The sequence below is a fragment of the Variovorax sp. 01T432 genome (assembly GCF_056398605.1).
This window is the reverse complement of the sequence record NZ_JBFTPS010000056.1, coordinates 1-40,954: the sequence shown is the minus strand read 5'-3', so window position 1 is coordinate 40,954 and position 40,954 is coordinate 1. Positions and strand designations below refer to the sequence as shown.

Genomic DNA, 40,954 nt, shown 5'->3' with positions numbered 1-40,954 from the left:
TCCATCGGCTCGCAGCTTCGCTCCGCGCTTCCTCCCCACACTCGGTCGCCCTGATGCAGTTGCGCTTCGCTTCGTTCGCTGTGATCAACTTACGGGAGGACTTGCACCTCCGGGAGTGCGCCCATGCTGGGCGCACCATGAAAAAAGCCGGGGATGGCCCCCGGCTTGATCACGCCCTGCGGCGATCTCGAACTGCTTCAGTAGCGGGAGATCTGGCCGTTGTCGATGCGCACCCGGTCGCCGATGCGCAGATCGCCGGGCGACGGCACGTCGAAGGCACGATAGCCGCCGTTGTCGGTCTGCACCGAAACCCGGTAGGTTTCGTAGACGCGCGGTCCGTTGTTGTTGGCTTCGATGCTGTTGCCCAGCAGCGCGCCGCCGAGCACGCCCAGCGCCGTGGCCGCTGCGCGACCGGTGCCCCCGCCGAACTGGTTGCCGACCACGCCACCGACGACACCCCCTGCAATCGCGCCGCCGCCGGAGGTGGGCGCGCCGGCGGTCTGGCTGCGCATTACTTCGATGTTGGCCACAACCCCGTATTCAACGTAAGGCCCCTGCGCCGCCGGCTGGACGGGCTGATACGGATAGCGGGACGTTTGATAGACCGGCACCGGCGCCACGCACGCCGTCAGTGCGGAAAGCGCGAGCACCGAAGCGGTGACTGAAACAAGGCGGAACGAGATTTTCATGATGGAGTATTCCTCTAGGACACGGTGCGGCGCGAGGTTCAGGGTAAAGCGCCTGCATGTTCAACGCGCCAAGCGCCCATGGGATGACCTGTGACACATGCTGGAAGTTTCGATGCGAGGCCCGGGTCGGCAGTTCCGGACTTTACGCGTGGGCATGCATCGCGCGGCGCCGCAGGCGTCCGCCTGCATGGGCGCCGTTCACCGCAGTCACCGGACGCCCCCCATCAGCAGTCGTTGAATGCGTTCGCCCCATCTGGCCAGCGGGCTGCGCCTGCGTGTCGCCGCGTAAAGCTCGCGCTCGCGCTGGAGCGAGGCTGCGAGGGCCTGGAGGTTGCGCGTGTTCCGCTTCCACAAGGCGTCGATCACGAAGTGGCCTGCGTTCGCCGCTTCGTAGTGGGGAATGATCTTGATCTGCTCGGCGCCCATGCCATGCAGCAGGGAAGCCCGCGTGGCCGCCAGCTTCATGGCATCGCCCTGGCCGTGGATGACCCGGTTCAGCCAGATGCTGATCGCAAGAACGTCGGGGTACTGCTCGGCGACGAAGGCCACCACCTCGACCAGCATGAGCTTGCGCACGCGCCGATTCTCCTTGACGACGATATCGGTGGAGGTGAACTGCTCGAGATGGATCTCGCTGCCACCCCGCCTCACGACGACCTGCTCGACCGTGCCGATGTGTGTGTCGTCCTCATAGACATACATCGGTTCTCCAAGACGGTAGGGCGTCCACTGCGGACCGCCAACATGAAGAATCCTGGACGTCATGGTTGCTGCAGCGACGGCGCCGGCACCAGCCGTGTATGGCCGAATCGGAGATCGCCGTCGTCCGAAAAGAGAAATGGATTGATGGGGTCGATATATGATTCTTGCGCATGAACGTGACATTGCGCCAGCTTCGCGTCTTCCGGGCCGTTGCCGAGGGGCGCAACTTCAGCCGGGCGGGAGAACAGGTCGGCCTGAGTCAGCCAGCAGTCAGCCGCTCGATCCTCGAACTCGAGGCGCACCTGGGCCTGAAGCTGCTCGACCGGACCACGCGGGAGGTCGCGCTGACGGAGGCCGGCCAGTCGCTGGCCATCCGGCTCGACCGCTTGCTCGACGAGCTCGACCAGGCACTCGGCGAGGTTCACGACATGGCCGGCGCAAGGCGCGGCAAGGTGCGTGTCGCGAGCAGTCCCACACTGTCGGCCAACCTCATGCCGGCCTGCATCGCCTTGTGCGCGCAGCGTGAGCCCGCGATCGAGTTCATGCTGCTCGACCGCATCCAGCAGGACGTGCTCGACAGCGTCAGGGCGGGCGAAGTGGATTTCGGCGTCGTGGTGGAACCGCCTTCGGCGGAAGACCTGCTGTGCGAAACCATCCTGCACGATCCTTTTTGCGTGGTGATGCAGCCGACCCACCCGCTGGCCACGCGCAAGACGGTGCGCTGGGCGGCGCTCGACGGCGCGCCCCTCGTCCTTCTCGACCATGCCTCCGGCAGCAGGCGCCTGATCGACCAGGCGCTCGAAGTGCACGGCGCCCACTGCGAGGTGCTGCAGCAGGTCGGCCATCCGACGACGGCTTTCCGGATGGTCGAGGCCGGCATCGGCATCAGCGTAATGCCGGCGCTGGCCGTCCCTCCCGCGGGCGCCGAGCCGCTCGTGGTGCGCCCCCTCGTTCCCAGGGTGGAGCGCGCGATCATGCTGGTGCATCGCCGCAACCGCGCGCCCTCGCCGCTGGCGCAGCGGGTATGGCGGCTGATCCGCGAGACCGCGATCGAGCCGCAGGCGCCGGCCTGAGACGCCCGTGCATGCATCACCGGCAGTCTGGACATCGATAACCCTCCGGTCCCCGTCCGAGCGGCATTAGCCGACCAAGGCTCAGCCGGTGGAACCGAAGCCGCCCGCACCCCGATCGCTCGATCCAGAGAAAGCCTTGACGACCGTGAAGCCAGGCCGAAGGATCGGCACGAACATCATCTGCGCGATGCGCTCGCCGGGCTCGATGCGAAGGGGCTCGCTGCCGGCCGGATTGCGGTTCCAGACGCTCACCATCACCGGGCCCGTGTAATCCGCATCGATGATGCCCACGGAATTGCCGAGGACGAGCCCGCGCTTGTGACCCGAGCCCGAGCGCGGCGCGATGACGGCGGCGATGGAGGGGTCGGCAATGTGCATCGCGAAACCGGCAGGGATGAGGACCGCGGGACTGCCGGCTTCAATCAGCACAACGGTGTCGATGCACGCATGCAGGTCGACGGCGGCGGCCATCGGCGACTGGTACTGGGGCAGGCCCCACTCCTTGAGCCTCGGGTCGAGGACGACGAGTTCGATGGGGAGGGCAGCAGCGAGGGAGCTTTGGGTATCTGAAGTCATTGGATGTGTCGAATCGGTTCTTCTCAAGCGCTCATGGGCCGCGTTTCTGGCGTTGCTTCCTGGCCTCTTCGTCGACCCACTGGCGCCAGTTCGCCATGCCGGGCGGCAGCGCCCAGCGCCGCAGGCGGTAGCCCAGCCAGACACCGAACGCAAGAAGCGCGATCACCATGCCTGCAGGCGCGCCGAAGCTCAGCAGCAACACGAGCGCGGCCACCCACACGATGGCGAGCAGCTTGGCCAGGTTGTGTGCCACGCCGTTGCCGAGCGCGCCCGGCATGCCGGGGCGCGGCTCGCCATTGGACTGCATGCGCCGACGCGTCGCGGCCGCGGCGTCCGTGACCGCGTCATGCGGCTCCGAAGATGGCGTCATGCCGACGTCCAGGCCGTGCTCACCCTCCTGCTGACCGCGCCCGGGCAGCGCGGCCTGCGCCGAAAGGCGCTCCACGTAGCTGGCGAAGTCGCCGTCGGGTGGCGTGTTCCATTGCTGGTTCATCGTTTCCTCCTCGCGGGCAGGCGCACCGCGATTTCAGCCATCAGCTCGCGCGCCAGCGTGAGCTTGGGCGCGCGCGGCAATTCGCGCACGCCCTTCGCGTCGACCAGGAGCAGACTGTTTTCGTCCTGACCGAAGGTCAAGGGCCCGATGTTGCCGACCAGGAGAGGAATGCCCTTGCGCTCCCGCTTCGCCTTCGCATGCTCGACCAGGTTCTCGCTCTCGGCGGCAAAGCCCACGCAGAACAGCTGGCCGCCCTTGGCGCGATCGCCCTGGGCGACCGTCAGCAGGATGTCCTGGTTCTCGACGAAGTGCAGCACCGGCGGCTGGCCGCTGCCGTCTTTCTTGATCTTCTGTTCGCTGGGAGAGGCCGGTCGCCAATCGGCCACCGCGGCCGTGGCGATGAAGACCGTCGCAGCCTGCACCGATCGCACGGTGGCCTGAAGCATTTCCTCGGCCGAGCGCACGTCGACGCGGTTCACGCCGCGCGGCGTGGGCAGGTGCACCGGCCCGGCCACCAGCGTGACCTCCGCGCCCGCCTCGCGCGCCGCGCGCGCGATGGCGAAGCCCATCTTCCCGGACGAATGATTGGTGATGCCGCGAATCGGGTCCAGCGCTTCGAAGGTCGGGCCGGCCGTGATGACCACATGCTGGCCCACGAGCACCTTGGGCTGGAAGTGCGCCACGATCTCCTCGAGCAACTGCGCGGCCTCGAGCATGCGGCCGTCGCCGGTCTCGCCGCAGGCCTGCCAGCCGTTGCCCACGCCCAGCACGCGGGCGCCGTCGGCATCGACCTGGCGCAGGTTGCGCTGGGTGGCGGGGTGGCTCCACATCTCCCGGTTCATGGCCGGCGCGATCAGCAGGGGCACACGGTCCATCGGGCGGGCCAGGCACAGCAGGCTCAGCAGCTCGTCGGAGCGCCCCTGCACCAGCCGGGCGATGAAGTCGGCACTGGCGGGGGCGAGGACGATCGCATCGGCCTCGCGGCTGAGGTTGATGTGCGGCATGTTGTTGTGCTCGCGCGCATCCCATTGCGAGGTGTAGACGGGCCGGTCCGACAGCGCCTGCATCGTGGTGGGCGTGATGAATTGCGTGGCGGCCTCGGTCATCACCACTTGCACGGTGGCGCCCGCTTTCACCAGCAACCGGCAAAGCTCGGCCGATTTGTAGCAGGCGATGCCCCCTGTGAGGCCCAGAACGATGTGTTTAGCCGCGAGATCTTGCATGGCCGGCAGTGTAAAGGGGCAAGAGGCCACACCTATAATCCCTATTTCCCACTGCCCGGATCTGAGTCCGGAACATGGCATGACCAAATTCGTCTTCGTCACCGGCGGTGTGGTGTCTTCCCTCGGCAAGGGAATCGCCTCCGCCTCGCTCGCCGCGCTCCTCGAATCGCGCGGCATCAAAGTCACCCTCATCAAGCTGGACCCCTACATCAACGTCGACCCCGGCACGATGTCTCCCTTCCAGCACGGCGAAGTCTTCGTTACCGACGATGGCGCAGAGACCGACCTCGATCTCGGCCACTACGAGCGCTTCATCACGACGCGCATGCGCCGCGCCAACAACTTCACCACCGGCCAGATCTACAAGTCCGTGCTCGAGAAGGAGCGCCGCGGCGACTACCTCGGCAAGACGGTCCAGGTGATTCCTCATATCACCAACGAGATCCAGGAATACATCAAGCGTGGCGCCGGCATCGGCACGGCGCATGAGGTCGACGTCGCCATCGTCGAGATCGGCGGCACCGTCGGCGACATCGAATCTCTGCCCTTCCTCGAAGCCGTGCGCCAGATGAGCCTGCGCATGGGCCCCAACAACTCGGCCTTCGTGCACCTGAGCTATGTGCCCTGGATCGCCGCGGCCGGCGAGCTCAAGACCAAGCCGACACAGCACACCGCCAAGGAGCTGCGCGCCATCGGCATCCAGGCGGATGCCCTGCTCTGTCGCGCCGACCGGCCCATTCCGGACGACGAGCGCGCCAAGATCTCCCTCTTCTCGAACGTGCCCGAATGGGGCGTGATCTCGATGTGGGACGTCGACACCATCTACAAGGTCCCGCGCATGCTGCACGAGCAGGGTCTCGACGGCCTGATCTGCGACAAGCTGCGCATCAACACGCCGCCGGCCAAGCTCCAGCGCTGGGATGACCTGGTCTACGAGGTCGAGCACCCGCAGAAGGAAGTGACCATCGCGATGGTCGGCAAGTACGTGGACCTGTCCGACAGCTACAAGTCGCTGAACGAGGCCCTGCGCCACGCCGGCATGAAGAACCACGCGCGGGTGAAGATCGACTACGTCGACTCCGAGACCATCACGCCGGCGGATGTGGCCCGGCTCGCCAAGTACGATGCGATCCTGGTGCCCGGCGGCTTCGGCCAGCGCGGCGTCGAGGGCAAGATCGCGGCGGCGCGCTTCGCCCGCGAAACCAAGGTTCCCTATCTCGGCATCTGCCTGGGCATGCAGGTTGCGACCATCGAGTACGCCCGCAATGTCGCCGGCCTGAAGAACGCCAACAGCACGGAGTTCGATCCGGAAACACCCTGCCCCGTGATCGCGCTGATCACCGAGTGGAAGGACAACGACGGCACGGTGAAGACCCGCGACGAGAAGTCCGACCTCGGCGGCACCATGCGCCTGGGAGCGCAAAGCTCCGACGTGACGCCGGGCACCCTCGCCCACAGCATCTATGGCGACGTCGTGACCGAGCGCCACCGCCACCGCTATGAAGCCAACGTCCATTACCTCGACGAGTTGCGCCGCGCGGGCCTGGTGATATCGGCGCTGACCCAGCGCGAGCACCTCACGGAAATCGTCGAATTGCCGCAGAACGTGCATCCCTGGTTCATGGGCGTGCAGTTCCACCCCGAATTCAAGTCCACGCCCTGGGGTGGTCATCCGTTGTTCAATGCATTCATCAGGGCGGCACTCGAACATCAGGTCGCGGACAAGAAGGCATTGAAGGTGGTTGCGTGAAGCTTTGCGGATTCGACATCGGGGCGGACAAGCCCCTCTTCCTGATCGCGGGTCCCTGCGTCGTCGAATCCGAGCAGCTGCAGATGGATACGGCCGGCACACTGAAGGAAGTCACCGCCGCGCTCGGCATCCCCTTCATCTTCAAGAGCAGCTTCGACAAGGCCAACCGCACCTCCGGCACGAGCTTTCGCGGCCCGGGGCGCGACAAGGGCCTGGAGATCCTGGCCAAGATCAAGCGTGAACTGGGCCTGCCGGTGCTGACCGACGTGCATACCGAGGAAGACATCGGCGCCGCCGCGCGGGTCGTCGATGTGCTGCAGACGCCCGCCTTCCTGTGCCGTCAGACCGATTTCATCCGCGCCGCCGCGCAGTCGGGCAAGCCCGTCAACATCAAGAAGGGCCAGTTCCTCGCGCCGCAGGACATGAAGAACGTGATCGACAAGGCCCGGGCGGCGGCCATCGAAAAGGGCCTGCCCGAAGACAGCTTCATGGCCTGCGAGCGCGGCGCGAGCTTCGGCTACAACAACCTGGTGTCGGACATGCGTTCGCTGGCGATCATGCGCGAGACCGGCGCACCGGTCGTGTTCGACGCCACGCACTCGGTGCAGCTGCCGGGCGGCCAGGGCACGAGTTCCGGCGGCCAGCGCGAAATGGTGCCGGTGCTCTCGCGCGCGGCCGTCGCCGTGGGTGTGGCGGGCCTCTTCATGGAAACGCACCCCGACCCCGCCAAGGCATTGAGCGACGGCCCCAACGCCGTGCCGCTCAAGCACATGAAGGCGCTGCTCGAGACGCTGCTGGCGCTCGATGCCGCCACCAAGAAAACCGCTTATCTCGAGGAGTCCTTTCAAGCATGAGCAGCGCCTACATCATCGCCGACGTCACCGTCACGAACCCGACGCAGTACGAGGACTACAAGAAGTGGTCCACCGAAGCCATCGCGCTGCACGGCGCGCAGATCTGCGTGCGTGGCGGCAAGGTCGAGGTGCTCGAAGGCGAGTGGAACCCGCAGCGCATCGTGCTGCTCAAGTTCCCGAGCGTCGAGGCCGCGAAGAAATTCAGTGATTCACCCGAATACGGCAAGGCGCGCGCGTCTCGCCAGGGCGCGGCGATCATGCGCATGATCGTCGTCGAAGGTCTTTGATCCGTTTTTTTCAGAAAGAGAAAAGATGAGTGCAATCGTTGACATCGTCGGGCGTGAAATCCTCGACAGCCGCGGCAACCCCACTGTCGAATGCGACGTGCTCCTGGAGTCCGGCACCATGGGCCGCGCGGCCGTGCCCTCGGGTGCGTCGACCGGATCGCGCGAAGCGATCGAGCTGCGCGACGGCGACAAGAGCCGCTACCTGGGCAAAGGCGTACTCAAGGCGGTGGAGAACATCAACACCGAAATCTCCGAGTCCGTGCTGGGCCTGGACGCGAGCGAGCAGGCCTTCCTCGACCGCACGCTGAACGACCTCGACGGCACCGACAACAAGGCGCGCCTGGGCGCCAACGCCACGCTGGCCGTGTCGATGGCCGTGGCCCGCGCGGCGGCCGAAGAGTCCGGCCTGCCGCTGTACCGCTACTTCGGCGGCATGGGCGGCATGCAGCTGCCGGTGCCGATGATGAACGTCATCAACGGTGGCGCCCACGCCAACAACAGCCTGGACCTGCAGGAATTCATGATCATCCCCGTGGGCGCGAAGAGCTTCCGCGAGGCCGTGCGCTATGGCGCCGAAGTGTTCCATGCGCTCAAGAAGATCCTGGGCGACCGCGGCATCAGCACGGCGGTGGGCGACGAAGGCGGCTTCGCGCCGAGCGTCGAGAGCCACGAAGCGGCCATCCAGCTGATCCTGGAAGCGATCGACAAGGCCGGCTACACGGCGGGCGAGCAGATCGCGCTGGGCCTGGACTGCGCGGCCAGCGAGTTCTACAAGGACGGCAAGTACGTGCTCGCCGGCGAGAACCTCAGCCTCACGGCCGAGAGCTGGACCGACATGCTCGCGACCTGGGTCGACAAGTACCCCATCATCAGCATCGAAGACGGCATGCACGAAGGCGACTGGGACGGCTGGAAGCACCTGACCGAACGTCTGGGCAAGCGCGTGCAACTGGTGGGCGACGACCTCTTCGTGACCAACACGAAGATCCTGCAGGAAGGCATCGACAAGGGCATCGCCAACTCGATCCTGATCAAGATCAACCAGATCGGCACGCTGACCGAAACCTTCGCGGCCATCGAAATGGCCAAGCGCGCGGGCTACACCGCCGTCATCAGCCATCGCTCGGGCGAGACCGAGGACAGCACGATCGCCGACATCGCCGTGGGCACCAACGCGGGCCAGATCAAGACCGGCTCGCTCTCGCGCTCGGACCGCATCGCCAAGTACAACCAGCTGCTGCGCATCGAGGAAGACCTCGGCGACGTCGCCAGCTACCCGGGCCGCGCTGCCTTCTACAACCTCCGCTGATCCGCAAGGCGAGGCGCCGTGCGCTCACGCATCGTTCCGGTCATCCTGGTCCTCCTGCTGCTGCTCGTCCAGTGGCAGCTCTGGACCGGGCGGGGGAGCGTGCGCGACGTGGCGCAGCTCCAGGAAAAGCTGGCCGAGCAGAAGGAGGCCAATGCCAAGGCCGCCTTGAACAACGAGCGGCTGGCCTCCGAGGTCAACGACCTCAAGGAAGGCCTGGAAATGGTCGAGGAGCGTGCGCGGCAGGAGCTCGGCATGGTGAAGCCGAACGAAGTGTTCGTGCAGATCACGCACTGAATGGCTCTTCCCCTTCTGGCGACATGACGCCCGCGCTCCCGACCGGCTGCATCATCGCGCTGCTCGGCGCCGAAGGCACCGGCAAGACCGAACTGGCGCGCGCGCTCGCCGCGCGGCTCGTGCAACGCGGCATCGCCGCGACCCTGGTGTCCGATGACGACGGCGAGCAGACACGCCGCATTGCATCGGCGGCCGAAAGCGGCGTTGTCGTGGCCGACGGCACGGCGCTCATGGGTGCGGTCCGCCATGATCTGCTCTTCGGCGATGCATCACTCTATGACGATGCCCTGGCCGCGCAGCGCGGCTATGCGCTGACCCTGCTGTTGGCGCTCGACCTGCCCGGCGCCGCTGACCGAGGACAAGAGCCATCACCGGGGCGCGAGCGCACGGACGCCCTGCTGCGCGCGGCACTCGCGCGCGGACAGGTCCCCTACGCCGTGATCCACGGCCGCGGGCCGGAACGGCTCGCCAATGCCTGGTGCGCGATCAATTCGAGAGCCGAAGCGGCGGAAGCGGCCGACAGGCAGCGCACGCCCGGCGGGGCGCGCACATGGTCCTGGCCCTGCGACAAGTGCTCCGATCCGGCGTGCGAGCACCGCCTGTTCAGCGACCTCGTGGCGCGGCGCGGGTAGCGCAAGCCCTTACCGGAGAATTCATGCCTCACGCGTCCCCTTCTGGAATTCGTGCCGCCATCTGCATGGTCTGGCTGTGCATCGTGGGCCCGTTCGCCTCCGCCGCGCCCGCCACCGCGACGATCGAGAACCACACCCGCCCTACCGCCTGCGCGGAAGAGGACAACGTCTCCCTCACGCTCAGCGGCAAGGGCATCTCTCGCTTCCGCGTCGAGGCGCTGCCGCCCCCCTACCTCGCATCCATCAGGAGGGACGTGACGGCGCCGGATTTCTCCAACTGCAATTTCGATGGCGGCGCGCATCCCACGGACCCGAGCTATGCCTTCACGCCGCGCCGCGTGGTGCTTCATGACGGCAGGAAGTGGCTGATCGTCGGCATGACGCTGCCCACGTTCTGGCGGCCGAACAAGGTGCCCGTGCAGGTGGCGGGACGCTGGGGCAACGATTTCCACCTGATCCAGGTCTTCGCGAAGAGGGGCAGGAAGAAGCCGCTCGAAGCGCTGGTGCTGTATCCGGCCGATGGCTATTGGCGCATCAAGCCGCTGCCCTTGCCCCGCTTCGGCGACGGCGTGTACGGCTCGTCCTTCCTCATGGGCCCGGTGGAGACGGACGGTCGGCCGGTGGTCAACATCTCGTCGATCATGATCCAGCCAGAGCCGCTGTCGATCCAGCTGCGCTTCGCCGACGGCGGACGCGCGGCAGTGAAAGTGGCCGAAATCAGCGAGAAGCGCACCGCGCTCGACGTCACGATGACACGCGCCACGCAGGAGAGCCGGCCCTTCGCGGTGTTGCGCTCGATGTATGTCGCGGCCGACAACGCGGACATGAGCGAGGTGGCGTGGCACACCTCGCCTTCATCGCCCGCGCAGTCGAAGCCCCTGCCGGAGGTCGCGAAACTCGAGGCGGCCCAAGTGCGCTTCGGCCGTTCGGTCGTGTCCCGCCACAACACCAGCGCGCCGGACATCCGCTTCAGCGGTTTCGAGACTTCGCGGCGCGACTGAGCTCGCGGCCTACTGGACGACCACGGTGCCCGGCATCTGGTCGCCCGGCGAGGTAAAGATCTGCGCGGCGTCGACCGCGTCGAAGCGGTATTGCTTGCCGCAGAAGTCGCAGCCGACTTCGATGTCGCCGCGCTCGGCGAGGATGCCTTCGGCTTCCTCCAACCCGAGACCGCGAATCATGTTGGCGACGCGCCCGCGGCCGCAGGTGCAAGCGAAATGCGGTCCCAGCAAGCCCGCCTGCGGCTCGAAGCGCAGCAGCTTCTCTTCCCAGAACAGCCGGCGCAGGATGGTGTCGACATCGAGCGTGAGCAGCTCCTCGCGCGTCAGGCTCGAGGCCAGGATCGAGATGCGGTTGTAGTCCTCGTTGCGGCCGATCTCGTCTTCATTGGCTTGATTGAAATCGCTGCCGGACGTGCCTTCGAGATTGGCCTCGCCCTTCACGGGCAGGCGCTGGATCAGCAGGCCCGCGGCCACCTGGTCGTCCGCGGCCAGCACCAGGGTGGTGTCGAGCTGCTCGCTTTGCAGCATGTAGTGCTGCAGCACGTCGCTCAGCTTGTCGAGCTTCTCGCCCCGGTCGCCGAAGAGCGGCACCACGCCCTGGTAGGGCTGCTGGCCGGGCAGCTTGTCCTTCGGGTCCAGCGTGATGGCGCAGCGCCCCTTGTTCTTCACGTTGACCATGGCGGGCAGGCGCGCATCGGCGGGGAGTTCGCCCACCACCTTGGCGGTGGCGCGGAGGCTCAGGTCGGGCTTGACCTCCGCGACTGCGATCTTGACCGGGCCATCGCCGAAGATCTGGAGGATGAGCGCGCCATTGAACTTGATGTTGGCCTGCATCAGCGTGGCGGCCGCCGTCATCTCGCCGAGCAGCTCGGCCACCGGCGGCGGATAGGCCCCGGTGCCGGTGTTCGACGCCCGCCGCGCCAGGATCTCCTGCCAGGCATCCGTCAGGCGCACGATCATGCCGCGCACCGGCAGGCCATCGAACAGGAACTTGTGCAACTCGCTCACTTGAGACTCGCTCTCCCGCCCCTTCAGGCGATCTTCTTCAGGCCCTTCGCGAAGCGATGGGCGTTTTCCACATAGTGCTCGGCGCTCTGCCGCAGCTTGGCGGCGGCGGCATCGTCGAGCGTGCGAACCACCTTGGCGGGCGAGCCGATGATGAGCGAGTTGTCCGGAAACTCCTTGCCTTCGGTCACGACGCTGCCGGCGCCAACGATCGAATTGCGGCCGATGCGGGCGTTATTCAAGACCACCGCCTGGATGCCGATCAGCGAGTTGTCACCGACCGTGCATCCGTGCAGCATGACCTGGTGGCCGACCGTCACGTTGTCGCCGATGGTCAGCGGGCAGCCCCGGTCGGAGTGCAGCACGGAAAGGTCCTGGATATTGCTGTTGCGCCCGATGGTGAGCGGCTCGTTGTCGCCGCGCAGCACGGCACCGAACCAGATGCTCGCGTTCTCGCCCAGCACGACATGGCCCATCACATCGGCGCTGTCGGCCACCCAAGCACCTTCACCCAGTTGCGGCGCAACACCGTCGATTTCATAGAGGGCCATCGCGGGAGTCTCCAAAGGTCGAAAAACTAGAATTGTAGGGATGCATCCCCGTCTAGGCGCCCTGGCCGCCCTGCGCCTTACCGATCCCGACCGCAAGCTGTCGGCCACGCGTGACCTGGCCGCCCGGCTCGAAGGCATGGCGCTGGAGACCGCACCCGTGCGCAGGGCCGGCGACGAAGACGGCGTGCCCGGCCGGCCCGATCGCCCGTTGCGCGTGTCGGCGACGGCCGTCGAGAAGCGCTCGCCCTTCACACCGGAAGGCCGGGCCGCACTCATCCACTCGATCTGCCACATCGAATTCAACGCCATCAACCTGGCGCTCGATGCCGCCTGGCGCTTCGACGGCATGCCCGAGGCCTACTACCGCGACTGGCTTCGCGTGGCCGACGAGGAGGCGCAGCACTTCACGCTGCTGCACGCGCACCTGCGCGGCATGGGCTACGGTTATGGCGACTTCACCGGCCACGACGGCCTGTGGAGCATGTGCGAGAAGACGCGGGACGACGTGCTCGCGCGCATGGCGCTCGTGCCCCGCACGTTGGAGGCCCGGGGCCTCGATGCGACACCCCTGATCCAGGCCAAGCTGCGGCGCGTGAACACGCCCGATGCCCTGGCCGCCTGCGCGATCCTCGACATCATCCTGCGCGACGAGGTGGGCCATGTCGCCATCGGCAACCGCTGGTACCGCTGGCTGTGCGATCGGCAGGGGCTCGACCCCATCGCGCACTACCGCGTGCTATACCGGCGCCACGAGGCGCCGCGGCTGCGCGCACCCTTCAATCTCGAAGCGCGCGCGCGGGCCGGCTTCACGGACGAAGAGCTGGACGCGCTGGGGCAGGAAGCCCGCTAGGCGAGTTTCCTCCGCGCCACCACCAGCTTGGGCGAGAAGCGCTGCACGACGTCGCCATGCTGGTTCATCGTCTCGCAGCGCATCTGCACCGTGCCGCGCTCGGGCCGCGAGCGCGAGGGGATGACCTCCAGAACCTCGCTCTCGACGTGCAGCACGTCGCCCGGCCGGGTCGGCTTGGGCCACTGCAACTCGCCGCCCGAACCGATGATGCCCTCGGCCAGGGGGATGCCGCTGGTCACGAGCAGCCGCATCGTGATCGCCGCCGTGTGCCAGCCGCTCGCGGCGAGCCCCTGGAAGAAGGTGCTCTTCGCCGCGTCAGAATCCAGGTGGAAGGGCTGCGGGTCGAAGCGCTGCGCGAAGTCGATGATCTGCGCCTCGTCCAGCGCATGCTCGCCGCTGACGAAGCGGTCGCCGGGCGACATGTCTTCCAGGTAGAGCATGCGTTGGAATCCTTCATCGGGCTGGGATTCAGACATGGTTGGGTCCTCCATCGGTAGAGCGGAGATTGTCATGCGCGCGCGCCTCAAACGCGTTCGAGCACCGTGGCGATACCCTGCCCGCCGCCGATACATTGCGTGGCCAGCGCATAGCGCCCGTTCTCGCGCACCAGCAATGCCGCGGCCTTGCCGGTGATGCGCGCGCCCGTGGCGCCGAGCGGATGGCCGATGGCCAGGCCGCCGCCATCGAGATTGACAGTCTCGGGGTCCAGACCCAGGTCGCGGATGCAGGCCAGGGCCTGCGAAGAGAAGGCCTCGTTGATTTCCACCACGTCCAGGTCCTTCACGCCCAGCCCGGCCCGCGCCAGCGCCTTGCGCGTGGCGGGAATCGGACCGATGCCCATCACGGCCGGGTCGACACCCACGGTGGCGAACGAGCGGATGCGCGCGAGCATCTGCAGGCCGTGCTTCGCGGCGAAGGCATCGCTCGCCACCAGCACGGCGGCCGCCCCATCGGTGAGCGGCGACGAGGTGCCGGCCGTCACCACGCCATCGGGCCGGAACGCGGGCCTCAGGCCGGCCAGCGCGTCGAGCGAGGTCGACGGGCGGATACAGCCGTCGGCCGAGACGAGCTCGCCAGACGCCGAGCGCACCGGAACGATCTCGGCCGCGAGGCGGCCTTGCTCGCGCGCCTGCGCGGCCTTGCGGTGCGACTGCACGGCCAGGGCCTCCTGGTCGGCCCGGCTGACCTTCCAGCGCTCGGCGACGTTCTCCGCCGTCTCGCCCATCGAGATGTAGGCATCGGTGCTCGCCTTCAGCTCGGGGTTGGGAGAAAAGTTGAAGCCGCCCTGCGGCACCATGCTCATCGACTCCACGCCCACGCACAAGAACGCCTCGCCCATGCCGGCTTCGATCTGCGCGGCGGCGATGTGAACGGCCTGCATCGACGAGCCGCAGAAGCGGTTGACCGTCATGCCCCCTACCTCATGCGGGAGCCCTGCGAGCAACCCGACGATGCGCGCGATGTTGTTGCCCTGGGCGGCTTCCGGATAGGCGCAGCCGAGGATGATGTCCTCGATCAGCGCCGGATCGAGATCGGTGCGCTCGAGCAGGCCGTTGACGACCTGCGCCGCCAGCGTGTCGGGCCGCAACTCGGCCAGCGCGCCCTTGCGGGCGAAGTGGAAGGGGGAGCGGGCATAGCCGGCGATGACTGCTTTCATGAGGGACTCCTTCGGTCTCTTGTGTTCAAAATTCCTACCAACCAATCGGTAGTTTCAGGGGTCAAAAATATTGCACGCGGGCGCGTGCATGGCGGGGGCGCGTCCTCAGTTCGTGATCGATTGCTTCAGCACCTCGATGGCCTCGTCGAAGTCTTCCACGCGACCGGTCATGCGCGCCGACAGCAAGGCGCCCTGGCAGGCCGCGAAGATGTAGGCGGCCAGTGTGCCGAGCGCGGCGGATGGCAGGCGCGCGGGCGCCAGCGCGCCGAGCACGCCTGTCAGCCAGAGGATCTGCGTGCTGCGAAGCTCGCGCACGGCCTGCTTCAATTCGTCGTTGATGCAATCCCAGCCCGGGGCCAGCGCGCCCGCGGGGCAGACGCCCTCGCCCGCATGCAGGCCGTTGCGGTACATGCGGAAATAGGCGTCCAGCGACTCTTGCGGCGTTCGCGCCTTGCGGACCGACCAGTCCTTGAAGCCCTGGATGGATTGGCGCAGCACCTCGACGCCCAGCGCTTCCTTGGTCGGAAAGTGGTGGTACAGGCTGGCCTTGCGAACGCCGACCTTGTTCGCCACGTCCTGGAAGCTGAAGCCGAGATAGGAGCGCGTCTGGATCAACTCGCGCGCCACCCCCAGGATCTGCTCGCGCGTGCTGGCTGCGAGGGCCGTTTCGGGGGCCGAGGGAACTGCTGTCATCTACCTACTATAAGGTAGGCAATCCAGGGCGTCAATCCGGCTTGATGCCCGCTGACTTCACGATGCGGCCATTGCTCTCGTATTCCCTGGCGATCTCGTCGGCGAAGGCTTCCGCGCCGCCGCCGGTCGGCACGTTGTCCGTCGCCCGCAGCTTGGCGCGCAGATCCGGACTGGCCAGAGCCTTGTTGATCTCCACGTTGTACTTCTCGATCAGGATCGGCGGCGTCGCCGCCGGCGCGAACACGCCGAACAGGGAAGTCAGGTTGGCCGCCGGCAGGCCGAGCTCGGCGAGCGTGGGCACCTTCGGCATGGTGTCGAGCCGCGCGGGCGCGCCGACGGCGAGGGGCCGCAACCGGCCGGCCTGGATCTGCGCCGCGACGGTGGGCCCCGCATTGGTCGACAGGATCTCGAACTGCCCGCCCAGCGCGTCGTTCAACTGCTGGCCGCCGCCCTTGTAGGGGATGTGCGTGATGTCGACCTTCGCGCTTGCGCGCAGCTGTTCGAGCACGATGTGGCCCAGCGAGGCCTGGCCCGAGGTCGCCCAGCGCACGGCGCCGGGCCGCGCCCTCGCCTCGTCCAGCAAGCTTCGGAAATCGCGCGTCCCGGTCGCCGGCGTGGCCAGCAAAAGCACGGGCGAATACATGACGCTGGCCACCGGCGCGATGTCCTTCAGGGGATCGAAGGGCGACTTGGCCAGATGCGGATTGAGCACCAGCGGGCTGATGGCGGAAAAACCCAGTGTCGCGCCGTCGGGCGCCGCCTTGGCGACGGCGTCCATGCCGATCGTCCCGCTCGCGCCCGCCCGGTTCTCGACCACGATCGTGCTGCCGAGCTGCGCACCCAGCTTCTCGGCCAAGGCGCGCGCGATCACGTCGCTGACGCCACCGGCGGGGTAGGCAACGATGATCCGAATGGTCTTGGGCACAGCTTGCGCATGTGCCAGGGCGAAGGCCGCGCACGACACGGCGCAAAGCGCGAGCGTGCGCAGGCGGAAAAGAAAATTCAATGTCATCGACTCGTCCTCGGGATCGCGGCTGATGGTACCGGTGGGATTTTGACCTCGCCGGGCACCGGCCGTGAAGCGCATTCGCGCGCGCGCCTCAGCCGCGGGGATGATGCTGGGCATGGAGCTGCTTGAGCCGCTCGCGGGCGACGTGCGTGTAGATCGTCGTGGTCGAGATGTCGGCATGGCCGAGCAACAGCTGCACCGCGCGCAGGTCGGCGCCGTGGTTGAGCAGATGCGTGGCAAAGGCGTGGCGCAGCGTGTGCGGCGACAGCGGCACATGAATGCCCGCCGCGAGCGCGTGCTTCTTCACGATGATCCAGAACATCACGCGCGTCATGCCCGCGCCGCGCGCGGTCACGAACAGGTCGGGGGTCTGCTGGCCATCCAGGATCACCGGTCGCGCCTCGTGCAGGTAGCGCTCGATCCAGCGGCGCGCCTCGCCGCCGAAGGGCACCAGCCGCTCCTTGCTGCCCTTGCCGAGCACGCGCAGCACGCCGTCGTTGAGGCTCATCTCGAACACGCGCAGCGTCACCAGTTCGCTCACGCGCAGGCCGCTCGCGTACATGAGTTCGAGCATGGCGCGATCGCGCAATCCGAGCGGCGTGTCGACATCGGGCGCGGCCAGCAGATCCTCGACCTGCTTTTCCGACAGCGTCTTGATGGCGCGCGGCATCTGCCTGGCAGGCGCGAGGCGCAGGCTCGGGTCGTCCGCGATGCGATGCTCCCGCAGCGCCCAGCGGAAGTAGCGCTTGAAGACCGACAGGCGCCGATTCGCCGAAGTCGCCTTGCCCTTGTCGGACAGGCGCACGCCCATGTAGGCCTGCAGATCGTTCTCGCGCGCCGCGTCGAGCGCGCCGCCGCGCTCGGTCTTCATCCAGTGCGCGAACAGCGCCAGGTCGCGCCGATAGGCTGCCAGCGTGTTCTTCGACAGGCCATCCTCGAGCCAGAGGGCGTCGATGAAGTCGTCGATGCCGGGTGTTTCGCTCGGCGTGTCGGTCAGGGGCATGCGACGCAAGATATCAAAAAAAGAAAAGCCGCCCGCAAGGGGCGGCCTCCACGCGCAAGAAAGCCCGCCTTAGTCGAGTGTCAGCTTCTGCTTGACGACCACCTGCTTGTACACCGCGTACTCGGCCTTGATCTGCTCGGCGAACTGCTCGGGCGTGTTGGCCACGACCAGCGAGCCCGTGTCCTCGATGCGTTTGCGCACGACCGGATCCTCGACCGCCTTCTTCACGCCGGCGTTGATCTTATCGACCACCTCCTTCGGCAGGCCCTTGGGGCCCAGGATGCCGTAGTAGGCCATGCGGTTCACCGGCTCCAGGCCGACTTCCTTGAAGGTCGGCACATTGGGCAGCTCCTTCAGCCGCTGCGGCGCCGCCACCACGATCGGCACCAGCCGGCCGGCCTTGATGAAGGGCAGCGTCGAGGGAATGTTGTCGAACATGATCGGCACCTGGCCGGCCACCACGTCGTTCAGCGCCGGGCCGGCACCGCGGTAGGGAATGTGCGTGACGAAGGTATTGGTGAGGCTCTTGTAGAGCTCCATCAGCAGATGGCCGATGCCGCCCGTGCCCGAGGACGCATAGGAATACTTGCCCGGATTCTTCTTGAGCTCGGCCACGAACTCCGCATAGTTCTTGGCCGGGAAGCTCGGATTCACGGCAATGATGTTCGGCGTCGCGGCGATGTTGACGATCGGCGTGAAGTCGTTGACCGGGTCGTAGGGCGTCTTGGGATTGATGGCCGGATTGGCCGCCGTGCTCGACACCGTCGCCACGCCGAGCTTGTAGCCGTCAGGCGCCGCGCGCGCGGTTTCGGCCGCGCCCACGATACCTCCGCCCCCGGCCCTGTTGATCACGATGACGCTCTGGCCCAGCGCTTTGCCGAGCGGCTCGGAGATCACGCGCGCCACGATGTCGGTGGTGCCGCCGGGTGCGAAGGGCACCTGCAACTCGATGGGCTTGTTGGGATAGTTCTGCGCCCAGCTCGGGCCGGCGACCAGAACCAGCGCGGCCGCGCCTGCGAGCGCATTCCATTGACGACGTTGCATTAAGTGGCCTCCTGCAGCCAGAGAAACAAAGCCCCGGATGCTAACGGGTCGCCCGGCCCCTCGACTCGTGGATTACCCACGGGAAATGGGGCGTTTATGCTCGAACGGGTGAACTACGCGCAACTGCTCTTTCCCGACTTTTCCCTCATTGCATGCGGTTGGTTCCTGTGCCGCTACACCCCCCTCGACCGCCGCGTGTGGGACCAGGTGGAAGGCCTTGTCTATTACTTTCTTTTTCCTGTGTTGTTGTTCCATTCGATCGTGCGCAGTCCGCTGGACTTCGGCGCCACGTCGAATCTGCTCATCGGCGGCGTCGGCGTGGGTCTGTGCGCCATCGTGCTGACTTACGTGCTGCCCCACCTGCCGGTGCTCGGCCGTCACATCGACCGCCGCGACCACGCCGCGAGCGCGCAGATCGGCTTTCGCTTCAATTCGTTCATCTGCCTCGCGCTGGCCGAACGCCTGGCCGGGCGCGAGGGCCTGCTGATGATCGCGGTGCTGATCGGCGTCTGCGTGCCGATGTTCAACATCGCCGCGGTGTGGCCGATGACGCGGCACGCGCAGAGCGGCTTCGCGCGGCAGCTGGCGCGCAACCCCTTGATCATCGCCACGGTGAGCGGGCTCATCGTCAACCTGCTCGGCTTCGCCGTGCCGGGCTGGCTGGAGCCCACGCTCTCGCGCATCGGCGCCGCGTCGCTCGCCCTCGGTCTGATGGCCGCCGGTGCGGGCATGCAGTTCGCGACCCTGGCGCGCGGCAAGGCGCTGGCCCTGTCGGTCCTTGCCATCCGCCATCTCGTCTCGCCGCTGATCGGCTGGGGACTGGCCGTCGCGCTGAAGCTGGACGCGGCGCAGGCGACCGTATTGATGATCTTCTCTGCCGTGCCGACGGCCTCCAGCGCCTATGTGCTGGCGGTGCGCATGGGCTACAACGGGCCCTTCGTGGCGGGACTGGTGACGATCTCGACCTTGCTGGGCGTGCTCAGCCTGCCCTTCGGCCTGGCCTTGACGCGGTAGACGACATCCGTCCAGCCGCTACGATGCCCCGATGCACCCCCACCTGGCAGCAGCCGCAAGCATCCTCACGCTGTCCTTCGCGTGCGCCGCGGGGGCGCAGGCGCAGGCGCAGGCGCAGGAGTACACGCGCTACCAGGGCGCATGGCGGGGGTCCTTCCTGTTCACGGTGGTGCAACAGGACACCGGCGCGCAGGGCGCGCCGGCGGTGTATCCCGGCGAACTTCGGATCGACCACGACGGCACCTTGAACGGCACCGTGTCCGAAGCCGCCTGCGTGATGACCGGCTCCGGCACCGCCTACATCTCGGCCGCGAATGCCTCGCTGGACCTGAACGTGAGCGGCTGCCGTGACGCGCGCTTCAACGGCCACTTCAGCGGCAAGCTGATCAACAACCCGATCCTCAGGTATGCCTCGCTGCGGCTGAGTTCGATGCGTTCGCTTGATGCAGGCACGGCGCAGATCTCCGCGATCATCCGGCACTGAAGTCCAGCGCCCATTCGACGTGCTCGCGCACCAGCGCGCCGGGATGCGTCGCGCGCGTGGCAAGGGCGGCGCGCGCCTTCTCGTCCCCCGCGCGCAAGGCATTGCCCAGTGCAACCGCCACATTTCGCAGCCACCTTTCATGGCCGATGCGCCGGATGGGGCTGCCTTCGGTGTAGCGCCGGAAGTCTTCTTCGCTCCACGCGAACAGCTCGCCGAGCTGGCGGCCAGTGAGCCCCGCGCGCGCGTCGAAGTCCGGCAGCGCGCTCCTCTTCGCGAACTTGTTCCATGGGCAGATGAGCTGGCAGTCGTCGCAGCCGTAGATGCGGTTGCCGATCAGGGGCCGCAGCTCGAGCGGAATCGGCCCCGCATGCTCGATCGTGAGGTACGAGATGCAGCGTCGCGCGTCGAGCCGGTGCGGCGCGATGATGGCCCGGGTCGGGCACACGTCGATGCATGCGCTGCAACTGCCGCAATGCGGCGTGACCGGCTCGCTCGGCGGCAGCGCCATGTCGACGTAGATCTCGCCAAGAAAGAACATCGAGCCCGCCTCGCGGTCCAGCACCAGCGTGTGCTTGCCGCGCCAGCCCTGGCCGCTGCGCGATGCAAGCTCCGCCTCGAGCACCGGCGCCGAATCGGTAAAGGCGCGATGGCCGAAGGGCCCGACTTCCTCGGCGATGCGCTCGGCCAGCTTTGCCAGACGCGAGCGCAGCACCTTGTGATAGTCGCGACCGCGCGCATACAGCGACACGATGCCTTCCGAGGGCCGCGTGAGGCGATCGAACTCGATGGCCTGCCAGTCGTCGGGCGTGTCGCGCGCAAGGTAATCCATGCGGGCGGTGATCACCGATACTGTGCCGGGCACCAGCTCCGCCGGTCGCGCGCGCCGCGTGCCGTGCGCGGCCATGTAATGCATCTCGCCATGAAAGCCCTGCGCCAGCCATTGCATCAGCCCCGCCTCCGCGCTCGACAGGTCGACACCTGCGATGCCGATTTGGGAGAATCCGAGCTCCCGGGCCAAAGCCTGAATCCGAATGACGAGTTGATGGCTGCCGATCACCTGCCGATTGTAGAAACGCACAGCGCCACCCGCGTCTGGCGAACCGAAGAGGACACGGACGCGTTGGCGCGCGCCCTCGCGCGATCGCCCCACTTGCGCGATGCCTTCATCTCGCTGCAGGGCGATCTGGGCGCGGGCAAGACCACCTTCGTTCGCCACCTGCTGCGCGCGCTCGGCATCGAGGGCCGCATCAAGAGCCCCACCTACGCTGTCGTCGAGCCGCACGAGGCGCCTGGTGGGCTCGCCGTCTTTCACTTCGACTTCTATCGCTTCAATGATCCACGCGAGTGGGAAGATGCGGGCTTCCGTGACATATTCGCGGGCAGCGGCCTGAAGCTTGCCGAATGGCCCGAGAACGCCGCGGGGCGCATTCCGCTTGCCGACCTCGCTATTAAAATCGAAGCAATGACTGACGATACCCGCACCGTGACCCTGCGCGCGAACACCCCGCGCGGCAGCCGGCTGCTTGCCGACGCCGCATGAAAGCAGAAGGCCTGAAACGACGTCTCCTGCTGCAAGGCGGCAGCCTCGCGCTTCTGCTCGGCATGCACGAGATCGCCAGCGGCGCCACCATCGTGGCGGTGCGCGTCTGGCCCGCGGCCGACTACACCCGCGTCACCATCGAGTCCGATGGCCGCCTGCATTCGCAGGAGCTCGTGGTCGGCAGCCCGCCGCGGCTGGCCGTCGACATCGAAGGCATCGACCTCAACCCCGAACTGCGCGAGCTGGTCGGCAAGATCAAGCCCGGCGACCCTTACATCAACGGCCTTCGCGTGGGGCAGTTCGCGCCCAACGTGGTTCGCATCGTGTTCGATCTGAAGCAGCCGGTGGTGCCGCAGGTGTTCTCGCTGGCGCCCATCGCGGCCTACCAGCATCGGCTGGTCCTCGATCTCTACCCGCAGGAAGCCGTCGACCCGATGGAGGCCTTGATCGCCGAGCGCTTGCGCGATGCACCCAAGACCGCGGGCCGCGACAGCGCGGTCGCCGATGCGCCCGCGCCCGCCCCGGCCCAGGATCCGCTCGGCGAGCTAATGGCGCAGCAGGCGTCGCGGCGCGCGGCCTCAACGCCCCCGCCACCTCCGGCGCCCGTGCTCATGGGGCGCGCTCCCACGGCCACACCGACCATCCTGCCGCCGGCCGCCGTCACGGCGGCGCCGGCCGTCGCGAGCGCCAGCCGCACCGACCGCATCATCATCGTCGCGCTCGATCCCGGCCACGGCGGCGAGGACCCGGGCGCGACCGGACCCAACGGCACGCGCGAAAAGGACATCGTGCTGCTGATCGCCAACAAGCTGCGCGACCGCATCAATGCAAGCAGCGTCAACGGCAATCCGATGCGCGCCTTCCTCACGCGCGATGCCGACTTCTTCGTGCCGCTGGGCGTTCGCGTGCAGAAGGCCCGCCGCGTGCAGGCCGACCTGTTCGTCAGCGTTCATGCCGACGCCTTCACCACGCCCGAGGCCCGTGGCGCCAGCGTGTTCGCGCTGAGCCAGAGCGGCGCGTCGAGCAGTGCCGCGCGCTGGATGGCCAACAAGGAAAACCAGGCCGACAAGATCGGCGGCGTGAACGTCGGCAACCATGAGGCCCAGGTGCAGCGCGCCCTGCTCGACATGAGCACCACCGCGCAGATCAACGACAGCCTCAAGCTCGGCGGCTGGATGCTGGGCGAAATTCGCGGCATGGGTGCGCGGCTGCACAAGGGCCAGGTCGAACAGGCTGGCTTCGCCGTGCTCAAGGCGCCGGACATTCCCAGCGTGCTGGTCGAGACCGCCTTCATCAGCAATCCCGAGGAAGAGGCCAAGCTGCGCACCGCGGTCTACCAGGACGACCTCGCGGATGCGCTGATGCGCGGCATCCAGCGCTACTTCGCCCAGAACCCACCGTTGGCGCGAAGCAGACAGCTGTAGCCGCAGAGCTTGCGCCTGCAGGCCTCCCGGCTCAGACTGTGGCGGCGAACAGGAGAGCGAGATGCTGCAGCAATCCCCCGTCTTTGCCTACATCCCCGCCAGGGACCTCGCCCGCGCACGGCAGTTCTACGAGCAGAAGCTTGGGTTCAGACCGAAAGCGGAGATCGCCGGCGGTGTCCACTATGAATGCGCCGGCGGCACCGGGGCATTCCTGTACCTGACGCCCAATGCCGGCACCTCTCGGGCCAGCCAGGCCTTCTGGCAAGTCGAGGACATCGCGGGAGAGGTCGCGCAGCTGAAGGCTCGCGGCGTCGAGTTCGAAGACTACGGCATGCCGGGCCAGGACGCGAACGGCATCGTGAACCAGGGCGGTGCCAAGGCGGCGTGGTTCAAGGACAGCGAAGGCAACATCATGGCGGTCATCCAGAGCGCCTGAGCGACCGCCCACAAAAAACGGCCCACGCGGGGCCGCTCTCAGCGACATGCGGCCGAAGCCGCACGCATCACTTCTTGGCCGCAGCCTTCTTGGCGGGAGCGGCCTTCTTGGCCACGGGCTTGGCTGCCGCCTTGTCAGCCTTGCGCTTCGCGGCCTTGGGGTCGATGGCCGCCTTGAATGCCGCGCCGGGGACGAACTTCGGCACCTTCTGCGCGGCAATCTTGATCTTCTCGCCGAGGCGGGGATTGAACCCGGAGCGAGCGGCACGCGCCACCTGCTTGAAGGTGCCGAATCCGATGAGCTGGACGGGGTCGCCCTTCTTGACGGCGGTGACGATGGAGCCGGTGACTGTTTCCAGGATGCGGGCGGCTTCGGCCTTGCTGACGTTGTGTGCGGAGGCGATTTTCTCGACGAGTTCGATACGGTTCACTGAAATTTTCCTTGGATGAATTCGCCATGTTGCCGATGGCGGCGCAGCATTCGACAAGCGCTGCAAGCGGCGCGGAGTGTAGCCGAGTGAGGACGGGGCTCAGTGAAGCCCCGGGGACCGGAGTCGCGCCGCAGGTGCGCGAGCGCTCAGGACAACAGGGGCTTTGGCTTGTTCGCGACGCTCTCGCTGTCCACGAAATAGAGCCCCGTGAAGCTCGGGAAGGAGCGATCCGGATGGCCGGGCAGGTACATCGACCGCTCGTGAACCGCCCACTTGTCCCAGAGCGTATAGCCCAGTTCCTTGATGTTGTGGATGAAGCGGGCCCGGTTGTAGACGTGCAAAGGCGCGAAGGACCCCTCGCCGATGTTCTGCGTCGTGACGAAGTCCTCGCCGCCATAGAGCGGCAGCTTGTTCAGCAGGATGTGCTTCGGCCGTACGGCGCACAGCTTGAGAAGCCGCTCCGGGCGCGCATCCTCGAGATAGTGAAGGGCACCCGCCGAGAGCCAGACGTCATGGGTCCTCGTCGTGGCCGTCCGATCAAGATCGTCCATGAAGTGCAGGGCCGTCGCTCCGTTCTGCACGGCCAGGTCCTGGCCGATGGCCACCATCGCCGGCACTTCCACGACATGCCACGACAGGTTGGCAGGCATGTCGAAGTACCGGTGATAGGCGTAGTAGTGCACCCCCACCGAGCCACCGATATCCAGCACGCTCGTCGCCCCACCCTGAAAGGCACGCTGCAGCCACTGCATCACCGGGTAGTCGTAGGCAAACACCTTCTTTGAACGGACATCCACGTATTCGGCAGCCAGGGCCGCATGGTCGAACTCCGGACTGCGGGGCAGCCAGGCACGCGCGGCCGCGAAGCTGTCGAACACGCCGAAATGGGCGCCCCAGCCTTCCCGCGACAGGAACTGCTGGCGCCCCAGATGGACGCGCGCGGGCCGAACGAGGGGGCCATCCAGTATCTGACGGGCTGTACGGACAACGCTGAGCAAAGACATGTCGACTCCAGAATAACTATCAAGTCATGAGGTGGCCGGGAGCGCTGCCGATGGCAATGATCTGCCTGACGATGAATACCGTGGGGATAAACAGAAGGACTAAGTCGCCGCGCATCGCGCCAGTGTAGTCAAAAGTGCTCACTTCACAATGGCCATTCGGCCTAGCCAAACCTCCCGATACCTATAACTTATATCCATGTCTAGCCGCGCCGGCTGCCCCTGGCAACCGAGAGCAGGAGCGCCGCCAGCACCGCGCCGGCCGCCGCCGCGACCAGGGAAGCACGCACCGGCTCGCTGGCCACATAGTGCGCGCAACGGTCCCTGGCATCGCGGACGCGGCCCCTGAAGCTCCTGATTTTGCGGCCAGTCGCGTTGACGGCGTCCTTGGCGTAGACCTTGCCGGTTCGTGCCGCGTCACTCGCGAGGTCCCTGGCATCGTTCGCCAGCCCCGCCGCGGTCCCCGCTGCCTGCTCGCCCATGTCCCTGGCATCCTCGACCGCGGACCGAATCGATTGAATGGCATCCCTGCCGATCTGCCCGCTCTCCCGTGCATACCCCTGCACGGCCTGCAACGCCTCTCGCGCGGTCTGCCTGGCTTCATCCGAGAGTTCGGAAGGCGTCTTGACGTTGTCCGGTTCCATGGCGTTCTCCTTTGGGGGTGTTGCGGCCGGCACCGTGCGGGCTACAAATCGCAGAATCCCGTGTCGCCGAGGTGATCCCTCGTCTTCCAGCCATCGACGAAGGCCTGGGCCATGTGCGTCAGGGTATGCGTCGCGCTCTCCCAGGAATGATGGGGATTCGTCAGCGCGATGGTGCACCTGTGGATGCCCTCGTAGTGCAGGTAGGCATGACCGGAGATGGTGCTGTCGGAAGTCTCCGCAAGCGCCACAACGACGAGCCAGCCGCCATATTCGAAGCGAGCAGCTTCCCGCGCCTTCGTGGTCGAAGTGTTCATCGCGCCTCCTCAAGAATCCGGCGAAACAGCTTACACCTGCGAAAGCTCCAATGGACGTTTCGCGTCGACGGCGCGGATCACGGATCACGGATCACGGATCACGGATCACGGATCACGGATGACAATGCTCCGCGCAACCCAACCGAAGGAGCCGGAGAATTGAAACGCAGCATTCATCTTCTTGTCATCGACCCACAGAACGACTTCTGCGACCTCCCGTTGGACTATCTCCCCGCCGACCCGCTGGCCCCGGGGCAGCGCACCCAGCCTCAACTCCCCGTCCCCGGCGCCCATGCCGACATGCTGCGCCTGGCCGGATTCATCCGCCGCGGCCAGCGCGGCCTCACCGACATCTCCGTCACGCTCGATTCGCACCACCGCGTGGGCATCGAGCGCCCCGCGATGTGGATGCAGGGCGACGGCACGGCCGTACAACCCTTTACGACGATCACGGCAGCGCAGGTGCGCGAAGGCAGGTACCTGCCCCGCCATGCCGACGCGAGGGCGCGCGCGCTCGCCTATCTCGACGCGCTCGAAGCCGGTGGCCGCTATGTGCACATGGTGTGGCCGCCGCATTGCGAGATCGGGACCTGGGGCCACAACGTGCATGCCGAGGTCCGGGCCGCCTACAACGCATGGGAAGAAGGCGGACTGCGAACGGTGAACAAGGTGATCAAGGGCGCCAATCCGTGGACCGAGCACTACAGCGCCGTGCAGGCCGAGGTACCCGACGCGCAGGACCCGGCCACCCGGCTCAACCGTCCGCTCATCGACCTGCTGTCGAAGGCCGACGTGGTCCTGATCGCCGGCGAGGCGGGCAGCCATTGCGTCAGGGCGACGACCGAACACATCGCCGACAACTTCGGCGCCGAGAGCCTGGGCAAGCTCGTGCTCCTCACCGACTGCATCAGCCCGGTGAGCGGCTTCGAGCCCCAGTACCAGGCCTTCCTCGCGAACATGACCGAGCGCGGCCTGCGAACGGCCACGAGCGCGGAATTCATCGATGAGCTGATCTCCAACGGGGCCCCCTGAAGGCCCCAGCGGACCGCAGCGAAAGCAATCCGATGACCGACACCGCGCAGGACCCCTTCGACCTCGTCGTCTATATCGGCCGCTTCCAGGGGCCGCACCTGGGCCACCAGGCCATCCTGATGGATGCCCTCGCGCTCGCGCCGCAAGTGGCCGTGGTCCTCGGCTCCGCCTTCCAGGCGCGCACGCCCAAGAATCCCTTCACCTGGCAGGAGCGCTCGGACATGATCCGGTCGTGCGTGCCGGACGCGGAACGAGGGCGGCTGCTCTTCGTCCCCGTGCGTGACTACTACGACGACACCCGCTGGGTCGCCGCGGTGCGCGCCAGCGTGACCGATGCCGCACCCCAGGCCCGGCGCATCGCGTTGATCGGCCACTTCAAGGACGAATCCAGCTACTACCTCAGCCGCTTCCCCGGCTGGACGTTGCTGGAGCGCCCGCGCGCCGCAGATATCGACGCGAGCGCGGTGCGGGGCGTCCTGTTCGAGACGCCCGGCCAGGCGCGGGACCTGATCTTCACGCGGTTGCGGGAGCTCGTGCCGCCGGGCGTGCATGCCTACCTGTCGGCCTGGTGGTCCCTCCCCCATGCCGAGCGTCTGGTGGCGGATGCGGCATGGCTGCGCGCGTACCGGGCAAAGTGGACCGCGCCTTTCGCCAATGCCGGCGACGCGGTCGTCGTCTGCGCGGGCCACGTGCTGCTGATCCAGCGCGCGGAAGGCGCCGGGGCGGGCCTTTACGCGGTGCCGGGCGGCTTCATGGAAGAAGGCCAGAGCTTCTATGAGACCGCCGTGCGCGAACTCAAGGAAGAAACAAACTTTCCGGTCCTGGAGGTGGCGCTGCGCGATCATCTGAAAGCCTCCGCCGTCTTCGATCACCCGGGCCGCGGCCTGCGCGGCCGCATCATCTCGATGGCCTTCCTGTTCGATCTTGGAAGCGCGCCGCTGCCGGAAGTGCAGTCCGACCTGGACCCGGACAAGGGCGCGAGGCGGGCCTTGTGGGTGCCCATCGATGAACTGACAGGCATGGAGGACCAGTTCTTCGAGGACCACTTCCACATCCTCGACCAGTTCCTCGCGTTGACCTGAATCTCCGGCTGGCGCGCAGCGTCCTGTAAGTATTCTCGCCGGCGCCGGAGGCCCTTGTCGTTCATCCTCCGGACGCGCATTCGTTCAGCACACCGGGGCCGGCTCCTACAAGCGCGCGCGGGCTTCTCCACAGAATGAATCCACCAAACAAGGAAAGGTGGACATCATGAAGACACGACTCTTGAGCCTCTGGATTGCGGGCGCGGCCACTGCGGCGGTCATGACCCTTGCGGGCTGCGCCGGCACCGGGCCGAATCAGCAACTGGGTGTTGCGGGCGGTGCCGTCGGCGGTGCGCTGGTGGGCAATGCCATCGGCGGCAACGCCGCCTCGACCGTGGGTGGCGCTGCCATCGGCGGCCTGATCGGCAATGAGGTCGGCCGCAACGCGGACCAGCGCAACTACAACAACCGCTACTACCCCAACAACGGCCCGCGCTATTGAGCCCGAGTTTCGACTGAAGAAGACAAGCGCGTCCACGGACGCGCTTTTTCTTGCCCGACCCGGCCCCATCGGCGTTGTCCCCGTATAACCGGGGGCATGAGACAACGCCTCACACTTTGCATCGGCGCGAGCCTCCTCGCCTTGTCGGCCTGCGGCACGAACGCGCCCTCCACAACGCAGGCCACGGTCGCCCCCCCCGCATCGCCATGCCCGGACGGACTTCCCGCCGGCACGCGCTGCTACAGCGGCCAGGACGGCGCCGGCGCTTTCTTCTGGGTGGCCATCCCGGCCGACTGGAACCGCGTGCTCGTGATGCACGCCCATGGCGGCCCCGAGCTGGGCAAGCCGACACTGGCGCGCGCCACCGAAGACCTGCAGCGCTGGGCGGTCACCGTCAAGGCGGGATACGCATGGGCGGGCTCGACCTACCGGCGCGGCGGCTACGGCGTCACGATGGCGGCCGAAGACACGGAACGGCTGCGCGCATGGTTCGTGCAGAACTTCGGCGCGCCACGGCGCACCATCCTGCACGGCCAGAGCTATGGCGCGGGCGTCGCGGCGAAGGCGGCCGAGATCTATGCCACGGTCGATGGACGCAAGGGCCCGTATGACGGCGTCCTCCTCACCAGCGGCGTGCTCGGCGGCGGCACCCAAGCCTATGACTACCGGCTCGACCTGCGCGTGGTCTACCAGTACGTCTGCCACAACCATCCCTTGCCCACCGAGCCCGCCTACCCGCTGTGGCAGGGCCTGCCCGCGAATTCGAAACTCACGCGTGCCCAGCTGCGCGGGCGCATCGACGATTGCACGGGCGTCGACAAGCCGCCCGCCCAGCGCACGGCCCAGCAGCGCGCCAATCTCGCGACCATCCTCGACGTGATCCGCATTCCGGAGCGTTCGCTGGTCCCCAACATGAACTGGGCCACCTACCTCTTCAACGACGTGGTGCACGAGCGGCTGGGCGGACGCAATCCCTTCGGCAACATCGGCGCCGTCTACAGCGGCTCGCGCGACGACGCCGCGCTCAACGCCGGCGTGCCGCGCTATGCGGCCGACCCCGCCGCCGTCGCCCAGCTCGCGGCCGACAGCAACCCCACGGGCCATGTCGTCATTCCGACTGTGACCCTCCATGCCATCGACGACCCCACTGCCTTCGTCGAACTCGAATCCGCCTATCGCGAAGTGCGGGAACGCGCGGGTACCGCGGGCCTTCTGGTGCAGACCTTCAGCCGCGAGGCCGAGCACAGCTACCTGAGCGATCCCGAATACCCGACCCTCTTCGCGTCGCTGCTCGACTGGATCGACGAAGGCCGCAAGCCCACGCCCGCCTCGGTGGCCGAGCGCTGCCGCGGCTTCGAGCCGCGCTTCGGGGCCGGCTGCCACTTCGACCCGGCGTACTCGCCGCGCCCGCTCGCCGCTCGCGTGCCCGCCCGCACGCGGCCTTGACGAATCAGGCGCCCGCCGCGGCGCGCGCGCGCTCGGCCTTCGCAGCCCGCCAAGCGCCGAAGATCGCGATCAGCCCCGGCACGAAGATCAAGGCCCAGATGATCTTGTCGAGATGCTGCCGCACCAGCGGGAAGTTGCCGAAGAAGTAGCCCGCGGTGCAGATGCCCACCACCCACAGCAGCCCGCCCGTGATGTTGTAGAGGCTGAACTTGACACGGGTCATGTCGGCCACGCCGGCGACGAAGGGGGCGAAGGTGCGAATGAAGGGCATGAAGCGCGCCAGGATGATGGTCACGCCGCCATAGCGCTCATAGAACGCGTGGGCCTGGTTGAAGGCCTTGCGGTTGAAGAAGCGCGAACTCTCCCACTGGAAGACCTTGGGCCCGAAGTAGCGCCCGATGCCGAAGTTGCACTGGTCGCCCAGGATCGCCGCCGCGACGAGGATCGGCACCGCGATCGAAAAGCTCATCAGGCCCGCGCCGCACAGCGCGCCGACGATGAAGAGCAGCGAGTCCCCCGGCAGGAAGGGCATCACGACCAGGCCCGTCTCGACGAACACGATCAGGAACAGCAGCGCATAGACCCAAGGCCCGTAGGCGATGACGAAGGCTTCGAGGTGTTTGTCGACGTGCAGGATGAAGTCGACGAGATAGCTGATGATTTCCATGGCGGCCATTATCCCGGGGCGGCCGCGGCCCCCTTCTAGAATGTCCCTGTGAGTGCACTCCCCTTCTCCATCGCCCCCGCGGAGCGCCGGCCGATCCGCGAACTTCCCGATGAGTTGATCAGCCAGATCGCCGCCGGCGAGGTGGTCGAGCGGCCCGCCTCCGTGGTGCGCGAACTGCTCGACAACGCGCTGGATGCCGGCGCGCGCCAGGTCACGGTGCGCCTCTCCGCCGGCGGCGTGCGGCTCATCTCGGTCGAGGACGACGGCCAGGGCCTGCCGCGCGACGAACTTCCGCTGGCCCTGCGCCGCCACGCCACCAGCAAGATCGCCAGCCTCGACGACCTCGAAACCGTGGGCACCATGGGCTTTCGCGGCGAGGCGCTCGCGGCCATCAACGCCATTGCCGAACTCAGCCTCCTGTCGCGCTTCGCCGGCGCCGACAGCGCCTTCGCGCTGGACGGCCGCACCGGCGAGCTCAGGCCCGTCGCGCGTGCCGCCGGCACCACCGTCGAAGTGCGCGAACTCTTCTTCGCCACCCCGGCCCGGCGCAAGTTCCTGAAGACCGACGCCACCGAACTCGCGCATTGCATCGAAGCCGTGCGTCGCCATGCGCTCGCGCGGCCCGAGGTCGGCTTCTCCGTGTGGCACGACGGCAAACTGGTCGAGCAGTGGCGCGCCGCCGGCGCGCGCGAGCAGCGGCTGGCCGATGCGCTCGGCGCCGACTTCGTCGCGCAGAGCGTTGCCGTCGAACACGGCGCCGGCCCGGTGCGCGTCACCGGACGCGCCGGCATCCCCGACGCCGCCCGCTCGCGCGGTGACCAGCAGTTCTTCTACGTCAATGGCCGCTTCGTGCGCGACAAGGTGCTGGCGCACGCCGTGCGCAGCGCCTACGAGGACGTGCTGCACGGTCAGCGCCAGCCGGTCTACGCGCTGTACCTCGAGATCGATCCAGCGCGGGTCGACGTCAACGTGCATCCGACCAAGATCGAGGTGCGCTTTCGCGACGGGCGCGAAGTGCACCAGGCGGTGCGCCACGCCATCGAGGACGCGCTCGCCGCGCCACGCGCCGGCGACGCGGCCGCCGCGCCGGCCGAACCCTTCTTCAAGCCCCGCCCGCTGCCACCCACCGCATCCTGGACCCAGCCCGGCATGCGCTTCACGGCGCCACACGGCCTGGGCGACGCAGCGGCCATGTGGCCGACCCAGGCGCGCGAGGCGGCGCTTCCGTCCGCCGCGACCGACGAGCGGGCACTGCCCACGGCAACGCCGGCCGCTTCTTTCGCGCCCACGCCACAGCCGATGCCGGGGATCGACGCGGCCGCCGCCGCCGAAACCTGGCCCCTCGGCCGCGCCCTGGCCCAGTTGCAGGGCATCTACATCCTGGCCGAGAACAGCCAGGGCCTGGTGATCGTCGACATGCACGCCGCCCACGAGCGCATCGTCTACGAGCGCCTCAAGACGCAGCTCGACGGCGCCGCCATCACCAGCCAGCCCCTGCTCATTCCGGCGACCTTCGCCGCCACGCCCCAGGAAGTGGCGACCGCCGAGGCCTGCGCCGCGGCCCTGCCCTCGCTGGGGCTCGAGATCACGCCGTTCTCGCCGCGCACGCTCGCGGTGCGCGCGGTGCCGGGCACCCTGGCCGACGGCGACCCGGTCGAACTCGCGCGCAGCGTGCTGGCCGAGCTGGCCAACCACGACGCCAGCACCGTGGTGCAACGGGCCCGGAACGAGCTGCTGTCGACCATGGCCTGCCACGGCGCCGTGCGCGCCAACCGCAAGCTGACCCTCGACGAAATGAACGCCTTGTTACGCCAGATGGAGGCCACCGAGCGCTCCGACCAGTGCAACCACGGCCGTCCGACCTGGCGCCAGCTGTCGATCCGGGAACTCGACAGTCTTTTCATGCGCGGCCGCTAAAAGCCCTCCGCGCTCCCCGCCTGACGCGAAATTCCGCACATTTGGCGGCGGACTGGCGGCAATTCGAGGGTTTTCATGGGTCATCGAGGGACCGGGCACGCACGTTGCATAGAGCCTGTCGTCGAACTTTCCGGCTTTCTGCCTGTCTTTCCCAGACCTCATGAAATCCTGGTCCCTCTTCGCAAGAGTCGCATCCGCCGCGGCGCTGGTCGCCATCCTGGCGGGCGGGTGCGCCACACTCGACGAGCATCAGCGCGAATGGATCTTCCAGCCGAGCGACAAGAGCTGGGGCAATTCCGAAGCGATGACCCAGGGCATGGAGGACGTCTGGATCGACTACAAGTCCGCCGTGACGGGCGAGCAGGTTCGCCTGCACGGGCTGTGGCTCGGCGACAAGCCGGAATCCGCCGACACCCCCGTCATGCTCTTCCTGCACGGGGCCAAGTACAACGTGGCCGGCTCGGCACCGCGCATGTGGCGCATGCACGAGCTGGGCTTCTCGGTGCTGGCCATCGACTACCGCGGCTTCGGCAAGAGCACCAAGGCGCTGCCTTCCGAAGACTCGGCCCGTGAAGATGCCCGTGCCGCCTGGACCTGGCTCGCCGCGCGCCACCCGCAGCAGCACCGCTACATCTTCGGCCATTCGCTCGGCGGCGCCATCGGCATCGACCTCGCCTCGCAGGTGTCCGACGAAAGCGGCACCATCGTCGAGAGCACCTTCACCTCCATCGCCGACGTGGTGAGCAGCTTCAAATGGGGCTGGCTGCCCTTTGGCCCCTTCATCACGCAGCGCTTCGAAGCCATCCGCAAGGTCAAGGACATCGGCGCGCCGCTGCTGGTGGTCCATGGCACGGCCGACAGCCTCATCAACCCCACGCTCGGGCGCAAGCTGTACGACGCGGCCACCGTTCCCAAGCTCTTCGTGCTGGTGCAAGGCGGTTCGCATCACAACACCAACTCGGTCGGCCAGGCGCAGTACCGCGCGGCCCTGACGCAACTCTTCCGCATGAAGGAGCCGCCCACCGAGATGGCGGCCAACGCGGAAGCAGCGCCGGCAGCTCCAGCGCCGGCTTCAATGCCGGCGGCCAAGGTGTCCGACGCGGCGCATCGTCAGGCCCGGACGGACGGGCAAGCGATCTGATCGGCCGCCAGCGCCCGGCGCCGGCTTTGTTACCCTAGGGCGCATGCCCTCTTCCACCGCACGGGCCCTTCGGCCATCCGCGTTGCGCTACATCGCCCTCGCCGGGCCCACCGCCTCCGGAAAAACCGCCGCCGCGCTCGCCATCGCGCGCGCGCGGCCGGTGGAGATCGTCAGCGTCGATTCGGCGCTGGTCTATCGCGGCATGGACATCGGCACCGCCAAGCCCACGCCCGCCGAACTCGCCGAAGTGCCGCACCACCTCATCGACATCCGCGACCCGCGCGAAGCCTACAGCGCGGCCGCCTTCGTGGAGGACGCCACACGCCTGATCGGCGAGATCGGCGCACGCGGCAAGCTGCCCCTGCTCGTGGGCGGCACGATGCTCTACTTCAAGGCGCTGGCCGATGGCATCGACGCCATGCCCGCGGCCGACCCCGCCGTACGCAGCCAGCTGGAGGCCGAAGCCGCCGCGCTCGGCTGGCCCGCCATGCATGCGCGCCTCGCGCAGGTCGATGCCGTCACGGCGGCGCGGCTCGCGCCCAACGACAGCCAGCGCATCCAGCGCGCGCTGGAGGTCTGGCACAGCAGCGGACAACCCCTGTCGAGCTTCCATCGCGCCCATCGCGCGGAAGAAGATGCCGACAGCGGCGGGCCCCAGGCCCTCGCGATGTTCTCGCTCGAACCGAGCGAGCGCGCCTGGCTGCACCAGCGCATCGAAGCGCGTTTCGACGCCATGCTCGAGGCCGGCTTCATCGAGGAAGTCCAGGCCCTGCGCGCGCGCGGCGATCTTTCGCCGGACCTGCCCTCCATGCGCTGCGTCGGCTACCGCCAGGCCTGGGAGGCGCTGGACGGCGCCTACCCCCTCGCCGAGCTGCGCGAGCGCGGCATCGCCGCCACACGCCAGCTGGCCAAGCGCCAGATGACCTGGCTGCGCAGCATGCCGCGGCGGCGCGTGATCGCCGCCGAGGCCCCGGACGCCATCGAGCAGGTACGGCGCCAGGTGCTGGACATCGCATGACGCTGCGCATCGACGGCCTGGGCAAGCACTACGGCGACGTGCCCGTGTTCGAGAACGTGTCGCTCGAAGTCGCGGCGGGCGAGTTCATCGCCATCGTGGGCGAGTCGGGCGTGGGCAAGTCGACGCTGCTCAACTGCATGGCGGGGCTCGACAGCTGGGATGCCGGCACCGTCGTGCATGACGGCACCGACATCGGCGCGCTCGATGCCGAAGCGCGCGCTCTCTGGCGCCGCAGGCACGTGGGCTTCGTCTTCCAGGCCTTCCACGTGCTGCCCCACCTGGACGTGGCGCAGAACGTCGCGCTGCCGCTGATGCTGCTGGGCCAGCGCGACGACGCGCGCGTGGCGAAGATGCTCGACGCCGTCGGCCTCGCAGGCCTCGGCCCGCGCCTGCCCCAGCAGTTGAGCGGCGGCCAGCTGCAGCGCGTCGCGATCGCGCGCGCGCTGGTGCACCGCCCGGCGCTGCTGCTCGCCGACGAACCCACCGGCAACCTCGACCCGAGCACCGCCGCGCGCGTGATGGATGTGCTGCTCGCGCAGACGCGCGAGCATGGCGCCGCGCTCGTGCTCGTCACGCACTCCGAGACCGCCGCCGCGCGCGCCGACCGCGTGCTGCACCTGAGCGCGTCGGGCATTCGCGCCTGAAGGGCGCGGCCGGCCGCCGGCTCAGTCGCCGGCCAACAGCGCCGCGTAGCGCCCCAGGTCGACGTTGCCGCCGCTCACGATCACACCCACCCGCGCGCCGCGTATCGCGCTCCCCGCCGCGCACGCCGCCGCGAAGGCGAGGCAACCCGTGGGCTCGACCACGATCTTCATGCGCTCCGCGAAGAAGCGCATGCCTTCCACCAGCTGCGCGTCGCTCACCGTGACGATGTCGTCCACGTCGCGGCGGATGATGCCGAAGGTGTACTCGCCCAAGTGCTGCGTCTGCGCGCCGTCGGCGATGGTCTTCGGCGTCTCGATGTGCACGATGTGCCCCGCGCGCAGCGACTGCTGGCCGTCGTTGCCCGCCTCGGGCTCGACGCCGTAGACCTTGCATTGCGGCGACAGCGCGCGCGCCGACAGCGCCGAGCCGCTCGTCAGCCCGCCGCCGCCCAGGCACACGTAGAGCATGTCGAGCGCCCCCACTTCATCGAACAGTTCCTTGGCGGCCGTGCCCTGCCCCGCGATCACGTCGGGATGGTCGTAGGGCGGGATCAGCGTCATGCCACGCTCCCCGGCCAGCCGGCGCGCGAGCGCCTCGCGGTCCTCGGTGAAGCGGTCGTACATCACCACCTCGGCGCCATAGCCACGCGTGGCCGCGAGCTTGGCGGCCGGCGCATCGGTGGGCATCACGATGACCGCCGGCATGCCCAGCAGGCGCGCCGCCAGGGCCACCGCCTGCGCATGGTTGCCCGAGGAAAAGGCGATCGCGCCCGCCTTGCGCTGCGCATCATCGAACTTCGACAGCGCGTTGAAGGCGCCGCGGAACTTGAAGGCGCCCATGCGCTGGAAGTTCTCGCACTTGAAGAAGAACTTCGCGCCCCATCGCTGGTCCGCCGTCTGCGAGCGCAGCACCGGCGTGCGATGGGCATGGCCCTGGAGCCGCGCGGCCGCGGCGATGACGTCGTCGTAGGTGGGAAGTGTCAGCATGGCATGGAGCTTAGCGCGTCGGATTCATCGGCTGGTCGCCTGTCGAAAAGACCGCTTGCCAGCCGTCATTGGGATGAGCGATCCTGCTCTGCGTTGCTCTTTCTTCCAGGACGGAGTTCCCCATGCAATACATGCTGATGTTCTATCAACCCAACGCCGAATTCGAACAACGAGGCGAAGCGGATTCCAAGGCCTACATGTCCGGCTGGATGTCCTACATCGGCGCGATCCGCCAGTCGGGCATCGCGCTCAACGGCCATGGCCTGCAGCCGCCGATGACGGGCACCACCCTGCGCGTGCGCGGCGACAAGCGCCAGGTGCAGGACGGCCCCTTCGCCGATGCCAAGGAGCAGCTCGGCGGCTACTTCATCATCGACGTGCCGGACCTCGACACCGCCCTCGAATGGGCCGCGCGCGCGCCCTGCGCCACCACCGGCGGCGTGGAGGTGCGCCCGGTGTTCACGGCCCCGATGTGAGCGAAGGCAAGGCCCACGAGGCCGCCGAGAGGGCCGCGCGCCAGTCCTATGGCCGGCTGGTGGCGATCCTTTCGGCGCGCACGCGCGACATCGCCGCGTCGGAAGACGCACTGGCCGATGCCTTCGCGCGCGCGCTCGAACGCTGGCCCGTCGACGGCGTCCCGGACCAGCCCGAGGCCTGGCTGCTGAGCGTGGCGCGCAACCGCACGCTCGATGCCTGGCGCCACGACCAGGTCCACGATGCCGCGGCCCAGACCCTGCTGCTGCTCGCCGACGAGGTGGAGGCCGACAGCATCGAAGGCCAGGCCGTGCCCGACGAGCGGCTGCGCCTCTTCTTCGTCTGCGCGCACCCCGCCATCGACGCGGCGGCGCGCGCGCCGCTCATGCTGCAGACCGTGCTCGGGCTGGACGCCGCGCGCATGGCCGGCGCCTTCCTCGTCGCGCCGGCCACCCTCGGCCAGCGCCTGGTGCGGGCCAAGGCCCGCATCCGCGCGGCGGGCATCCCCTTCGAGTTCCCGCAGGCGCGCGAGCTGCCGCAGCGGCTGATGGACGTGCTCGACGGCATCTACGCCGCCTACGGCACCGGCTGGGACGACGTCGACGGCGCCGACGCCTCGCAGCGCGGCCTGACGGCCGAGGCCATCGACCTGTGCGGCATCCTGTGCGCCCTGATGCCCAAGGAGCCCGAGCCGCAGGGCCTGCTGGCGCTCATGCTCTTCTGCGAAAGCCGCGCCGCCGCCCGGCGCAGCGAGACCGGCGCCTACGTGCCGCTCGACGTGCAGGACACATCGCGCTGGAACCACGCCATGCGCGAACAGGCCGAGCGCGTGCTGCGCCACGCGGCGGAACTGGCCGCCCTCGGCGCCTACCAGATCGAGGCCGCCATCCAGTCCGCGCACTGCGCGCGGCGCCTGGGCGCCGAGGTGCCGCCCGATGCGCTGGTCGCGCTCTACGACGCCCTGCTGGCCCTGCGCCCGAGCATCGGCGCGCGGGTGAGCCGCGCCTGCGCCGTGGCCGCCGCGCAGGGGCCCGCGGCCGGCCTCCAGGCCCTGGACGCCATCGCCGCGGCCGAGGTCGCCAGCTACCAGCCCTTCTGGGCCGCGCGCGCCCACATGCTCGGCGGCAGCGGCGATGCCGAGGCCGCGCGGCAAGCCTATGCGCGCGCCGGCGGCCTGAGCGCCAGCCCGGCGGTGCGCGACTACCTGAACGCGGCGGTCGCCCGTCTCTGAACTCAGGAAGGCGCTTCTTCCAGCAGGGCGTTGACGGCTTCCAGATCCGCCTCCTCCAGCGTGGCATTCGCGGCCTTCAGGCGCAGGCCGTGCATCAGCGTCTCGGCACGCGCCTTGTGCCAGTCGCGCTGGGCCGCATAGAGCTGATGCTGGGCATTGAGCACATCGATGTTGATGCGCGTGCCGATGCGGTAGCCGATGCGGTTGGCCTCCAGCGAGCTCTCGCTGGAGCGCACCGCCGAGGCCAGCGCGTCGACCTGGGCCAGGCCGTTCACCACGCCCGCGAAGGCCTGGCGCGCCGAGGCCGCCGCCTGGCGCCGCGCGGCCTCCAGCTCTTCCCCGGCCTTGTCCTGCGCGGCCAAGGCCTCGCGCACCCGCGACTCAACGCCGCCGCCCGCGTACAGCGGCAGCGAGAAGTTGATGCCGATCTGGCCCGAGCGGCTGCGCGACGAGACATCCGCCGGCGACGACAGCGTGCCCGAGCCGTAGTTGCTGCCATAGCTCGCCGTCAGGTCCAGGCTCGGCTGGTGGGCGGCGCGGTTCTTCTCGATCTCGCGGGCCGCGACCTCCCAGGCCGCCTGCGCGATGCGCACCTGCGGCGCCTGCTCGCGCGCGCTGTCGGCCCAGGCGCGCGCGTCCTGGGGCTGGGGCGGCGGCAGGCTGCTGTCCGGCCGCAGGCCCGCCAGGCGATCGACCGGTTCGCCGAGGATGCGTTCCAGCTCCGTGCGCCTGTTGTCGAGTTCATTGCGCGCGGCCACCGCCTGCGCGCGCGCGAGATCGAGCCGGGCCTGGGCCTCGCGCATGTCCGTCACCGTCGCCGCGCCGACCTCGAAATTCCTGCGCGCCAGGTCGAGCTGCTGCTCGACCGCGCCCACCTGCAGGCCCGCCACCCGCTCGGCCTCGCCCGCGACCAGCGCGTCGAAGTAGGCCTGCGCGCTGCGCAGCGCCAGATCCTGTTCGGCCAGACGAAAGCGCTCCCGCGCGAGCCGCTCCTCCTGCCCCGCCAGATCCAGCGCCGCCCAGGCGGCCGCGCGCCACAGCGGCTGCGTGAGCTGCAGGCTCCAGTTCCAGCTGCGAACCCTGCGCTCTTCATCCGGCGCCCCGCCGAAGGACGCGCGCCCATCCTGCCGGCCGGCGCCGCTGGTCAGCGAGAGCGCCGGCAGCAGCGCGGCGCGCGCCTGCGGCACGCGCTCGCCCGCGACACGCAGGGCATGCCAGGCCGCGCGAAACACCGGGTCACGATCCCGCGCCTTGCGATAGACCTCCGTCAGGTCGGCGGCCATCGCGCAGCAACCGCCCAGGGCCAGCATCACGCCGACCAGCCAGCGTTCAGCGCTCACGCAGTGCCTCCTGCTGGTAGCGCAGCAGAGGCGCCAGGAAGTACTCGATCAGGCGCCTCTCGCCCGTGCGGATGTCGGCCGTCACGCTCATGCCCGCGCTGACCGCCCCTTGTCTTCCTGCAACGGCGCCCGGCGTGTGCGCGCTCGACAGCCTGATCCGCACCGGGTAGACCGGACCGAGCTTCGGGTCGCTCACCGCGTCCGTGCCCACCCAGAGCACCATGCCCTCGATGTAGCCGTAGCGCGTGAAGTCGAAGGTCTCGACCTTGTTGATCACGCGCTGGCCGACCTTCACATGGCCGATGTCGCGGTTCAACACCTGCGCCTCGACCTCGAGCGCGGAGTCGGCGGGCACCACCGTCATCAGCGCCTGCGCGGGCGTGACCACGCCGCCCACCGTGCTCACCGCCAACTGCTGCACCACGCCATCGATGGGGCTGCGCAGGCTTTGCAGCTCGATGCGCTGGCTGGCCTTCACCAGTTCCTGCCGTGCCGCATCGCGCTTGCGGCCGGCCTCCACCCGCTCGGCGCTGGTGCGCGCGCCAAACTCCGCCTGGGCCTGCGCGCGCTGCTGCACGACCGCGGCGAGCCCCGCGCGGGCCTCCGTCAGGCGCTTGGATTGCACCGCGAGCTCCTTCTCCATGCCGAGCACTTCGAGCCGCGACTCGATCACGCCCGTCTCGGCGATGTGCCCGGTGGAGGCCAGCTCCTCCCGCATGCCGTGCTTCTTCTTCAACAGCGGCAGGCTCTGGCCCAGCTGCGCGATGCCGGCGGCGATGGCGTCGCCATCCGCGCGCCGGCGCGCCATGTCCGCGTCCAGCGCCGCCAGCTTCGCGCGCTGCTCGCTCATGCGGCTGGCCAGAATGGACTGCTGGTTGGCCATGAGTTCGGCCGGAATGCCCTCGGCGGGCGGCATCGTGGCGGCGCCTTCGAGCATCGACGACAGCCGCAGGATGTCGGCCTCGGCCTCCCACAGCTCGCGCTGGAGACGGCGCCGGTCCGCATCCGTGGCCGTGCTGTCGAGTTCCAGCAGCACATCGCCCGCGTTCACGCGCTGGCCATCCTTGACCGCGATGGCCTTGACCACGCCGGCTTCCAGCGGCTGCACCACCTTGCTGCGCCCGGGCGGAATGACCCGCGCCTGGGCCGTGACCACCACATCCATGGAAGCGAGACAGGCCCAGGCCAGGCCGCCCGCGCCCATCGCGCAGAGCGCCGCCGTGACCATGCGCGAGACCGCCCGCGGCGGGTCCCGCTGCAAGACCAGGGCCGATGTGCCGATGAGCTCGCCGGCCGCCGTCTCGAAGGGCTGCGCATCACGCATCACGCCGCCTCCGGCACCTGGGCCGCGCGGTACAGCGACCGGTAGCGGCCCTCGCGCCGCATCAGCTCCGCATGGCTGCCCGCCTCCACCAGGCGCCCCTCTTCGAGCACCATCACGCGGTGGGCCAGGCGCAGCGTGGACAGCCGGTGCGCCACGATCAGCACCGTGCGGCCGCGGCAGATGCGCGCCATGTTGTCGTGCACCGCGCGCTCGCTCTCGCAGTCCAG

Annotated in this window: 46 protein-coding genes and 1 pseudogene; 24 read left to right on the top strand and 23 right to left on the bottom strand. The window is 68.2% G+C overall.

The window, feature by feature from the left end; translation table 11 throughout:
* Positions 1-197: 197 nt before the first annotated feature.
* Both AC1DNF_RS29510 and AC1DNF_RS29505 read right to left on the bottom strand, forming a co-directional pair.
* The gene (locus AC1DNF_RS29510; RefSeq protein WP_478152210.1) at positions 198-689 is read right to left on the bottom strand and encodes a glycine zipper 2TM domain-containing protein; all 492 of its coding nucleotides are present in this window, start codon (positions 687-689) and stop codon (positions 198-200) included.
* Between the two features lie 207 nt (positions 690-896).
* The gene (locus AC1DNF_RS29505; RefSeq protein ID WP_478152209.1) at positions 897-1,391 is read right to left on the bottom strand and encodes a hypothetical protein; all 495 of its coding nucleotides are present in this window, start codon (positions 1,389-1,391) and stop codon (positions 897-899) included.
* 170 nt (positions 1,392-1,561) lie between these two features.
* Between AC1DNF_RS29505 and AC1DNF_RS29500 the strand changes: the two genes are divergently transcribed.
* Positions 1,562-2,464 carry a LysR family transcriptional regulator gene (locus tag AC1DNF_RS29500; protein ID WP_478152208.1) on the top strand — a complete coding sequence of 301 codons (903 nt, stop codon included), beginning with the start codon at positions 1,562-1,564 and terminating at the stop codon, positions 2,462-2,464.
* Between the two features lie 81 nt (positions 2,465-2,545).
* Here AC1DNF_RS29500 and dut read toward each other — a convergent pair whose 3' ends face one another.
* Genes dut through coaBC form a run of 3 tightly spaced genes read right to left on the bottom strand, consistent with a single transcriptional unit; the run spans position 2,546 to position 4,756 of the window.
* Positions 2,546-3,040 (bottom strand): dUTP diphosphatase, encoded by a 495-nt coding sequence (gene dut, locus AC1DNF_RS29495; RefSeq protein WP_478152207.1) that lies wholly within the window; start codon positions 3,038-3,040, stop codon positions 2,546-2,548.
* 31 nt (positions 3,041-3,071) lie between these two features.
* Positions 3,072-3,533 carry a hypothetical protein gene (locus AC1DNF_RS29490; protein WP_478152206.1) on the bottom strand — a complete coding sequence of 154 codons (462 nt, stop codon included), beginning with the start codon at positions 3,531-3,533 and terminating at the stop codon, positions 3,072-3,074.
* Positions 3,530-4,756, bottom strand: a complete 1,227-nt coding sequence (gene coaBC / locus AC1DNF_RS29485; protein WP_478152205.1) for a bifunctional phosphopantothenoylcysteine decarboxylase/phosphopantothenate--cysteine ligase CoaBC — start codon at positions 4,754-4,756, stop codon at positions 3,530-3,532. The genes AC1DNF_RS29490 and coaBC overlap by 4 nt, the downstream gene beginning before the upstream one ends.
* A 79-nt stretch (positions 4,757-4,835) precedes the next feature.
* On the opposite strand from coaBC, the gene AC1DNF_RS29480 reads away from it, so the two are divergent.
* The 7 genes from AC1DNF_RS29480 to AC1DNF_RS29450 are packed head-to-tail and all read left to right on the top strand — an operon-like array spanning position 4,836 to position 10,883.
* The gene (locus tag AC1DNF_RS29480; protein ID WP_478152204.1) at positions 4,836-6,506 is read left to right on the top strand and encodes a CTP synthase; all 1,671 of its coding nucleotides are present in this window, start codon (positions 4,836-4,838) and stop codon (positions 6,504-6,506) included.
* Positions 6,503-7,360, top strand: coding sequence for a 3-deoxy-8-phosphooctulonate synthase (gene kdsA, locus AC1DNF_RS29475; RefSeq protein WP_478152203.1), 858 nt, complete (start codon positions 6,503-6,505; stop codon positions 7,358-7,360). The genes AC1DNF_RS29480 and kdsA overlap by 4 nt, the downstream gene beginning before the upstream one ends.
* Positions 7,357-7,647, top strand: coding sequence for a DUF1330 domain-containing protein (locus AC1DNF_RS29470; protein WP_478152202.1), 291 nt, complete (start codon positions 7,357-7,359; stop codon positions 7,645-7,647). The genes kdsA and AC1DNF_RS29470 overlap by 4 nt, the downstream gene beginning before the upstream one ends.
* A gap of 25 nt (positions 7,648-7,672) precedes the next feature.
* Positions 7,673-8,956, top strand: coding sequence for a phosphopyruvate hydratase (gene eno / locus AC1DNF_RS29465; RefSeq protein ID WP_478152201.1), 1,284 nt, complete (start codon positions 7,673-7,675; stop codon positions 8,954-8,956).
* Positions 8,957-8,974: 18 nt separating this feature from the next.
* Complete coding sequence (gene ftsB, locus AC1DNF_RS29460; RefSeq protein ID WP_478152200.1) at positions 8,975-9,250, top strand: cell division protein FtsB; 276 nt, start codon at positions 8,975-8,977, stop codon at positions 9,248-9,250.
* Positions 9,251-9,273: 23 nt separating this feature from the next.
* On the top strand, positions 9,274-9,882 hold the full coding sequence (locus tag AC1DNF_RS29455) for an ATPase (RefSeq protein WP_478152199.1): 609 nt from the start codon (positions 9,274-9,276) through the stop codon (positions 9,880-9,882).
* Positions 9,883-9,905: 23 nt separating this feature from the next.
* Entirely contained in the window at positions 9,906-10,883 is a 978-nt protein-coding gene (locus AC1DNF_RS29450) for a hypothetical protein (RefSeq protein ID WP_478152198.1), read from the top strand.
* A 9-nt stretch (positions 10,884-10,892) separates the two neighbouring features.
* On the opposite strand, the gene hslO is transcribed toward AC1DNF_RS29450, so the two are convergent.
* Complete coding sequence (hslO, locus tag AC1DNF_RS29445) at positions 10,893-11,891, bottom strand: Hsp33 family molecular chaperone HslO (RefSeq protein ID WP_478152197.1); 999 nt, start codon at positions 11,889-11,891, stop codon at positions 10,893-10,895.
* Between the two features lie 23 nt (positions 11,892-11,914).
* On the bottom strand, positions 11,915-12,439 hold the full coding sequence (locus tag AC1DNF_RS29440) for a gamma carbonic anhydrase family protein (RefSeq protein ID WP_478152196.1): 525 nt from the start codon (positions 12,437-12,439) through the stop codon (positions 11,915-11,917).
* Positions 12,440-12,479: 40 nt separating this feature from the next.
* Between AC1DNF_RS29440 and AC1DNF_RS29435 the strand changes: the two genes are divergently transcribed.
* Positions 12,480-13,289 (top strand): ferritin-like domain-containing protein, encoded by an 810-nt coding sequence (locus tag AC1DNF_RS29435; protein ID WP_478152195.1) that lies wholly within the window; start codon positions 12,480-12,482, stop codon positions 13,287-13,289.
* On the opposite strand, the gene AC1DNF_RS29430 is transcribed toward AC1DNF_RS29435, so the two are convergent.
* The 6 genes from AC1DNF_RS29430 to AC1DNF_RS29405 all read right to left on the bottom strand — a co-directional run bounded on the left by AC1DNF_RS29430 (position 13,286) and on the right by AC1DNF_RS29405 (position 18,695).
* On the bottom strand, positions 13,286-13,765 hold the full coding sequence (locus AC1DNF_RS29430; protein ID WP_478152194.1) for a MaoC family dehydratase: 480 nt from the start codon (positions 13,763-13,765) through the stop codon (positions 13,286-13,288). The two genes, AC1DNF_RS29435 and AC1DNF_RS29430, sit on opposite strands and share 4 nt — an antisense overlap.
* A gap of 47 nt (positions 13,766-13,812) precedes the next feature.
* Positions 13,813-14,946: a thiolase family protein gene (locus tag AC1DNF_RS29425; RefSeq protein WP_478152193.1), complete on the bottom strand. Its 1,134-nt coding sequence runs from the start codon at positions 14,944-14,946 to the stop codon at positions 13,813-13,815.
* 105 nt (positions 14,947-15,051) lie between these two features.
* Positions 15,052-15,639 (bottom strand): TetR/AcrR family transcriptional regulator, encoded by a 588-nt coding sequence (locus tag AC1DNF_RS29420; protein WP_478152192.1) that lies wholly within the window; start codon positions 15,637-15,639, stop codon positions 15,052-15,054.
* A 31-nt stretch (positions 15,640-15,670) separates the two neighbouring features.
* Positions 15,671-16,651 (bottom strand): Bug family tripartite tricarboxylate transporter substrate binding protein, encoded by a 981-nt coding sequence (locus AC1DNF_RS29415; protein ID WP_478152212.1) that lies wholly within the window; start codon positions 16,649-16,651, stop codon positions 15,671-15,673.
* An 88-nt stretch (positions 16,652-16,739) separates the two neighbouring features.
* Positions 16,740-17,651, bottom strand: a complete 912-nt coding sequence (xerD, locus tag AC1DNF_RS29410) for a site-specific tyrosine recombinase XerD (RefSeq protein WP_478152191.1) — start codon at positions 17,649-17,651, stop codon at positions 16,740-16,742.
* Between the two features lie 69 nt (positions 17,652-17,720).
* The gene (locus tag AC1DNF_RS29405; protein ID WP_478152190.1) at positions 17,721-18,695 is read right to left on the bottom strand and encodes a tripartite tricarboxylate transporter substrate binding protein BugE; all 975 of its coding nucleotides are present in this window, start codon (positions 18,693-18,695) and stop codon (positions 17,721-17,723) included.
* Between the two features lie 96 nt (positions 18,696-18,791).
* Here AC1DNF_RS29405 and AC1DNF_RS29400 point away from each other — a divergent pair, with 96 nt between their 5' ends.
* Together AC1DNF_RS29400 and AC1DNF_RS29395 are read left to right on the top strand one after the other, a co-directional pair.
* Positions 18,792-19,709 carry an AEC family transporter gene (locus AC1DNF_RS29400; RefSeq protein WP_478152189.1) on the top strand — a complete coding sequence of 306 codons (918 nt, stop codon included), beginning with the start codon at positions 18,792-18,794 and terminating at the stop codon, positions 19,707-19,709.
* A 31-nt stretch (positions 19,710-19,740) separates the two neighbouring features.
* Positions 19,741-20,193: a hypothetical protein gene (locus AC1DNF_RS29395; RefSeq protein ID WP_478152188.1), complete on the top strand. Its 453-nt coding sequence runs from the start codon at positions 19,741-19,743 to the stop codon at positions 20,191-20,193.
* On the opposite strand, the gene queG is transcribed toward AC1DNF_RS29395, so the two are convergent.
* A complete protein-coding gene (queG, locus tag AC1DNF_RS29390) occupies positions 20,180-21,250 on the bottom strand; it encodes a tRNA epoxyqueuosine(34) reductase QueG (protein ID WP_478152187.1) in 1,071 nt (356 codons plus the stop codon). The two genes, AC1DNF_RS29395 and queG, sit on opposite strands and share 14 nt — an antisense overlap.
* Here queG and tsaE point away from each other — a divergent pair.
* From tsaE to AC1DNF_RS29375, 3 genes are all read left to right on the top strand, one after another.
* Positions 21,236-21,733 (top strand): tRNA (adenosine(37)-N6)-threonylcarbamoyltransferase complex ATPase subunit type 1 TsaE, encoded by a 498-nt coding sequence (gene tsaE, locus AC1DNF_RS29385; RefSeq protein WP_478152186.1) that lies wholly within the window; start codon positions 21,236-21,238, stop codon positions 21,731-21,733. The two genes, queG and tsaE, sit on opposite strands and share 15 nt — an antisense overlap.
* Positions 21,730-23,157, top strand: coding sequence for an N-acetylmuramoyl-L-alanine amidase (locus AC1DNF_RS29380; protein ID WP_478152185.1), 1,428 nt, complete (start codon positions 21,730-21,732; stop codon positions 23,155-23,157). The genes tsaE and AC1DNF_RS29380 overlap by 4 nt, the downstream gene beginning before the upstream one ends.
* Before the next feature lie 61 nt (positions 23,158-23,218).
* A complete protein-coding gene (locus AC1DNF_RS29375; RefSeq protein WP_478152184.1) occupies positions 23,219-23,593 on the top strand; it encodes a VOC family protein in 375 nt (124 codons plus the stop codon).
* A 67-nt stretch (positions 23,594-23,660) separates the two neighbouring features.
* On the opposite strand, the gene AC1DNF_RS29370 is transcribed toward AC1DNF_RS29375, so the two are convergent.
* The 4 genes from AC1DNF_RS29370 to AC1DNF_RS29355 form a co-directional block, all read right to left on the bottom strand.
* On the bottom strand, positions 23,661-24,023 hold the full coding sequence (locus AC1DNF_RS29370; protein ID WP_478152211.1) for an HU family DNA-binding protein: 363 nt from the start codon (positions 24,021-24,023) through the stop codon (positions 23,661-23,663).
* Between the two features lie 146 nt (positions 24,024-24,169).
* Entirely contained in the window at positions 24,170-25,027 is an 858-nt protein-coding gene (locus AC1DNF_RS29365) for a methyltransferase, TIGR04325 family (RefSeq protein WP_478152183.1), read from the bottom strand.
* A 200-nt stretch (positions 25,028-25,227) separates the two neighbouring features.
* Complete coding sequence (locus AC1DNF_RS29360) at positions 25,228-25,668, bottom strand: hypothetical protein (protein ID WP_478152182.1); 441 nt, start codon at positions 25,666-25,668, stop codon at positions 25,228-25,230.
* 41 nt (positions 25,669-25,709) lie between these two features.
* A complete protein-coding gene (locus tag AC1DNF_RS29355; protein ID WP_478152181.1) occupies positions 25,710-25,982 on the bottom strand; it encodes a hypothetical protein in 273 nt (90 codons plus the stop codon).
* 159 nt (positions 25,983-26,141) lie between these two features.
* On the opposite strand from AC1DNF_RS29355, the gene AC1DNF_RS29350 reads away from it, so the two are divergent.
* The 4 genes from AC1DNF_RS29350 (at position 26,142) to AC1DNF_RS29335 (ending at position 29,984) form a co-directional block, all read left to right on the top strand.
* The gene (locus AC1DNF_RS29350) at positions 26,142-27,014 is read left to right on the top strand and encodes a cysteine hydrolase family protein (RefSeq protein WP_478152180.1); all 873 of its coding nucleotides are present in this window, start codon (positions 26,142-26,144) and stop codon (positions 27,012-27,014) included.
* A gap of 32 nt (positions 27,015-27,046) precedes the next feature.
* Positions 27,047-28,096 carry an NUDIX domain-containing protein gene (locus AC1DNF_RS29345; protein ID WP_478152179.1) on the top strand — a complete coding sequence of 350 codons (1,050 nt, stop codon included), beginning with the start codon at positions 27,047-27,049 and terminating at the stop codon, positions 28,094-28,096.
* 166 nt (positions 28,097-28,262) lie between these two features.
* Complete coding sequence (locus tag AC1DNF_RS29340; RefSeq protein WP_478152178.1) at positions 28,263-28,538, top strand: glycine zipper domain-containing protein; 276 nt, start codon at positions 28,263-28,265, stop codon at positions 28,536-28,538.
* A 96-nt stretch (positions 28,539-28,634) separates the two neighbouring features.
* The gene (locus AC1DNF_RS29335; protein ID WP_478152177.1) at positions 28,635-29,984 is read left to right on the top strand and encodes an alpha/beta hydrolase family protein; all 1,350 of its coding nucleotides are present in this window, start codon (positions 28,635-28,637) and stop codon (positions 29,982-29,984) included.
* A gap of 4 nt (positions 29,985-29,988) precedes the next feature.
* Here AC1DNF_RS29335 and AC1DNF_RS29330 read toward each other — a convergent pair whose 3' ends face one another.
* Entirely contained in the window at positions 29,989-30,651 is a 663-nt protein-coding gene (locus tag AC1DNF_RS29330) for a DedA family protein (protein ID WP_478152176.1), read from the bottom strand.
* Between the two features lie 48 nt (positions 30,652-30,699).
* Here AC1DNF_RS29330 and mutL point away from each other — a divergent pair, with 48 nt between their 5' ends.
* From mutL to AC1DNF_RS29310, 4 genes are all read left to right on the top strand, one after another.
* Positions 30,700-32,568 carry a DNA mismatch repair endonuclease MutL gene (gene mutL, locus AC1DNF_RS29325; RefSeq protein ID WP_478152175.1) on the top strand — a complete coding sequence of 623 codons (1,869 nt, stop codon included), beginning with the start codon at positions 30,700-30,702 and terminating at the stop codon, positions 32,566-32,568.
* Between the two features lie 160 nt (positions 32,569-32,728).
* A complete protein-coding gene (locus AC1DNF_RS29320) occupies positions 32,729-33,709 on the top strand; it encodes an alpha/beta hydrolase (RefSeq protein WP_478152174.1) in 981 nt (326 codons plus the stop codon).
* Positions 33,710-33,752: 43 nt separating this feature from the next.
* On the top strand, positions 33,753-34,727 hold the full coding sequence (gene miaA / locus AC1DNF_RS29315; RefSeq protein WP_478152173.1) for a tRNA (adenosine(37)-N6)-dimethylallyltransferase MiaA: 975 nt from the start codon (positions 33,753-33,755) through the stop codon (positions 34,725-34,727).
* Positions 34,724-35,371, top strand: a complete 648-nt coding sequence (locus tag AC1DNF_RS29310; protein WP_478152172.1) for an ABC transporter ATP-binding protein — start codon at positions 34,724-34,726, stop codon at positions 35,369-35,371. The genes miaA and AC1DNF_RS29310 overlap by 4 nt, the downstream gene beginning before the upstream one ends.
* Before the next feature lie 21 nt (positions 35,372-35,392).
* Here the strand turns inward: AC1DNF_RS29310 and AC1DNF_RS29305 are convergent, their stop codons facing one another.
* A complete protein-coding gene (locus AC1DNF_RS29305; RefSeq protein WP_478152171.1) occupies positions 35,393-36,358 on the bottom strand; it encodes a threo-3-hydroxy-L-aspartate ammonia-lyase in 966 nt (321 codons plus the stop codon).
* Positions 36,359-36,480: 122 nt separating this feature from the next.
* On the opposite strand from AC1DNF_RS29305, the gene AC1DNF_RS29300 reads away from it, so the two are divergent.
* On the top strand, positions 36,481-36,834 hold the full coding sequence (locus AC1DNF_RS29300; protein ID WP_478152170.1) for a YciI family protein: 354 nt from the start codon (positions 36,481-36,483) through the stop codon (positions 36,832-36,834).
* On the top strand, positions 36,831-38,063 hold the full coding sequence (locus AC1DNF_RS29295) for an RNA polymerase sigma factor (RefSeq protein ID WP_478152169.1): 1,233 nt from the start codon (positions 36,831-36,833) through the stop codon (positions 38,061-38,063). The genes AC1DNF_RS29300 and AC1DNF_RS29295 overlap by 4 nt, the downstream gene beginning before the upstream one ends.
* Positions 38,064-38,065: 2 nt before the next feature.
* On the opposite strand, the gene AC1DNF_RS29290 is transcribed toward AC1DNF_RS29295, so the two are convergent.
* The 3 genes and pseudogenes from AC1DNF_RS29290 to AC1DNF_RS29280 form a co-directional block, all read right to left on the bottom strand.
* A complete protein-coding gene (locus AC1DNF_RS29290) occupies positions 38,066-39,403 on the bottom strand; it encodes a TolC family outer membrane protein (RefSeq protein WP_478152168.1) in 1,338 nt (445 codons plus the stop codon).
* The gene (locus AC1DNF_RS29285; RefSeq protein ID WP_478152167.1) at positions 39,393-40,727 is read right to left on the bottom strand and encodes an HlyD family type I secretion periplasmic adaptor subunit; all 1,335 of its coding nucleotides are present in this window, start codon (positions 40,725-40,727) and stop codon (positions 39,393-39,395) included. Before AC1DNF_RS29285 ends, AC1DNF_RS29290 begins: the two co-directional genes overlap by 11 nt.
* A pseudogene (locus AC1DNF_RS29280) lies at positions 40,727-40,954 on the bottom strand (type I secretion system permease/ATPase); the annotation flags it as partial. The gene AC1DNF_RS29285 and the pseudogene AC1DNF_RS29280, both read right to left, overlap by 1 nt.

Bases quoted from the DNA above. Each gene is read 5' to 3' on its own strand.
- AC1DNF_RS29510 (WP_478152210.1), bottom strand. From the start codon at position 689: ATGAAAATCTCGTTCCGCCTTGTTTCAGTCACCGCTTCGGTGCTCGCG.
- AC1DNF_RS29505 (WP_478152209.1), bottom strand. From the start codon at position 1,391: ATGTATGTCTATGAGGACGACACACACATCGGCACGGTCGAGCAGGTC.
- AC1DNF_RS29500 (WP_478152208.1), top strand. From the start codon at position 1,562: ATGAACGTGACATTGCGCCAGCTTCGCGTCTTCCGGGCCGTTGCCGAG.
- dut (WP_478152207.1), bottom strand. From the start codon at position 3,040: ATGACTTCAGATACCCAAAGCTCCCTCGCTGCTGCCCTCCCCATCGAA.
- AC1DNF_RS29490 (WP_478152206.1), bottom strand. From the start codon at position 3,533: ATGAACCAGCAATGGAACACGCCACCCGACGGCGACTTCGCCAGCTAC.
- coaBC (WP_478152205.1), bottom strand. From the start codon at position 4,756: ATGCAAGATCTCGCGGCTAAACACATCGTTCTGGGCCTCACAGGGGGC.
- AC1DNF_RS29480 (WP_478152204.1), top strand. From the start codon at position 4,836: ATGACCAAATTCGTCTTCGTCACCGGCGGTGTGGTGTCTTCCCTCGGC.
- AC1DNF_RS29470 (WP_478152202.1), top strand. From the start codon at position 7,357: ATGAGCAGCGCCTACATCATCGCCGACGTCACCGTCACGAACCCGACG.
- eno (WP_478152201.1), top strand. From the start codon at position 7,673: ATGAGTGCAATCGTTGACATCGTCGGGCGTGAAATCCTCGACAGCCGC.
- AC1DNF_RS29455 (WP_478152199.1), top strand. From the start codon at position 9,274: ATGACGCCCGCGCTCCCGACCGGCTGCATCATCGCGCTGCTCGGCGCC.
- AC1DNF_RS29450 (WP_478152198.1), top strand. From the start codon at position 9,906: ATGCCTCACGCGTCCCCTTCTGGAATTCGTGCCGCCATCTGCATGGTC.
- AC1DNF_RS29440 (WP_478152196.1), bottom strand. From the start codon at position 12,439: ATGGCCCTCTATGAAATCGACGGTGTTGCGCCGCAACTGGGTGAAGGT.
- AC1DNF_RS29435 (WP_478152195.1), top strand. From the start codon at position 12,480: ATGCATCCCCGTCTAGGCGCCCTGGCCGCCCTGCGCCTTACCGATCCC.
- AC1DNF_RS29430 (WP_478152194.1), bottom strand. From the start codon at position 13,765: ATGTCTGAATCCCAGCCCGATGAAGGATTCCAACGCATGCTCTACCTG.
- AC1DNF_RS29425 (WP_478152193.1), bottom strand. From the start codon at position 14,946: ATGAAAGCAGTCATCGCCGGCTATGCCCGCTCCCCCTTCCACTTCGCC.
- AC1DNF_RS29420 (WP_478152192.1), bottom strand. From the start codon at position 15,639: ATGACAGCAGTTCCCTCGGCCCCCGAAACGGCCCTCGCAGCCAGCACG.
- AC1DNF_RS29415 (WP_478152212.1), bottom strand. From the start codon at position 16,651: ATGACATTGAATTTTCTTTTCCGCCTGCGCACGCTCGCGCTTTGCGCC.
- xerD (WP_478152191.1), bottom strand. From the start codon at position 17,651: ATGCCCCTGACCGACACGCCGAGCGAAACACCCGGCATCGACGACTTC.
- AC1DNF_RS29405 (WP_478152190.1), bottom strand. From the start codon at position 18,695: ATGCAACGTCGTCAATGGAATGCGCTCGCAGGCGCGGCCGCGCTGGTT.
- AC1DNF_RS29400 (WP_478152189.1), top strand. From the start codon at position 18,792: ATGCTCGAACGGGTGAACTACGCGCAACTGCTCTTTCCCGACTTTTCC.
- AC1DNF_RS29395 (WP_478152188.1), top strand. From the start codon at position 19,741: ATGCACCCCCACCTGGCAGCAGCCGCAAGCATCCTCACGCTGTCCTTC.
- tsaE (WP_478152186.1), top strand. From the start codon at position 21,236: ATGGCTGCCGATCACCTGCCGATTGTAGAAACGCACAGCGCCACCCGC.
- AC1DNF_RS29380 (WP_478152185.1), top strand. From the start codon at position 21,730: ATGAAAGCAGAAGGCCTGAAACGACGTCTCCTGCTGCAAGGCGGCAGC.
- AC1DNF_RS29375 (WP_478152184.1), top strand. From the start codon at position 23,219: ATGCTGCAGCAATCCCCCGTCTTTGCCTACATCCCCGCCAGGGACCTC.
- AC1DNF_RS29365 (WP_478152183.1), bottom strand. From the start codon at position 25,027: ATGTCTTTGCTCAGCGTTGTCCGTACAGCCCGTCAGATACTGGATGGC.
- AC1DNF_RS29360 (WP_478152182.1), bottom strand. From the start codon at position 25,668: ATGGAACCGGACAACGTCAAGACGCCTTCCGAACTCTCGGATGAAGCC.
- AC1DNF_RS29355 (WP_478152181.1), bottom strand. From the start codon at position 25,982: ATGAACACTTCGACCACGAAGGCGCGGGAAGCTGCTCGCTTCGAATAT.
- AC1DNF_RS29345 (WP_478152179.1), top strand. From the start codon at position 27,047: ATGACCGACACCGCGCAGGACCCCTTCGACCTCGTCGTCTATATCGGC.
- AC1DNF_RS29340 (WP_478152178.1), top strand. From the start codon at position 28,263: ATGAAGACACGACTCTTGAGCCTCTGGATTGCGGGCGCGGCCACTGCG.
- AC1DNF_RS29335 (WP_478152177.1), top strand. From the start codon at position 28,635: ATGAGACAACGCCTCACACTTTGCATCGGCGCGAGCCTCCTCGCCTTG.
- AC1DNF_RS29330 (WP_478152176.1), bottom strand. From the start codon at position 30,651: ATGGAAATCATCAGCTATCTCGTCGACTTCATCCTGCACGTCGACAAA.
- AC1DNF_RS29320 (WP_478152174.1), top strand. From the start codon at position 32,729: ATGAAATCCTGGTCCCTCTTCGCAAGAGTCGCATCCGCCGCGGCGCTG.
- miaA (WP_478152173.1), top strand. From the start codon at position 33,753: ATGCCCTCTTCCACCGCACGGGCCCTTCGGCCATCCGCGTTGCGCTAC.
- AC1DNF_RS29310 (WP_478152172.1), top strand. From the start codon at position 34,724: ATGACGCTGCGCATCGACGGCCTGGGCAAGCACTACGGCGACGTGCCC.
- AC1DNF_RS29305 (WP_478152171.1), bottom strand. From the start codon at position 36,358: ATGCTGACACTTCCCACCTACGACGACGTCATCGCCGCGGCCGCGCGG.
- AC1DNF_RS29300 (WP_478152170.1), top strand. From the start codon at position 36,481: ATGCAATACATGCTGATGTTCTATCAACCCAACGCCGAATTCGAACAA.
- AC1DNF_RS29285 (WP_478152167.1), bottom strand. From the start codon at position 40,727: ATGCGTGATGCGCAGCCCTTCGAGACGGCGGCCGGCGAGCTCATCGGC.